Raw genomic sequence first — 56,878 nt, forward strand, 5'->3', positions numbered from 1 at the left:
GCAGGACCAGCGTCGCCGAGCTGTCGCCGCGCATGGTCGACGGCTGGTCGGGCTGCACCGGATGGGGCGTCGCGTTGATCGTCTCGGCCAGCACGAGCAGCAGCGGCACGAACGTGGCCAGCCGCAGCCACGGGCCGGGGAACGGGGGAATGCGGTGGGACGCCCACTGCTCGGCCCGGCGAACGATCTCGGCCGCCGCCCCGGCGGCCAGGATCGCCAGCAGCAGCGTCACCCAGAGCATCAGCCGGCCCGGGATGCGCGTGCCGAACGACGCCGGGTAGTGCCCGAACAGCGGCAGGTAGGTCCACTTGCCGCCGAGGAACGAGGTGCCCATCGTCAGGATCACGCTGACCGCGAGCCCGGCGACCAGGATCAGCCGCTGCCACCAGCGCCACACCGAGAAGACCAGTCCGGCCAGCGCCAGGGCGTAGAGCGCGAAGCCGGGCAGCAGGGTCATCTCGGCCGGCCAGCCCAGCGCCGCCCGTGGCACCTCGTGCGCGCCGCCCCAGACGCGTGACTCGGCCGGGGCGATCAGCAGGCTGCGCCACGGCGCCGAGAAGAAGCCGATCTCGTCGCCGGCCGGCCCGCCCGCCGGCACCCGGATGTACGGAATCGCGATCAGCGCGCCGATGCACGCCACGATCATCACGCCGAGCAGGTCGGCGATCCACACCCGCCAGCCGAGCACCGGCCGCTTCAGCTTCCGCCGGCGCTGCCGCCACCACCGCAGCGGGACGCCGAGCACGATCAGCAGGACCACCCCGACCAGGACGTACGCGAACGGGATGCCCAGCGAGAACCCGAGGCTGACCTGCCACGCCGCCACCAGCCAGCCGGCCGCGACCCAGCCCGAGTGGCGTCGGGCCGGCCGGAATCCCCACCGGATCGTCCAGCCGTGCCCGCGGGCCAGCATCGCCAGGGCCAGCGGGATCCCGCCGGCTGACACGATGTCCAGGTGGCCCTCCTGGGCGAGGCGCCAGGGCGCGAACGCGAAGGCGACCGCCGCCACCGTGGCCCCGGTTTTGCCGGCGCCGAGCTGCCGGACCAGCGCGTACCCGCCGATGAACAGCAGCGCGTGGGCCAGGACGAAGAGAATGTTGTAACGCAGCAGCGCCGCGGCCGGGCCGTCGCCGAGCAGGCCCGCGGGCGCGTAGCCGAGCAGGCTGTCTCCGAAGGCGAAGCTGTTGTGTTCCGGGTAGAAGGCGTTGGACTGCCACAGCTGCGCCGGGTCGGTGAGCAGCGCGTGTCCGGTCCAGGCGATCTGCCAGGCCTGCCGGGCCGGGTCGAAGAGCTCGTGCGGGGTGGTGTGCAGCGGATATTGCAGGGCGGGCCAGGTCAGGGCCACGGCGAGCAGCAGGCCGGCGTAGATGACCAGGGCGTACTCGCTGCGGAAGGCCCGGCCGACGCGGCGCAGGGCGCGGCGGAGCCGGCCGGGGGCGCGCTCGGTGGTGGCGGCGAAGGCCGACCACGGGTCGGGCGGCGCATCCGCGGGGCGCTCGTCGGGCAGCGCCTTCTTCTGCCTCTTACGCCTCTTCTCCCCCGCGACCTTCTTGCCGGCGTCGTCCGCCTTCTTCGCCTGGTCGGCGGAGTCCTTATCGGTCTGCTTGTCGGGCTCGACGTCGAGGCCGGCCGCCGCGCGCTCGACCTCGCTCACCGCCGGCCCGGTGGGTGGCGCCCCGATCCGGGAGGATCCGGCCGGACCGGCGGGGGTGACCCCAGCGCCCTTGATCTTCCCGGTGAAGGCCGTCGGTCCTTCGCTCCCTTGAGGACCGGCGGGCGCCTGCCCGGCTCCCCGGATCAACCGCCGGGCGAGCCCGCCGAGCCGCCGCCGGCCGGAACCCGCCGGAACCGGCTCGAGGTCTGTTTTCGTCTCACCGACCGATTTCTGACCGGCCTCGGCCGGCTTGGTGGTCGCCGCCGCCGGCGGCTCGACGCCCGGCGGTGGGGACTGCTCAGGGATGGCCGCCTCGCTGGGCGAGGGCTGGTCCGTCGTCATCCGTCTCCCCCGGAAGGCCGCCTGCTCAGCTGCCCGCGCGCTCGCGCAGCAGGGCGATGTCGGCCGACTGGCCCTCGACGCCGCCCGGAGTCTCCACGATGACCGGTGCGCCGGCGGCACGGACCACGGCCACCACCAATTCCGGGTCGATCTTGCCACTGCCGAGGTTGTCGTGGCGGTCGCGCCCGCTGTCGAACGCGTCCTTCGAGTCGTTGGCGTGGATCAGGTCGATGCGGCCGGTGATGGCCTTGACCCGGTCGACGATGCCGAGCAGTTCTTCCCCGCCGGCGTGGGCATGGCAGGTGTCCAGGCAGAAGCCCGCCCCGAAGCCGCCGACCGCGTCCCACAGCCGGGCCAGGTTGTCGAACGTGCGGGCGATCGCGTTGTCGCCGCCCGCGGTGTTCTCGATCAGCACCGGCAGCGGCAGGCCACCATCCTTCTCGGCGTACTCGAAAGCCTTGCGCCAATTGTCGAAACCGGCGGTCAGGTCGTTGTCGGCGCCGACGTGGCCACCATGCACGATCAGGCCTTTCGCGCCGAGTTCGGCGGCCGCCTTGGCATGCGCCATCATCAGCTTGCGGCTGGGGATGCGGATGCGGTTGTTGAGGGTCGCGACATTCACGATGTACGGCGCGTGGATGTAGACGTCCACCTCGGACGCTCGGAGCGCCTCGGCGTCGGACCGCGGCTGGGGCGTCTTGTAACCCTGCGGATCGGTCAGGAAGAACTGAACCGCGTCCGCCTTGCGGTCGGCGGCCGCGGCGAGGGGATCGGCCGGGTCGACGTGAGCTCCGATGCGCATGGGACGAGCCTACGACGCCGGTACGACAACGCGACCCGGCGTCACCGCGCTACGCAACGTCTCGTTAACGGATTGATCACGAAAAACGGCCGTAGCTGGGAGAGACGCATGTCCAAGGTCCGACACCGGGTGACCGCGCTGACCCTCGGAGGGCTCCTTCTCGGTGTGCCGTTGCTGACCAACGGCACCGCGAGCGCGGAGCAGGTCGAGGCGGGCGGCCGCCAGGTCGTCTTCGACGGCGGCAGCATGCTCGGGCTCTCCTGCCGCTCGACGCCGGATGTGAGCTCGCTGACGATTCCGGCCGAGTCGACGGTGCGGGTGGTGAACCGGACCGGTCATCCGGCCCGGCTCCGGCTGGGCGACACCGTCAAGGGCACGGTGCCGGACGACGGCTCGGCCGCGGTGGTCTTCCGGCGCGGCACGACCGCGGTGCAGCTCACGCCGTCCTGCGCGCTGGGTGCGGAGTCGACGCCGCTGCTGGTTACCGCGACCCCTGAGCCGACCGGTCTGCCCGGCGAGGAGCTCGAGCCGACCCCTGACGACACCACGGACGACGTGGAGAGCCCGACCGCGGCGCCGTCCGACTCGGGGACGCCGGCCGCGCCGGGTTCCGCGCTGCCCGACACGCCCGCGACGACCGGCCGCCCGACGCGCACCGCGACGTCGACCACGCGTCCGGCCAAGACGCAGCCGGTCGGCGAGCGCACGGTGACGCCGGCCGCGGCGGTGGCGATCCCGACCATGCCTCAGGGCGGCGCGGCGACGACCAAGGTCAGGACCAAGGTTCTGCGGGGTACGGCGGGGAGCACGCCGACGTTCGCCGGGATGCCACCGGGTGAGCAGAAGACGATCGTGTCCGACGTACCCACGCTTGATCTTCCGACCATGTCCGAAGCCGCGGCCATGACGCCCGCCGCGCCCCCCTCGGAGATCGCGGCGGCGGAGCCGGTCGCGGAGATGCGGCCGATGCCGGAGAAGCAACCGGTCGGTCTGCTCGCGGTGGTCGCGGGGGTGTGCGCGCTCGGCGTTGCGTTTGCCGCTATTCGGTCATTTGTGTCGCAACGTGCATCTCGGTCAAACATCGCGTAAGCTACCGCTAGCAAGCTCCGCGGGGCGGCTGTGTCCAACCTCATCGGTGTGGTCGTTCCTCCCCAGGTCCCACCCAACGAATGCGGACCGGACGCCCCGCGGCTCCCTCGGACGGGCCCTGTCGCATCGGCGACGGGGCCCGATTCCGTTTCCGGGGGCCGACCTGGCTACACTTGACCGTCCGCCAGGTGCTCCATGCGCCTCGCGTGGCTGACCAAGACCTCCTGCCACGGAAAGACCGTGGCCGCCAAGCCCACAGGAGGTGAGATTGTCTTGCGTCATTACGAACTGATGGTGATCCTCGACGCGAGTCTCGAGGAGCGCACCGTCGCCCCGTCGCTCGACCAGTACCTGAACGTCATCCGGACCGCGGGCGGCTCGATCGAGAAGCTCGATGTCTGGGGCCGGCGCCGGCTCTCGTACGAGATCAACAAAAAGGCCGAAGGCATCTATGCCGTCGTTGACCTGCAGGCGACCCCCGAGGCCGTCGCTGAGCTGGACCGTCAGCTCCGGCTGAACGAGAGCATCCTGCGCACCAAGGTCATCCGGCCCGAGACCCGCTGACGCTCGTTTTTGTCGGGGGGCTCTGAGAGCCTTCTGCGAGAACGACGGAAAGCGGCGAGGAGAAAGATCATGGCAGGAGAAACCACCATCACGGTCGTCGGCAATCTGACCGACGACCCCGAGCTCCGCTTCACCCCTTCGGGTGCGGCGGTCGCCAAGTTCCGCATCGCTTCGACGCCGCGGACCTTGGACCGGCAGTCCGGGGAGTGGAAGGACGGCGAGCCACTCTTCCTCGCGTGCAACATCTGGCGTGACGCCGCCGAGCACGTCGCCGAGTCGCTGACCCGCGGCTCACGGGTGATCGTGCAAGGGCGTCTGCGCCAGCGGTCTTACGAGACCCGCGAGGGCGAGAAGCGCACCGTCTACGAGCTCGAGGTCGACGAGATCGGCCCGTCGCTCCGCTACGCCACGGCGAAGGTGCAGAAGATGAGCCGCTCCAGCGGGAGTGGCGGAGGCTTCGGTGGCGGTGGTGGCAACCGGCCGGCGGCCGGCGGTGGCAGCAACACCAGCGGTGGCGGCGGAGGTAACAACTTCGACGACCCGTGGGCCACGGCGGCGCCTGCCCCCGCCAGTGGAGGAGGCGGCGGTGGTCGCAGCTCCTCGTCCTTCGATGAAGAGCCACCTTTCTAAGGTCTGACACGTTCAGGAGTAAGAGCAATGCCTAAGGCTGCTGCGCTTCGCAAGCCGAAGAAGAAGGTGAACCCGCTCGACAAGGACGGGATCACCTACATCGACTACAAAGACACCGCGCTGCTGCGGAAGTTCATCTCCGACCGCGGCAAGATCCGCGCTCGGCGGGTCACCGGCGTGACCTCCCAGCAGCAGCGGCAGATCGCCCGCGCGGTCAAGAACGCCCGTGAGATGGCGCTCCTGCCGTACACGGCGACGGCGCGCTGAGGGGAGGCCAGGACATGAAGATCATCCTCACCCAGGAGGTCAGTGGCCTCGGCGGCCCCGGCGACGTCGTCGAGGTCAAGGACGGCTACGGCCGCAACTACCTGCTCCCGCAGGGTTTCGCCATGCGCTGGACCAAGGGCGCGGAAAAGCAGGTCACGGTCATCAAGCGGGCCCGCGAGGCCCGTGAGATCCGCGACCTGGGCCACGCCAACGAGGTCAAGGACCAGCTGTCTGGTCTCAAGATCTCGCTGTCGGCGCGCTCCGGCAACGGTGGCCGGCTGTTCGGCTCGATCACCCCGGCCGAGATCGTCGACGCGGTCAAGGCCGCCGGTGGTCCGGCTCTCGACCGTCGCCGCCTCGAGCTGCCCGGTCAGATCAAGACGACCGGCCAGCACAACGTCAAGATCCGGCTGCACCCCGAGGTGACCGCCACGTTCCCCGTGACCGTGAGCGGCGCCAAGTAGTTGGTTCCAGATTCGAGACGGCGTCCCAGGCTTCGGCCGGGGCGCCGTTTTCGTTGCGGCCCCAGGCGTCCGGGCGTTTCTAGCTCAGGCTGTTGCCGGTGATGGCCGAGGTCAGGACGGTGGCGAGGCCGCCACCCATGACCGCCGCGGCCAGGCCGACGCTGACCGCCTTCCAGGAGCCGCTGGCCCACCGCAGGCCGACCGCGACACCCATGCTGAGCACCAGCGACAGGCCGAACTGCGGCGCGGCGCCGGCGAGCGTGTCCAGGGCGTGCGCCTTCTCGTCGCCGTTCAGCACGACCAGGTAGTAGAGCAGGAACAGCACCACGGGCACGCCGTACCAGACGGCCGTGTAACCGACCGCGGCGAGCGGGCCGCCGGTGTCCTCCTCGATCTCGTCCTCGTCCGGTTCGAGGAGGTTGTTCGGGCGGACCGCGGTGGCCAGACCACCGGTGACCGGCCGGCGCTCGTACGAGCCGGTGGTCGACGGGCTCGGCACGCTCTCGGCGCGACGCGGCGGCCATTCCTCACCGGCCGGCCGGCGCTGGGCCGGCGGCGGCATCGCCTCGACGTTCGGTGACACCGGGGCGGCCGACACCGATCCGGCGCCGCCCGGCTTGAACGGCACGAAGTCCTGCGTGTTGTACCGCCTCGACTCCCCGTCGGCCAGGCCGCTCTCCGGGTCGAGTTCCCGGCGCCAGTCCGTGCCGGTGGTGCCCTCGCGGTAGATGGCCGTGGTCCGCCCCGAGCCCTCCCGCTCGGCCTGCAGCCAGTCCGGCTCGACCCGGCGGATCTCGGTGACCGCGTCACCGACGAACGCCTCCGACTCCGCGCGCAGCTCATCCCGCCAGTCGGCGTCGCGCGGCTCGTCCGGCCAGTTGCCGTTCCCGTTCGTCCGGCCGCCCGGCTCGCGCCCCCACAGCTCCGGCCCGACCGGTGCGTCGCCCCGGCTCATCCGGGTTCCGGTGACGTCCGGCCCGTCGCCGTCCATCCGCCGGCGGTTCGGGTTCAACGGCCGAGCACGACCAACGGCTTGGGGGGTACGCCCACCGCCCGCGCCGCCGCGCGTCGAGGTGTCGCCCGGTCCTGGCGTCCACGAATCGTCCGGCGGGTCGCGGTCCTCGCCCCGCCAGCCGATCGCCCGAGCCCCGCCGGATGGCTCGTCATCGTCGCGGCCACGTCGTCGCGGCGCGTCGACATCGTCCCGGCGCCACGTCTGGGTGACATCGTCATCGTCCCGGCGCCCGCGCATCTCGGAACGCCAGTCCGGCCGGCCGTCAGCGGCCCGTCCCGGCGCGTCCGGTCCTTCGATCGCGGAGCGGGCCTCGATCGCGGCGCGACTCTCGATGGCACGCGTCTCTATGGCACGGGGCGGCTCGCCGCTACGCCAATCCTCTGGCTCGATCCGGCGGCGGCCGCCCTCAGAAGGGGGGCCGTCGCGCCAATCCCCCGGCCGGCCCCGCCGACCGTCGTCCCGCCTGCCGTCGGGGTCGGCCGCCGGTCCCGCTCGTTGAGCGTCACGCCAGCTGCCGGTGTCACCCGGGTTCCCGCTTCGGGGGTCGCGGAAGCTGCCGGTCTCACCGGGATTGCCGCTTCGGGGGTCGCGGAAGCTGCCGGTCTCACCCGGGTTTCCGCCGCGCGGGTCGCGGAAGGTGCCGGTGTCGCCCGGGTTCCCACCTCGCGGGTCGCGGGTGCTTCCCGTCTCGCTCGGGCTCGTGCGGCGCATGATGCTCTCGGCGACGGCCTCGTTGCGGTACCACTGGCCGCTGTCCGGGTCGCGCCGCCAGCCGCCGGTGACCGGGTCGCCGCCGCTCGCGCCGTTGGCCGTCGGGTCGGTCGGGACCAGGTCCTGCCGCCACGAGTCGTCGCCGCGCCGGGTGGGCGGGCCGCTGCGGGGAGCGGGCGCGCCCTCGATGGCCCGCCGTTGTGGTGGGCCGGGCTCGTCGCCGCGGCGCCAGCTGCCGGTGTCGCTCGGGCTGGTGCGCTGGCCGTTGTCGCGCCAGTTCTCGGTCGGCGGCTCGTCGCGGCGCCAGCTCCCCGTGTCGGAGGGGCTGGTCCGCTGGCCGTTGTCACGCCGGCCGCCGGGCTCGCCGCGCTGCGGGTCCTGCCAGCTCGCCGGGCTGCCGGGAGGTGCGCCGCCGGGTTTTCCGCGCTGCGGGTCCTGCCAGCTGGCAGGGCTGCCGGGGGCCGGGCCGGCGGGGGCGGCTCGCTGAGGATCGCGCCAGCTGCCCGTGTCGCCTGGGTTACCGCGCTGCGGGTCGCGGAAGGTGCCGGCGTCGGCCGGGTTGCCGCGTTGGCCGTTGTCGCGCCAGCTGCCGGTGTCGCCGGGGCTGCCGCCTCGCGGATCGCGGAAGCTACCCGTGTCGCTCGGGCTGGTGCGTTGGCCGTCGCGCCAGCTTCCGGTGTCGCTAGGGGCGCCGCGTTGGGGGTCGCGCCAGCTCGGGACCTCGCCCGGGCTCGCGTCGGGCGGGGCGGGGGCGGCTCGCTGGGCGTCGCGCCAGCTTCCGGTGTCGGCCGGGTTGGCGCGCTGGGGGTCGCGCCAGCTTCCCGTGTCGCTGGGGTTGGCGCGTTGGGGGTCGCGCCAGCTGCCGGTGTCGGTGGGGCTCGCGCGTTGGGGGTCGCGCCAGCTCTCGGTGGGAGGTTCCTCGGGCCGCGAGCCGATCGCGCGGGGGCCGCCGCCCGGAGGCTGGTCGCGAAGGCGGTCGTCGTCGCGCTGCCGGCCTGATGCGCCGTTGGACCTGGGCGAGTCGGCCGGGTCGCGGCGCCAGCTCGGACCCTCATCGTCGGCGGCGCGGCGACGAGCCGCGTCAGCGTTCCACGAGGCGGGGCTGCCGCTCGGGGCGCCGCTCCAGGAGGCCGGTGCGCCCGGGGATCCGGCAGGGCCGCCCGGGGTGCCGTTCCAGGACGCCGGGGCGCCTGACGAGCCTGCGGGGCCACCCTGGGCGCCGTTCCAGGAACCGGGGCCACCCGGCGAACCGATCGGACCACCCGGCGAACCGATGGGGCCGCCGGGCGAACCGATGGGGCCGTCCTGCGCGCCGTCCCACGATGTCCGACCGCTTCGTGCGCCGTTCGGGCTGCTGTCCCAGCCGGGCCGGCCGCTCTGCGGATCGGTGGTGCCTCGGTCTCCGTTCCACGATGTCGAACTGCCGTCGGGTCCGCTCGGCGAGGTGTTCCAGCTCGGCCGGCCCCTCTGGGGGTCGGTGGGGTCCTGGGCGCCGTTCCACGATGTCCGGCCGCCGGGCGCGCCGTCCGAGCCGCTTCGCGCTCCGTTCCAGGACGTCGGGCCGCTGGGCGAGTCGGTGGTGCCGCTTCGCGCTCCGTTCCAGGTCGGGCTGCCGGGTGTGCCGTCCGTGCCGTTCCAGGACGTGGGGCTGCCCGGCGTGCCGTCCGGGCCGCTTCGCGTGCCGTTCCAGGTTGCCGCGCTGCCGGGTGTGCCGTCCGTGCCGTTCCAGGTCGTCGGGCTGCCGGGCGGGTCGGTGGGGCCGCTCTGCGACCTGTTCCAGGATGTGGGGCTGCCAGGGGCGCCGCTCCATGCGGTCGGGGCGCTGCCCGCGCCACTCCATGGGGCCGAGCCGTTGTCGGCGCCGCCACGCGGGGCTGCGCCGTACTCCGAGCCGTTGCGCGCGGGGGAGCCAAAGTCGGAGCCGCCGCGGGGGTCAGCGCCGTTCTCCGAGCTGCCTCGCCGGCCCGCGCCGTACGGGGAGTCGCGGTCGCCGGTCGGACCGGTCGGGTCGGGGCGGTCGTCGGGCTCGGTGGTCCAGGCCGGCGCGGCGGAGACGTGTCGCGGGGCGCCGGGATCGGTGCGCCAGGACGGTGGTGACGTGGAGTTGCGGGCGCCGTCCGGATCGTCACGCCAGGAGCCGCGGGACGGGTCGCCGTCGGGGCGGGTGCGCCAGTCCTGGTCGGGTGAGCGCCAGCTCGGGGCGTCGCTGGGGGCGCTCAGAGCGGCCGCGTCGAACATCTGCATGCTGCCGGTGTCGGCGTGACCGGCCCAGTTGTCGGCGTCGGAACGAGTGCTCCACCCCGTACCCGAGCCTGTTCTTGAACCTGGGTCGGCGGCGCGGCGACGACCGCCGGAGCGGGACTCGTCGGCCCCGTACTCGCGGCGCCAGCGATCGCGGTCGTCCTCGCGGACCAGGTGGCGGCCCTCGTCGAAGGGTGCTGAGCGGGCGCCGTGGTCGGGGACGGTGGTGCCGTTGATGGTGGGCACCGGGCCGGTGGTGTTCCAGGACGGACGACCCTCATCGGGCTGGTCGACGAGGCTCTGCCAGGACGGTGACGGGGTCGCGCTGGGGCGGTCGGTGGACTGCCAGGACGGCGCGCTCTGCTGCCACGGGGTGGCCGGGCCGCTCGACTGCCAGGGCGCCGCGGGGCCGCTCGGCTGCCAGGGGGCGGCGGACGACGGCGGCTCGGTGAACTGCTGCCAGGCCGGTCGGGCCTCGGTGCCCGGCTCGGGCGGCGGCGTGCCGGTCACCCGGTGCCACGACGTGTTGCCGGCGCCGTCGGAGTCTTGCCACGAGCGGGTGCCGTCGGCGTCCGGCCGGCTCGGGTACGCGGTGTCGGAGATGGCCAGCGGCTGCCGGGAGCCGGCCGGCGGCTCGACCGGGGGCGTGAAGCCCTCCGCGCCGGCGCCGGTCTGCCACGCTTCGGTAGTCGTGCGGTAGCCGTGCGTACCCGTGGTCGAACGCCACTCGGTGGTCTGCCGCCAGCGCGCGCTCTGGTCGGTCGCGCGCCACTCCGCGGTCTCGGTACGCCAGCCCACACCGTCGGCCGGGAACGCCGGGCGTCCCTCGGCCGCGGAGTCGGACCAACGACTTAATTCTTGCCCGCGACCGCCATTTTCATCCGGACGAGTCGCCCAGGCGTCGGCGCGTTCGGCCCAGGCAACCGCCTCCGGAATGGGCTGCATACTCCCCGTATCGGCGGGGGAGCCGTAAGTATTGGCGATATCGGGACTTTCCGGACCATTTTGGGGTGAGCGAGGCTCCGGCGCGCGGCCTTCGCGCGGCAGGCGGGCGCCGTAGTCCCAATCCCGTTGGTCCACCCGAAAAGCGTGACCGGTGAAAACGCGAACCGCAACGCCCAGAAGCGATGGTTTGGTCACGCGGGGCAGTTTTTGCTCGTCCACACGCTGAGGACAGCGAAATGCCAGTTCAAGAAGGCATACCGAAATTCGTCCCCAGCGGTTATCCCCAGGCTGTGCACAGGGGTGTGCACAGCCACGGGGGAGATGTCCACAGGTTGTCCCAAGGCTCATCCACCGGCCAACTTGGGCAGCTCAGCGCAGCTTCGTATGGTTACCCCGCCGCGAACGCACGCATCCCACCGGCGTGGTGGGTGGTCCTGGCCACAGGATCAGCCGAAAGTGTCGTACCCGGGTTGTTTGATCTCAGGGTGGCCGGGTGCGAGACCGGCTACCGCGTGAGCGGTCGTGGCGGAGGGGGAACACCGAGTGTCGATCACCGACGACGCCCGACCACAGTCCGCACCGCGCCCATCCGGGGGCAGCGGTGGCGGCGGTTTCGACAAGTCGCCGCCACAGGACATCGCGGCCGAACAGAGCGTGCTCGGCGGCATGCTGCTGTCCAAGGACGCGATCGCCGATGTCGTGGAGATCCTCAAGACAACCGACTTCTACCGTCCCGTCCACGCCACGGTCTTCGACACCATCCTTGACCTGTACGGGCGGGGCGAGCCGGCCGACGGCGTGACGGTCGCGGCCGCCCTCTCCGACTCGGGTGATCTCCAGCGCATCGGCGGCGTGCCCTACCTCCACACGCTGATCGAGAGCGTGCCGACCGCCGCCAACGCGTCCTACTACGCCCGCATCGTGTCCGAGCGCGCCGTGCTGCGCCGCCTGGTCGAGGCCGGCACGAAGATCGTTCAGCTGGGGTACGGCACCGGCGGCATGGGCGGCCGTGACGTCGACGACGTCGTCGACCTGGCCCAGCAGGCCGTGTACGACGTGACCGAGAAACGGGTCAGCGAAGACTTCGCGATACTCGCCGACATGCTCCAGCCGACCCTCGACGAGATCGAGGCGGTCGGGGCCACCAACGGCATGATGACCGGCGTACCGACCGGTTTCTCCGACCTCGACCGCCTGCTCAGCGGGCTGCACCCCGGCCAGCTGATCATCGTGGCCGGCCGCCCCGGTCTCGGTAAGTCGACCGCGAGCATGGACTTCGCCCGCAACGCCGCGATCCGCGCCAACTGCGCCAGCGCCATCTTCAGCCTGGAAATGAGCAAGATCGAGATTGTCATGCGCCTGCTGTCGGCCGAGGCCCGCGTGCCCCTGCACGTGCTGCGTTCCGGTCAGCTCTCCGACGACGACTGGACCAAACTGGCCCGCCGCATGGGCGAGATCAGCGAGGCCCCGATCTTCGTCGACGACACCCCGAGCATGAACCTGATGGAGATCCGGGCCAAGGCAAGACGCCTCAAGCAGCGCCACGACCTCAAGCTCATCGTCGTCGACTACCTCCAGCTGATGACCAGCCCGAAACGCACCGAGAGCCGCCAGCAAGAGGTCGCCGACCTGTCCCGAGGTCTGAAGCTCCTGGCCAAAGAGGTCGAGTGCCCCGTGATCGCGGTGAGCCAGCTGAACCGTGGCCCCGAACAACGCACCGACAAGCGTCCCCAGCTCTCCGACCTGCGAGAGTCAGGCTCCATCGAGCAGGACGCCGACGTCGTGATCCTGCTTCACCGAGACGACTACTACGACAAGGAGTCCCCGCGGGCCGGCGAGGCCGACTTCATCGTCGCCAAACACCGAAACGGCCCCACCGACACCGTCACGGTGGCCGCCCAGCTCCACCTTTCCCGCTTCGTCGACATGGCCGTCGTCTAGCGACTCTCCTCGCTGGCTGCGGTGGCGACGATCTGCCGCAGCTCATCCTCGCTGGGAACAGCGGTGCCCAGATCTTCACGTGCGATGCGTTCAGCCTCGGTGCGATCGACCATCTGAGTACGGTCTTCCTGTTCAGGATCGAAGTGGAAGAAGGCAATCGACGAAGGCCGGTATACCCACTTACGTTCTCGGGCACTCCAAAGAACTCCGCGGAGCGGCTCATCCAGTGACTGTGTATAGGCGGCCAGGCTTGTAACACGGCTCAGACCTGAGTCGAGAATTGCTATGTACTCGAAGGTGGCATTGTCAGTCAAGGTCCTGTGCCTCTCCACACGGCATCACATCGTCGCGTGTCAGATTATGCTGCGCCAGAACGAAGTCGAGTGTCAGTCCCTCAGACTCCAACGCGCGAACGTAGCTCGCCCATTGGATGGAATTCTTACTCAACCACCTCTTGAAGGAGGTGTCGACCGTTTTGTTCACAGGCAGGAGCTCAAGACCTGATGGCTGCCGGTCGTTGATTCCTAGTTCCTTGTTGACCCGGAGGATGTTGAAGAATGCTTCGACTCGTTCCCGGAATGAGAACTCCGCCTCTTGGCGCACAACCTCATAGTCGCCGTGGGTTTGTTCGCCAACGTCGTAGGAGAGCTTCGTCGGGAACTGTATTTCCATTCGGTTATTGGTGGGATCGGTCAAGCCGACATTAAGTCCATTGTGCCGACCGCTGTACCCCCAGAAACTTTCGACTTCGTCTACCGCGAAACCCTGATCCTGGAGTTTTGTGAGGATCTGGTTCACTGTTGGCCCGTATCCGCTCTCCGGTGTCTGGATCGAGAATCGAACCCGATCCTTCATTTCGGCCAAGAATTCCGGCAAGGTCTTTTCCTCACCATCCGTCTTGGTGATATACGAACGTGCAATCGACCCCTGCGTCTTGACGCGACTTTCGGTCTTGATCAACGACGGGCCGGTGGGATCCGCGCTGGGATTGATTTCGCCGACGATGCCTCGCAGGACCGATAACGTGCGGTCAGCTACGTATTGGCTGTGCTCCTGCGCTTCAGCGAGAGCCCTCCGATTATCCTCGCCAAGAGCGGCGAGCGTCTCAAGTTCCGCTTCGCGAGCCCTGCGCTCAGCCTCCTCGCCCAAGGGGTCGGGCAGGTGGGCGGGGGTAGGCGAGAGGTGGGCTGGGATGGTTGAGTACTCGCCGCTCGGGTTGGTCAGCAAGGCGCTCACTGCGACCACATTGGACGGGTTTGGGTGGCCGGTGTGGGTGTAGAGCGGCTTGTCTTCGGCGATTTTGCCTGTTTGAGGGTCTAGGAAGAGGACGGTTCCGCCGTGGTTTATTGCTGCCCAGGCGTGGGCGTCGCCGGCCTCGGACTGGGTGACGATGAAGGCGAAGGCGCCGTGCTCCAAGGACAGGAGTTGGCGGGACAGGTTGGTCAGAGCCTGGTCCACCGCGCGCTTCGGGTTGGGGTCCGGTGGGGTCAGGTTGACGAAACCGCCGCGGGCTGTGGCCTCTATGCGGGACAAGCCACCGGATTCGGGGTTCAGGGGTCTTGTCGGTTCGCCCTGGGCGTACGAGTCGAATGTCCTTGGGGCTGACACCCTCGGGCGGCCGTGGACGTAGGTGTCGAACAGCGACAGGACGCCGTCGACGCAGTTGATTCCCCGGGTGGCGTCGGCCCGGGGGCCGCCGTCGTTGGCCAGGCCGAACCAATGGCCCTCGCGCGGGTCGGGGTTGCGGAGAGGGCGACCGCGGTGGTCCTTCGGGACGGCTCGCTCCAGGTCTTTCTGATGTACGGCCAGAGGACGCCGCAGGCCGCCCGGCTCGTCGTAGTTCCGGCTTTTCTCCACCGGCGCCGGGATGTCGTCGTCGGTGACCCTTGACCGGTCGTCCGTGTCTACGCCTCCGGGGGCGAGGATGCCCACGTCGTTGTTGAGGCGGTCCCATGCGTCGAATTCGACGTCGGTGCGCGGTGGGCGGACCAGGTTCGCTGCGACCAGGTCCGCTTCGGCGGACAGCACCACGGACCGGCGCTCGGCCTCCCGTGCGGCGGCGCTCAGCTCGCCGGCCCGCAACGTGAACCCCCGCGCCCGCGCGTCGGCGGCCTCGTTGGCCAGCCGGCCGGCCGAACCGGCCCAGCTTTCCGACTCGTTGTTCAGCGCCCGGGCGTCACGTTCCCGCCGGTCCGTCTCGAAGGCTTGGCGGGAGTCCCGCAGATACCCGAGGTAGGCGTCGATCTGCTGCTGATCGTCCGGCGCCCGAACTGGTGCCCGATCCCGCATTGGCGCAGCCGGCGCGCCCGGCCCCAACGCGGCGGCGATCAGATCCAGATCCGACCGTGGCCGATCCGCCGGCGTCCCGTCCTGCGGGTCCTGGTCATCGGGTCGGCCCGGCCGATCCCGTGGAGGCACAACGTCCGGAGAAGGCCGAACCGGCGACATCGTGTCCGAGGGCGGCGGCCCGGCGTGAGGCGGTGCGACGCCGGCGCGGGCGTCCGGTGAGCTGGGCCGGTTCGGGGCGTCATCGACCGATGGGCCGACGATGCCTGGCGTCGGGTTGTCGCGCGGGGGTGCGGTGTCTGCGGCGGGTGGCCCGGCCGCTGTGGGTGGGTGAGTCGGCGACGGCCTGGTCTGCGGAGATGCGATGTCGACAGCGGGTGTGGCGGCGGCCGCTCGGGGGCCGGTGAGGTCGACGTGGCCGGGCGGGGTGTCCCACGGGCCGGTGCGTGGCAGCTTGCCGGGATCGGGGACAGGGCGGTGCGAGGGATGGGTGATCCCTGAGTCCATCGTGGACCGGCTCAGGTCGGGCGCACCAGTTGGCTCCGGCGAAGGCCGATTCAGTGGCGCAGTCGTGGAGGGGACGGTCGGTGTCGGTGTGCGGCCGCCTGTCTGAGATGTCGCAGGTGGCAGGGGGGAGTCGGTGTTCGACGTCGGAGGAGTGCCGAGAATGCCGGTCGGAGAAGGCTCCAGGCCGACGGCCGGAGTTGGCGTGGGGCTGGGAGACGGAATGGTCGGCGTTGGTGAGTTCGGGCTGGTTGCCGAGGCCGGGTCAGTGCTTGTCGGAGCAGCCGTCGGCGCCTGCGCGGTGACGACGTCCGCGGTGACCGGCCCGGGGGCGACACCCACGCTGGGTGTAGCAGTAGGTCTGGTGGGATTGTCGGTCGAATCGCTACTCGGGCCAGGAATGTCGCTGGTGGGGGCTCGGCCACCATCTCGCGTAGCTGAGGATTCACCGGGGCCTCCGGCGACGTGGTCGACCCGGTCGTCGGCGAGATCTGATGCCGCAGCCGTGATGTCAGGGCGGATGACGTCGGTCACAGAGCTGTCGGACTTCGAGTGGCTGGTCTCTAAAGGTGCATGCGGCGGAGCAGTGACGTCGGGCGCCGGCGCGGAAAGCGGAGAGGTAGGAGATGCCGACGAGGCGGATGACGGGGTGGGGGTGTCGCCCGCCAGCGCCGACAGGGTGCCCGGGCCCGCGGTGTCCAGGGAGGAGATGTCCAGGCCGCCGGTCTTGAGACCGTGACCGCCGGACATTGCCGAGCCGACGGCGCCCGAGGATGCCGACTTGGCCATGCCCTCGAGGTCGGGCAGGTCGCCGGTGACCGCGGCGCCGCCGAACTCGCCGAGGACCTCGCCGGCCGCGCCCCGGACCACCCCGTGCTGGCCGTGGCCGGCGCCGACGTGGGCCCCGCCCGCGGCGAAACCCCCGCCGAACCCGGCCGCCGCCGACAGGCCCAGGTCGGCGGCGTCCACACCGTCACGACGGCCGGTGGTGTTCTGGTAGCCCTGGATCAGCGCGTTGGTCGCGAACTCCTCCCGCGCCTCGTCCAAGCCCTCGTGCAGCGCCCCGCGGGCCAGCGCCATCCGCCCGGCCCGGGTCGACAACTGCTTGACCGCCCGCGATCCGGCCTGCCGTAGCGCCTTGCGGCTCAGCTGTTCGACCAGGCGGCGGAAGATCTGCTGGATGATGAGCCGGGTCGCGGCGATCAGCCCGCCCGCCGCGGGGGATGCCGCGCCCAGGGTGGCCGCGACCGCCACCGCCATGCCGATCAGCTCGATGACGAAGAGGCCGAGCTCGATCCACGCCTCGATCTTGGCGCCTTCGATGTCGCAGCCGCATTCCTCGACCATCTGGCCGAGTTCCTGGGCCACCTCGATCAAGGCTTCGAGGGGTACGCCCTGCCAGGCCTCCTCGAACGCGTCCGCGCCCGCCCCAGAATAGCCGGCCAGGATGTCACCGGCCGCCGCCGCGGCGTCGTCCCGTGGGTCGGTCAGCGCGCCGGCCAGCGCATACCACCGGTCGGCGACATCCCAGGTGGCGACCTCGTTGCCGGACGGCCAGTCGAAGCCCACCACCCATTCGAGTGCTTCGTACACCCACCCGGGCATCTCCCACGGGCTGAACTCGAGCGGATGGGGGATCGGGCTCGGCAGCACGCTCACGTGGGCTCCTGATAGGAGCGCTCCACCCGTACCCCAGCGGTCTGATCGGTGGCTTGAAGCTCGGCCACGACGGCCTGGACCTGCTCGCCCAGCGCCCGCACCTGCCTTGCCATCGCCTCGAAGGCGGCGAGAACCTCCTGCTCGGCGGGCCGGTAGCCGTCGTCGAAGGCGTGCCCGATCTCGTCGGTGCCCCACGGATGGGCCGCGGTCGCGGGGATCAGCGTCGTACGCGTGTCGGCCAGCAGCTCGCCCAACGCCTGGCCGGCGGCGAACAACGCGGCGCCACCAGCGGCGACGGCGACCGGGTCGAGCGAGACGTGGTCACTCATCGGGGTTCCGCCACAGGGACCGCAGGTCGCCGTCCGCCATGTATCGCATCGCGCCGGAGGACGGGGGCAGGAGTGAACCCATCATGTCGCGGACCTGACGCTGAGCCGACGCCTCGGCCGCCTGGACCGTGGAGACAATGATCGACGCCGATGGGTTCTTGCGCAGGGCGAGGTCGACCAGGTGTCCGCGCGCATCGACGGTTGCCGTTACGTTGCCGTCGCGCGAGGTTGCGCTCACTCGCAGCGCCGCGATCTGTTCCTGCAGGTCACCAAGGCCGGAGCGGAGTCGGCGCACCTGGACCGCAACCTCGTCGAAGCGCGCCCGCAACGCGTGGTTGACGTCGCGGTCAGCCTGATCCGCCACCCGGCCCTCCCCTGCCGTTCCAGCGAGCACAGTACCGCTCCCCGCAACCTTGCGTGGTCCGGTAATTTCACACCGCGAAGGTCACCCGGGGAGGAGCTCCATGATCACGTTGGCCCAGGCCGAGGAGATCGCTGCCGGGTGGGCGCGGCTCGAGACCGCGAGGCGGGGGTACGAGTGCAGCGCCGTCGTGGTCGAGTTCGATCTCGGGTACGCGGTGTGGACGCGCCGTGCCGACGCCGCGACCGCCGAGCCGGGTGACGGCGGGCGTACGGTCATCGATCGTGACCTGGGCCTGGTGACCACCTGGCCGGCCGTGCCGGTGGAGACGCTGGCCGAGCTCTACCGTGCGCAGCACCCCGCCCTGTCGGCCCAGCGCCGCACGGTGCAGCCGTCGGTCGAGCTGCTGCGCGGCGTGCGGCGCAAGCACAGTCCGACCACGGCCGCACACCTGACTGTGGACGGACACGTGTTCCGGGCCCGCGGCGCCAAGGGCGACCAGGAGATCGACCACCACCCGCTGATCGCCGGCATGTTCCGGGCCGCGGCGCCGCATGGTGAGCTGGTCCGCGGCTGCGAGCGCCACGCCGAGCTGATCGTGCTCTCCGACGCGCTGCACGAGGTGGAACGCGCGCGCTCCGAGCCGCTCACCCTGGAGACCGCGCGCGAGGCGATGCGTGACTCGATCTTCGAGGCGTTCTATGTACGCGAACCGGGCGACCCGCTGGCCGGCGCCCCCGCGGCACCCTGCGACACCTGCGCGACGGGGCTGGCCGGCTTCGGCGTGAAGTCCTGGGAGGAGGTGCCGGTGTGGGGCCCGCCCTGGTACGACGACCAGCCCGCCGAGCCGGACCGCTTCCCCGACGAGGTCGCCCGGCGGCTGGCCGGTTGCGGGTGGAAGCCGCTGATCGGGCTGATCGGCCGTGAGGCGCTGGCCGACCAGAAGATCACGATGGCGCAGCAGCACGGCCATCAGACGTTCCCGGCGGCGCGGCGCCTGCTGGTCGACTTCCCGGTGATGGTCGCGAAGAGACGGATGCCCGGGGTACGCCACCGGGTGCGCCTGTTCCAGTTCGACATGCGCGTCGCCCTGCACACGGCGGGCGTTCTGGCCGACTTCGCCGAGGTGATCGGGGTGCCGCTGTTCCCGTTCGGCACCGAGGAGGACGGCGACTCGATCCTGGCCGTGGACGAACGCGGCCGAGTCTTCGCCCTGGACCAGGGCGGCGAGTGGCTCATCGGCGAAACCACCGACGAGGCGATGACTGACCTCGTGATGGGCGACGGCCCCGCGGCCCGGGTCCAGGACGACGGCACGTGGTGATGCGGTTGTCGGGCCGGTCTCAGTCGAACAGTTCGCCGAGGAAGCCCTTGCGGCGCTTGTAGTGACCGTGGTGACCGCGCTGGCGGTAGTGGCCGTGGTAGCCGCCGCCGTGTGCCGCCTGTCCGTAGGCGGGCTGGCCGTAACCCGGGGCCGGCGCCGGCGGGTAGCCGTGAACCGGTGGGGGCGGCGGCGCCGCGTAACCGCCACCGTGGGCGGGCGGCGGGGGCGGTGGACTGTACGCGCCACCCGGGGCCGGCGCCTGCTGCGGCCGGGGCGGGCCACCGGCGCTCTGACGCTGTTGCCAGTTCGCCTCGGCCTCGAAGAGCTTTTCCAGCTCACCGCGGTCAAGGAAGATGCCGCGACACTCCGTGCACTGATCGATGGTCACGCCGCTGCGCTCGTAGTTCCGCATCTCGCCGTGACACTTGGGGCAGGTCATCTGCATTCACTGACGGTACAAGGCCGTGTCTCTTCGCGGGGCCGATGTTGCTGTGGGTCTGCTGAGTGCCGTCGCCCAGACGAGGAACGCGATCGGGTACAGCAGGTAGCCGAACCGCGTCGTCGGCATCAGCAGGATCGCGGTCAGCAGGCCGTACCCGCAGAAGAGGGCGGCCGAGGCGGCGGTACGCGGCGGGCGGCGCAGGAGCAGCGCGGCGATCGTGAGTCCGGCCAGGACCAGCAGGCCGAGCGCCACGTACCGCCCGCCCGGCACGGACGACGCGATCAGGTAGCCGGGGAACGGTGACTGCGCGGGGCTGCTCACCAGGCCGTGCCCGAGCGGGAACCGGACCACGTTCTCGACGTACGCGTCCGCGTTCACCAGCAACGCCGGCACCAGGGCCAGCACCGGCAGGCCGACCGCACCGGGCAGGAAGCGCCGCCACGGGCGGCCGGCGTCCGGGCTGTTCCTGGGCGGGCGGGTCGCGAAGGCCAGCACCGCCAGCACGATCACCACCGGGAAGGCGAAGGGCTTGAGCGCCGCCGCCGCGCCGACCGCGAGCCCGGCCGCGCCGAAGCGATGTCGGGCGCAGAACGCGATCGACAGCAGACAGAGCGCCAGCACCGGCATGTCGTCGCCGCCGGTGGCGAGGGTGAGCGCGCAGACCGGAAAGATCGTCGCCGCCTGGAGGGCCCGCACCTCCAAGCCGGTCGTCAGGAGAAATCGTGTCGCCCAGGCCACCGCGCCGACCATGACGACGGCGAACCACACGCGCGAGTCGGTCCACCAGAAGTCCCCGAACCACGCCCGCGGCAGCCCGAAGACCGCCATTCCGGGCTGATAGGGGTGATACGCGTCGAGTTGATCCTGAGCGGGAAGAGCGGCGATGTCAGCGCGCGAGAGATAGGGCGACCCGGTCGACGCCAGCCCGTGACCCATCTCCTCGACGACCGAGACCTCTTCCTGGGCGCGGTCGAGACGCCCACCAGCCCGTTGCACCGCCTGGATGACCAGCGGCAGCAGCGACACCGCGGCGAACGTCGCCCAGGTGAGGAGCAGGCGATGGACGAACGGCGTGAGCAGCAGCGCCGCCAGGTAACCCCAGGCCGCCACCGAACCCCACGCCCGATGGGGTAACAGGGTCGACGACAGCGTCGTGACCAGCGCGAACAACCCGGAGAGGGCGTAGAGCGCCGCGTCCAGGATCCGCCCGCCCGCGGCCTGGTCGGCGCGGGTGAGCAGTCGGGCGATCACGCGGGCAAGTGTGGCAGAGACGATCGGTGGGGGCCGGGAGGCCGGCGGCGTGGCAGCCGCACCACGGAGCCGACGTCGTGCAGGGCGCCGGCCAGCACACCCGGCCGGCCGCCGGTGCCACGCTGCAACGCCGCCAGCAGCCGGCCGCCGCGCATCGGGCGGGCGAAGAGGTGGCCCTGGCCGGCCACGCAGCCGAGTTCCCACAGCGCCGCGCGCTGGGGTTCGCTCTCCACCCCGTCGGCGATGACCGTGAGGTGCATGCTGCGGGCCAGGTCCACGGTGGACCGGATGACCGCCGCCGCCTCGGTGGAGGTCTCCACCGCGGCCACGAACTCGCGCCCGATCTTCAGCTGGTGCACCGGAATCCGGCTGAGCACGGACAGCGGCGACACGCCGGCGCCGAAATCGTCGAGCACCAGGCGTACCCCAGCGTCGCGCAACTCGACGAGCGCGCGCTCGACCACCTCGAGCTGACTGATGGTCAGCGTCTCGGCCAGTTCGAGCACCAGCCGGTCGGACGGGACGCCGTGGTTGCTGAGCCGGGACCGGACCGCCTCGGGGAAGTCGGGGTCGAGCAGGCTGCGGGGCGACACGTTGACCGCGACCGGGATGTCGAAGCCGGCCTCGCGCCACGCGTCGGCGGCGGCCAGCGACTGTTCGAGGACGGCGTCGGCGAAGGCGGGCAGCTGCCCGGACCGCTCGATGGTCTCGAGGAACTGCATCGGGGTCAGGTCGCCGTGTTCGGGGTGGTGCCAGCGGGCCAGCGCCTCGGCCGCGACCACCTCGCCGCTGCCCAGGTCGACGATGGGCTGGAAGTCGACGGAGAACTCCAGCTCGGCGACCGCCCGGCGGACCTCGCCGCCGAGCATGAGCCGGCCGACGTCGGCGGTGTCGCGCGAGTGTGCATAGTCGGCGGTTCGGGTGCCGGAGCGTTTAGCCTGGTACATGGCCACGTCCGCGCGGCGCAGCAGCTCGGTGACGCCGCCCGAGCCGGGGGCCAGGGCGATGCCGCCGCACGCCTCCACGGTCAGGCGCATGCCGTCCACGTCGATCGTGTGGTCGAGGGCGGCGAGCAGGGTCTCGGCCCGGTGCCGGGCCATCGCCGGGGACGGCAGGCCGGTGAGCAGCACCGCGAACTCGTCCCCGCCGAGCCGGGCCACCAGGTCGGCCGGCCGGGCGGCGCTCTGCAGCCGGACCGCCACCTCGCGCAGCACCTCGTCACCGGCCGCGTGTCCGAGCGTGTCGTTGACCTCCTTGAAGTGGTTGAGGTCGATCAGCAGCAGCGCCAGCATGCCCTCGTCGGGGCGTTCGGTGAACATCCGGCCGGCCTGGTCGAGCAGCTCGCGGCGGTTGGCCAGGCCGGTCAGCGGGTCGTGCGCGGCGTCGTACGCGTGCTCGGCCGAGATGCGTTCCAGTTCGGCGTACGCCGCGGCGTTGCGGATGGCCGTGTAGAGCGCCGAGGCGAACGTCTGAAGCTTGTAGTTCTCCGACCCGGAGAGTTTGACCGAGCGGCTCAGCCGCAGCCGCAGCTCGCCCATCGGGTTGCTGCCGTCGTGCCCGGCGAGCCGCCGGACGATCTCGGCGCCGTCGCGGGCCGGCGCGGCGGCGGTCGGCCCGTCGTACCGGAGGCCGTCGGAGCTGCCGCGGACCAGCCGTTTCGTGTCGCCCAGGAGCAGCTCGATGTCGACCTCGTCGACCGAGAAGAGCTGGGCCGTGCGGGTCACCCCGGCGGCCAGCACGGCGGTCAGGTCGGTGACGTTGAGCTCGTCGGTCGCCTCGGCCAGCCGCTGCCAGGAGCGCCGCTCCTCACGGTTGCGGATCTGTGCGGTCTGCCAGAGGTGCATGCACATGACCAGGGGCACGACCAGCAGCAGGAGGCGGGCGTCGCCGCCGAGCGACAGAATGCCGATGACCAGGGCGGCGACCACGTAGCGGGCGACCGTGCCGATCAGCCGCATGTCCCAGTTGGCCCGTAGCGACTGCCGCAGGCTGACCCGGGTGGCCAGCGCGATGACCGGCACCACCAGTGATTCGTCGACCAGCCACATGGCCAGCGTGGCCAGGGCCAGCGCGCCGGCCCGCAGCTGGGGGTCATCGACGTTGTGCGGCACCTCGAGCGCCGCGAAGACCAACGCGGCCGCCGTCGCGCCGAGAACGTCGTGCCCGACCCCGAAGAACGCCTTCTGAAGGGTGAGGCCGGCGGTGAACTTCGCGATCGCGATGGCCGCGCAGGTGCAGATGATCACCCAGACGGGCGGCATGACCGCGAGCCCGACCAGGACGCCGACCTCGGGCCAGGAGATGCCCCGGCCGTGCGACAGGATGCGGATCCGCCACTGAGTGCGGCTGCCGACCGCGATGGCGGCGATGATGCCGGCCGAGACCAGGAACGTCGGGCGGCCCTCGGGGGCCAGCCAGGCGGTGCCCAGTGACGTCACCACGGCGATTCCACCCGCAACGACGACGAGACTGACCAGCAGCGCGAGCCGCTTGTCAGTCACGTCGTCGTTGGAGCTTGTCTCGTGAGTCACAGGCCCTCCGCGGCGAGCGGCCGGACGAGCTGCCGGCCAAGGCTCAGCGTATTGCGACGGACGGGCCCGGCGCATCTAGCTCAGGTCCACTCAGATCCACGCATGGCGCTCTCCTTAACCCCCTGGGTCCTCGGTGGGCCTTCGCGAGCCCTTCCGAAGTCCTTGTCGATGTAGACCGTGTCGCGACATGAGGAACGTTATGTGATCCGTTGCCACATTGGTAGGCATTCATGTCGGTATGCGCAGAAAGCGAGAATCCGACGCACCGGCGTCACAGAATGTTTCGAATCAAGAACTCACGGCAATGTAGACGGTGGGTTTGGCCGGAGTATCCGAATAGCGGACAGTGTTTTTCTGCTAACCCAAAGGATTGACAATCAATATCCACTGATGTGTAGTTATCAACGGACCGGCATGCCGCTGACCAGCGGAGAGGTGCCGTAATTTGTCGTAGTGGAATTGTGCGTCCTCTGGCCCGGATATGCGAATCCGATTTTTTGTCGAGGTCGTTAAACTCCCGTTATGCCCGACGAATCCCAGCTGACTCACGTCGACGAGACGGGCGCGGCCCGCATGGTTGACGTGTCGGCCAAGTCTGTGAGTGCCCGCCGCGCGGTCGCGGCCGGCCGTCTCGTCACCACGCCCGAGGTCGTCGCCCTGCTCCGAGGCGACGGTCTGCCCAAGGGAGATGCGCTGGCCGTGGCCCGGATCGCCGGGATCATGGGCGCCAAGCGCACCCCCGACCTGGTCCCGCTCTGCCACCCGATCGCGCTGACCGGCGTGACCGTCGATCTCGAGCTCACCGACGGCGGCGTCGAGATCATCGCGGCCACGAAGACCGCCGACCGCACCGGCGTCGAGATGGAGGCGCTGACCGCGGTCGCCGTCGCCGGTCTGACGCTGATCGACATGGTCAAGGCGGTCGACCCCGCGGCCAGCGTCGAGGCGGTGCGGGTGCTGCGCAAAGAGGGCGGCAAGACCGGCGATTGGGTACGCCCGGAGCACCGCGGATGAGGGCCCGGGTGATCGTCGCGTCCAACCGCGCCTCGGCCGGCGTCTACGCCGACACCAGCGGCCCCCTGCTCGTGGCCGGCCTGCGCGACCTGGGCTGTGAGGTGCCCGGCGAGCCGGTCGTGGTGCCCGACGGCGACCCGGTCGCCGAGGCGCTGCGCGCGGCCGTGGCCGAGGACTTCGACGTGGTGCTGACCAGCGGCGGCACCGGCGTCACGCCGACCGACCGCACCCCCGAGGCGACCCGCGGCGTGCTCGACTTCGAGATCCCGGGCATCGCCGAGGCGATCCGGGCGCACAGCCGCGACAAGGTGCCGGCCGCCGCCCTGTCCCGCGGCCTGGCCGGGGTGGCCGGGCGCACGCTGATCGTCAACCTGCCCGGCTCCACCGGCGGCGCGAAGGACGGCCTGGCGGTCCTCGGCCCCCTCCTGAAACACACGACCGACCAGATCCGAGGCGGCGACCACTGAGGGAACGCGAGGGCAGCCAGACCCGGGCGCGGTCACCGACGCAGTAGGGTCGAGGACGTGAGCGCTGTGGATTGGGTGACCGCCCGGCGGCTGGCCTACGAGGCGGGTCGCGCGGCGGCGGGCCCGGCCGAGGTCGTCCGGCTCGACGCGGCCGACGGGCGTACCCTCGCCGAGCCCCTGCTCGCCCTCACCGACCTGCCCGCCTTCCCCACCTCCAGCATCGACGGCTGGGCCGTGCGGGGCCCTGGGCCGTGGCGACCGACCGGCCGCGTGCTGGCCGGCCACACCCCCGAGGCGCTGACCGAGCCGGGCACCTGCGTCGAGATCGCCACCGGCGCGATGGTCCCGGCCGGCGCCGAGGCGCTGATCCGCGTCGAGGAGTCCACCCAGGACGCCGAGGGCCGGGTCGGCGGAACGCCCCGCCCGGCGCCCGAGTGGCGCCTGCCCGGCGAGGAGGCGACCAAGGGCGAAGAGCTGATCCCGGCCGGCACCGCGATCGACCCGGCGGTGATCGGCGTCGCCGCCACCTGCGGTTACGAATCGCTCACGGTCAGCGCTCGGGCCCGGGCCGCGCTCCGGATCTTCGGCGACGAGCTGCTGACCAGCGGCCCGCCCGGCGACGGCCGGGTTCGCGACTCGCTCGGCCCGCAGATGCCCGCCTGGCTGCGGCGCTGTGGCGCCGAGATCACCTCGGCCCAGGTGGCCGGCCCGGTCGAGGACACCCTCGAGGCCCATCTGGCCGCCATCCGTGAGGCGTTCGAGACCGCCGACCTGGTCTGCACGACCGGCGGCACCATGCACGGCCCGGTCGACCACCTGCACCCGGCGCTGGCCGAGCTGAACGCCGAATACGTGGTCAACACGGTCGGGGTGCGTCCCGGCTTCCCGATGCTGCTGGCCCGGGCCCAGGGCGCCGACGGCCGTGACCGCTTCCTGGCCGGGCTGCCCGGCAACCCCCAGTCCGCGGTGATCGCCCTGGTCACGCTGGTGCAGCCGCTGCTCGACGGGCTGGCCGGGCGCCCCGAGCCGACGCTGCCGGTGGTGGTCACGACCGCCCCGGTGAAGGGTCGCGGCAACGACACCCACCTGGCGCTGGCCCGGCTCGACGCCTGCGGCCGGTCGGCCACCCCGGTCGGGCACGTCGGCTCGGCCATGCTGCGCGGGCTGGCCAACGCGCACGGTTTCCTGCTGGTCGACCCCGGCACCGAGGCGGCCGCCGGCGACCTGCTCCCGTTCCTGCCCCTGCCCCTCCAAGCCGGAGAACGCCGATGACCGTGGTGATCGTGCAGGTCGGCGACGTGCCGCTCGATCTCGCCGCGCACGAGGCGGCGGTCAACGATCCGCGGGCCGGCGCGGTCGTCTCGTTCCAGGGCGTCGTGCGTGACCACGACGGCGGTCGCGGGGTCACCCTGCTCGACTACGAGGGTCACCCGACCGCCGAGGCCGTGCTCCGCGAGGTGGCCGACGAGATCGCCGCCGACCCGGACGTCTTCGCGGTGGCCGTCTCCCATCGCGTCGGTTCCCTCAAGATCGGCGATGTCGCCCTGGTCGCGGCGGTGAGCACGGCCCATCGCGCGGCCGCCTTCGCCGCCTGCGCCCGGCTGGTCGACGAGGCCAAGGCCCGGCTGCCGATCTGGAAGCGTCAGCTCTTCACCGACGGCACCGAGGAATGGGTCAACTGTCCCTGAGCCTCGACCGCTGCGTCACCCAGCGGTCGATCGGGAAGGCCGGCGCCGTGCCCGAGTTCCAGGGCAGCGCGTTGACGATCACGATCAGGGCGATGGCGTACGCGTTGCGGACCAGCACGTCGTCGACGGTCCAGATCGGCGCGGCCACGAACAGCAGGTAGCCGCCCCCGGCGGCGGCGAACCAGCCCAGCCCCGGGAACCGCCCGAGCACGCCGGGCCGCGGCCGGACCGCCTCCCACCGCGCCCGCGCCCCGGCCGCGGCCAGCAGCAGCACGGCCGGCAGCACCCAGATCAGCTCGCCGGTGAGCGTCACCGGCCCGATGATCGCCCCGGTCAGCCCGACCAGGGTGAACGCGGTGACCTCGTCGCCCTCCAGGTGGGCCGACCGGGCCCGGATGAAACCCACGGCGACCAGCAGCAGCGCGAACGACGCCCAGAGCAGGATCGGCGTGGTGGCCGAGTCGTACAGCCGGGCCAGCACGCCGGCCAGCGACTGGTTGCCGGTCTGGTCGACGCCGCCGGTGCGGTCGAGTCGCCACAGCACCTCGCCGAACCACGCCGACTTCGTGCCCGGCGCCGCCAGCAGGGTGGCCGCGGCCAGGGTCGCCGCGGTGCCCAGCGCGATCAGGGCGGCCCGCCACTGCCGGGTGATCGCCAGGTAGAGGATGAACAGCGCCGGGCCGACGGCGATCGCGGTGGCCAGCCCGATCCCGGCGCCCGCCCACGCCCCGGTGGCCCAGAACCGCCCCAGCGGCCCGCGTGGCGCCGTCGAGCGGCGGCCCGGCCACCAGATCGCCCGGCTGCGGGCCCACGCGCTCCGGCGCAGCCCGATCAGGTCGGCCACGATCAGGCCGAACAGCACGAGGTCCCAGCGACCCAGCCCGAGCACGGCCCGCACCGGCTCGGTGGCCAGCGCGAGCAGAAGAGCGACGAGCACGATGGGGTACGCCGGACGGCGGTGCCGCCGCGCGATCGGGCCGGCCAGCGCGACCAGCGCCAGCGTCAGCGCGGCCAGGCCGGCCAGGGCCAGCAGCCACCCGCCCAGGTTCAGCGGGAGCAGCGCGAGCGGCACCATCGCGAAGGCGCCCGGGGGCGAGATCGCGGTGCCGAGCATCGTCGCCGGATCATGGTAGGAATACAACCCGTCACCGGCCAGCCAGCCCCGGATCGCCGCCCGATCGACGGCCAGCGTGCTCAGGGCGTACCGCTGCATCATGATCGTGACCGCAACGAGCGCGGCGGCCGCACCCACAGTGACCACGATGGACCGTCGCGGGGGCCTCAGCCCGCGCACTCGCCCAGCCATCGTCCGCACGGCACCCCCGCTTCGCACGCCGGGGCCAGCTTAGAACGCTCGGACCAATTTCACGGCCCCCTGAGCGTTCAACGCCGATGGTGCTCCGGAGGTCACCCGAGCTTGCGACCCGCGGCGGCGGACATCGTGGCGATCTTCGCCTCGCGGCGTGCCGTGCGCACGGCCCGCTTCAATCCGCGCTGGGAGCGATCCACCGCGTGCGTCGTGCGGTACGCCAGCCCGGGCCGCCCCTCGGTGTCGGCCGCGGCGAGCAGCAGGCCGCCGAGCAGACCGAGGTTCTTCAGGAATTGGGTACGCTGCGCCGCCCGCTGTTCGGCCGGAACCGCCCAGAACGCGTGGCCGGCGACCGTGGTCGGCACCAGACCGGCGGCCAGCACCCCGGCGGCCGGGCGGGTCAGGTGTCCCGAGGCGAGCAGGGCCCCGGCAACGACGTCGGCGACCCCCTTGATGCGGATCAGCGTGCGGGTGTCAGTGGGCAGGCGCGGGTCGACCTTCTCCAGCCACGGCCCCACCCGGCCGGTGACCCGGCCGGCGGACTCGGCCCGGCTGTCCGGGTCGAGCAGCACCTTGATGCCGCTGGACACGAAGATCGCCGAGAGCATGACGCGAGCAACAGTGCGTACGGGCTTCATGAACCCCTGTATACCCGCGGATCAGGGTTGCGTACGCAGGTAGCGGCCGAAATGTGGAACCGTGAAGGCGACCGTGCCGCGCTCGCCCGAGTAGATCAGCCCCTTCTTGATCAGGGCGTCCCGGGCCGGAGACAGACTGGCCGGTTTGCGGCCGAGCGCGTTGGCGATGTCCGAGGTCGGCACCGAGTGGTCCATGTCGTCCGCGGCCTCCCCGCCGAGCTGGGCCATCGCCCGCATGTACTCCCGCTCGGCCGGCGTGGCCCGCTCGAACCGCGACCCGAAGAAGCCGACCGCCAGCTCGGCCTCGGCCTCGGGCGCGGCCACCCGGACGTCCGCGTCGGAGACCGGCGACTGCGGGGCGTGGTCCCAGGTGGCCTTCCCGTACGCCTGCACGAAGTAGGGGTAGCCGCCGGACTTCTCGTACAGCAGATCGAGGGCCTTGGGTTCGTAGGCCACGTCCTCCCGGGCGGCCGGCGCGCCCAGGGCCAGGTCGGCGGCGATCCGGTCGAGCCGGTCGATGCGCTGGTAGCGGAACAGGCGTTCGGAGTACGACTTGGCCGCCGAGAGCACGGCCGGCAGGTGGGGCAGCCCGGCGCCGACCACGATCAGCGGCGCCCCGAGCTGGGAGAGCTCATGGCAGGCGGCGCACAGCGCGGAGACGTCGGCCGGGCCCAGGTCCTGCATCTCGTCGATGAACAGGGCGATGCCGGTGCCCACGTCGGTGGCCAGCGAGGCGGCGTCGGTGAACAGCTCGACCAGGTCGATCTCGATGTCGCCGGAGTCGGCCCGGCCCCGCGCCGGTGGCACGTCGATGCCCGGTGACCAGCGGTCCCGCAGCTTGGCGTCGGGGTGGTTGGCCCGCAGCGCGAACGCCTTGAGCACGCCCAGCACCTCGTCGACCCGGTCGGGATCGCGGTGATGCGGGGCGAGTTCGCGGATCGCCATGTGCAGCGCGGCGCTGACCGGACGGCGCAGCGACTGGTCGGGTCGGGCCTCGATCTTGCCGGTGCCCCAGAGCCGGCCGATCGCCGCCGAGCGCAGGGTGTTGAGCAGAACGGTCTTGCCGACGCCGCGGAGGCCGGTGAGGACCAGGCTGCGCTCGGGGCGGCCGCGGGCCACCCGCTCGAGCACGACGTCGAAGGCGTCCAGTTCGCGATCGCGGCCGGCCAGCTCGGGAGGCCGCTGACCTGCGCCGGGAGCGTACGGGTTCCGTACCGGGTCCATGCCGTAGGACAGTATCGGGGCATCTAGCGTTTTCGCTAGAGCTGGCTATACCCGCTTATGCGGCTCTCTTAGCTCGTCTAGCGATATTGCTAGACGGACGTAGAGCGACCTAGCGCTCCTTGAGGCAGAGCACGAAGTCGAGGCTGTCCAGCTCGCTGTCATAGAAGTACCACTTGGTGTACCCCGGCACCTTGCTGCACTTCTGCTCGGCGTCGGACTCGCCGGTGGTCCGCCCGTCGACCCGCTTGAGCACCTCGAACGTGCCGCTCGCGCAGGCGACGATCTTCATCTCGGGGTTGTCGGCGTTGCCCTCGTTGCGGACGCACTGACCCTTGGTGACGAACCGCGCGTCCTCGCTGCTGCGCGGCTGGGGGTCGGTGACCTGGTTGGTCGTGGCCGAGGCGGTCGGGTCGGCGGTCGAGCCGCGCGCGTCGTCGTCCCGGCCCGAGAGCAGCCAGGCCGTCGTGCCCAGGCCGCCGCAGATCAGCAGGCCGAGCACGATCACCAGGGCGACGATCGGGGTGTTCCGCTTCCGCGGCTGTTGTGGCTGTGGCTGATGCCCCCAGACCGGCGGGGGCGGGCTCGCGTAGTTCGGCTGCGGCGCGATGGTCGAATGGCCGGTGTCGGTGGCCGGCGGCACCGAGGCCTGGTGGTGGCCCCAGTTCGGGCTCGACGCGCTCTCCGTCGGGTGGTCACCCCACGGGTCGGCCGGTTCGGTGTACGGCTCGTCCGACGAGCCCTGGTTGTTGTTCCACGGCTGCGACGGCGGGCCGGGGTACGGACCGTTCTGCGTCATCAGCGTTTCCTCCAGGGCGCGTCTTCGCTGTACGCCACCGTAGCGTGCACTTTCCGCGGCGTGACTCCCGAAATCGCGCCGACCAGGCAACACTTGAGCGACAAGCGCCCCAAATCAGCCTGTGTGTCGCCTAATTGACCGAGGGCGCCGGGGCGGTTGTCCACAGGGTCCAACGGGGCACGCTCGCGCCTCGCTACGGTCTCGGCCGTGCCCCTTCTTCCCGCGCTGGTCGTCGGCGTGCTCCTGGCGCGGGCCGACCTGCGCTCCGGCCGGCTGCCCGACCCACTGGTGTTCCTGCTGGCCATGGCCGTGGTGCTGCCGGTTCTCGACCGGCCGGCGGTTGCTCTGGCGCGCGGGCTCGCGGCGTCCATTCTGGTGTTTTCCTTGTATTTTGGGGTGGCTCTGCTGCCTGGCGAGGGGCTGGGATTCGGGGACGTGAAGCTTGGCGCGGTGCTGGCCTTCGGGCTCGGTGTTCAGGGCTGGCACACCGTACTCCTGGGCCTGGCTCTGCCGCCGTTGATCGTCGGGCCGACCGCATTCGCGCTGGTGGCCACGCGGCGGCTCGGTCGGCGTGACCCACTGCCGTTCGGTCCGGCGCTGCTCGGCGGGGCGCTCGCGACACTGCTCATCTGACGCTGGTTATATGAGGCGCAGCTGGCGGTCCTTCGGGCGGGCCGGGAGCGTGTCGCCGAGGCGCTCGAACAGGCCGGCGTCGATCGCGTCCAGGAACGGTGTCGGCGACTGCTCGCGCTCGGTGCCATGCCGGAACCGCCGCGCCGCGTGGCTCAGATAGAGCCGGTCCTGGGCCCGGGTCAGCCCGACGAAGAACAACCGGCGCTCCTCGGCGACATCCTCCTCGTCCGGCGACGCGCCCGGCCAGCGCAGCGGGAGCAGCCCGTCCTCACAGCCGACCAGGAAGACGACCGGGAACTCCAGGCCCTTGGACGCGTGCAGGGTCAGCAGGTTCACCGCCTCGGCCCGCGGGTCGAGGGCGTCGACCTCGGCGCCGGTCGCGATCTCCTGCAGGAACCGGGGCAGGTCGTCGCCGATCCGGTGGGCCAGCGGCATCAGCAGCTCGGCCGCGGCCCAGATGTCGTCCGGCGCCAGGTGCTCGGCGTCCAGGGTCGGCGCGGCGTACCGCTGGGCCAGCACCTGGGCGGCCAGCTTGACCCGCGTGGCCGGCGAACCGGCCGGGCCGTCGGCGTGCCGCAACTCGCGCGCGATCACCTGCACGCCGGCCCGGTCCCGCAGCCGGTTGTGTGACCGCTTCTGCACCGGAATGCCGGCCCGGGACAACGCCTCGACGATCGGCCCGGACTGGGCGTCGGCGCGGTACAGCACCGCGATGTCCGAAAAGGACAGCGTGCCCGGTGAGATCGCCCGGCCGTCCACCCGCCCGCTGTCCAGCGATCGGTGCGAAAGGCCCCCGACCAGTTCGTCCACGGTACGCACGACGAAGTCGGCCTCGTCGGCGACGCTCCGGGCGTGGTACCGCCCGACCAGCGGCGACTCCGGGTCGAGCCGGGCCGGATCGAGCCGCCGGCCGCTGACCAGCGACGACGGGGCGATCGCCTGCACCGCCGCGGCCAGGATCGGCGCCGCCGACCGGTAGTTACGGGTCAACCGGACCAGCCGGGCGTCGGTGAAGTCCTCGTTGAAGCGCAGGAAGTACTTCACGTCGGCGCCCCGGAAGCTGTAGATCGCCTGGTCCGGGTCGCCGATCGCGCACAGGTTGCCGTCGGCCGGGCTGAGCAGCCGGAGCAGCTCGTACTGCAGCTCGTCGACGTCCTGGTACTCGTCCACGAACAGCCACTGCCAGCGCCGGCGGTACTTCTCCACCAGGGCCGGCTCGTCGCCGAGCAGCTTCACCGGCATCGCGATCAGGTCGTCCAGGTCGACCAGGTCCTGCTGGCGGAGCAGTTTCCGGTAGGCCAGGTCGTCGTCGCCGGACTGCTCCCGGGCCTGGGCGCGCTCGGCGTCGTCGGCGACCCGCCACTTCGCGGGCAGGCCGGCCAGCTTCGCGTTCTCCTTGAGGATGGTCAGGCCGACCGAGTGGAACGTGCCCACGGTGATGTCCTCGGCCACGTCGCCGAGCAGGGCGTCCAGGCGCTCGCGCAGCTCCTCGGCGGCCCGGCGGGTGAACGTGATGGCCAGGCAGCGCTCGGGGAAGACGCCCAGCTCGGCGCAAAGGTAGGCGATGCGGTGGGTGAGCGTACGGGTCTTGCCGGTGCCCGGGCCGGCCACGATCAGCAGCGGGCCGCCCGGCGCGGAGGCGGCCACCCGCTGCATCGCGTCGAGGCGGTCCAGCAGGCCGGTGCCGACCTCCTCCATGCCGGCCAGCATCGGCTCGAACGGCTCGTGCGGGGACGGCGGCGGGGCGATCGGCCGGGCCTTCTTCTTGGGCTCCTTGACCTTGGGTACGGGCGCCTTGACCTTGGGCGGCTCCGCTTTGCGCTGCTGCGGCACGGCGGGCATGTCGAAGAGCGTCTCCAGCTGAGGCTCGCCGGTCCGCAGCTCACCCGGCTCGAACAGGGTGATCACGCCGTACTCCCCGTCGTACCCCGGAACCCGGCGGACCCGGCCGGCGCGCAACCGGGTGATCGCCTCCCGCAGGTTCTCGCCGCCGGCCTGGCCGATCGCGTCCAGCGGCGCCCTGCGCAGGATGTCCAGCTCCGAGCCGAGCGTGGCGACCAGGTGGGTGAGCTGGCCGTCCACGGTCTTCGACTTGGGGCCGACGCCGTTGATCTCACCGAGGATCTCGTGCAGCTGGATCAAATGCTCGGGTTGGTACGGGCGGATCTTGGGCTCGTCACGGTCGGCCAGATCCTCGACCCGGCTCAGCACGCCGACGGTCAGCGGTTTGCCGCATTCCGGGCATCGGCCGGCGTTCTCCCGGGTCTTCTGCGGCTCCCAGTTCACGCCGCACGTGCGGTGGCCGTCGGCGTGGTACTTGCCCTCCTCGGGGAAGAACTCGAGGGTGCCCTTCAAGGTCCGGTTCGTTCGGATGGCGTCGTAGTCCGGTTCGCCGGTGTACAGCGTCGCCTCGCGGGCCAGCGCCGGCGGCGAGTGAGCGTCCGAGTTGGACACCAGGGCGTAGCGGTCCAGGCTGGAGACGCGCCAGTTCATCTCCGGGTCGGAGGAGAGGCCGGTCTCCACGGCGGTGATGTGGCCGGCCAGGTCGGCGTAGCAGTCGGCGATCGCGTCGAAGCCCGACTTGGAGCCGAGCGCCGAGAACCACGGCGTCCAGATGTGCGCCGGCACGAGATAGCCGTCCGGGCTCGACTCGAGCACGATCTCGAGCAGGTCGCGCGAGTCGAGGCCGAGGATGGGGCGGCCGTCGGCGGTGAGGTTCCCGATCCGGCCCAGGGCGGTGTTGAAACGCGCGGCGGCCTCGAAGTCGGGCAGGTAGATCAGGTGATGGACCTTACGCGTACGGTCGTCGCGCTTGTAGATCGTGGAGATCTCGACGCTGAGCATGAATCGCGCTGGGCGGGAAGCCTGCAGCGAGCCCGGCAGCCGCTTGGTGACCTCGTCCTCGGCCGCGTACCGGTAGAGCCCGTGGCCCGCCGGCTCGAGATTCTCCTTGAGATGGTCGAGCCAGGCGGGGTGGGTGAAGTCACCGGTGCCGAGCAGCGCGATGCCCTTGCGGCGGGCCCACCAGGCGAGATTGGGCAGCGTCAGGTCGCGGCTGCACGCTCGCGAAAATCGCGAGTGGATGTGCAGGTCCGCTACGTATTCCTCGCTGTCCGAGGGCACGCGCTGCATCCTGTCACGTCGGCTCTCGGCCCGGCGCGCCGCCACGCTCAAAGCCAGTTATGGATCTTGATGGCCCGGATCAGGGCGCCTTGAGCTCGATCAGCGTGACCTGCGGAGGGGCGCCGACCCGGACCGGCGGCCCCCAGAAGCCGGCGCCGTTGGTCACGTAGACCGGCACGCCATCGACCTCGCCGTAGCCGGAAACCACCGGTTGCTGGAGTTTGACCAGGTAGTTGAACGGAGCCATCTGGCCACCGTGAGTGTGCCCCGACACCTGGAGATCGACGCCGAAGCGCGCGGCGTCACGGGCGACCACCGGCTGGTGGGCCATCAGCACCACGGGCTTGGCGCCGTCCCGGTTGCCCAGCGCGGCGTCGAAGTTCGGCCCGTCGCCGACCGCGGTCCCACCGAGATCGTTGACTCCCGCCAGGTCGAAGGCACCCCCACGGGTGACGATCTCCAGCCGCTCATTGCGCAGCGGCCGCACCCCGAGCCGGTCGACCTCGTCGATCCACTGCTCGAAGCCCGAGTAGTACTCGTGATTCCCGGTGACGAAGTAGGCCCCTTGCTTGGACCGGACATCCGCCAGCGGCGCCGCGAACCGCCCGAGCTCCGCAACGGACCCGTCAACCAGGTCCCCCACGATGCACACCACATCGGCGTCCACCGAGTTGATCATCTCCACGATCCGACCCATGTGCCGGGCCCCCGTCAGCGGCCCGAGGTGAATATCCGAGACCACGGCGAGCCGGGTGCCGTCCATGGCCCGAGGCAGTTTGGCCATCGGAATCTGCACGCGATCAAGCCGAGGCCCGCCCAGCGCGGTCTTGACGCCATACCCGGTGACCGACGCGGCCGTCAGCCCAGCGAAGATCGCAGCGCCACGCGCCAGCAGCAGCCGTCGCCCGATCCCCGCCTTGTCGTCTGCCGCTTTCTCGTCTGCCGCATTGCCACCTGGCGCCGATCCCTTGGCCGTGCCGGCCGGCGACGCCGTGCCGCCACCTGCTGCGGCCTTGCTCCTACTCGCGCCTTCACCGTTGTCTGTTGCCACGTCGTTCTTCGCGGTGGCGTCGTCCTCGGCGAGCGGGTCGGCGTTGTCGCTGGTCGTGGGGTTGCTGGTGCCGCCACCCAGACCGGTGGAGCGAGCGGCGTGAAGGCTGGCCGGTTCTCGGTCACGGCGCCCGACCGCCCGCCACACCAGGTTGACGACAAGCCGCGGAATCTCCAGCAGAACCAGCGCAACCAGCAGATAGAACATCAGGGCCAGCCAGAGATACCCCGGCCAGGCAAGCCACTGCACGTACCCGTTACGAACGAAGATCAACGTCGCCGGAATGAGCAGCGCCACCAGAAGCATCGCGAACCCGGCGACCTTCCGCCCCGCCCCCGGCCGCATGGTGTCCCGAACCAGGCGCTTCCACAGGTAGAGATGAATCCCCACCACCAGAACCAACGCAAACCCGATGAACCCGAGCACCCATCACTCCTACGACGCCAGGCGCGCTACCAGCCACGCCGCAGCCCTGGCTGACCATCAACCGACCAAGCCAGGCCACCCTCGAAGAGGGCATTCGCTCCATCTTCCAGCAGCCCAGCCCCATCCGACCCCCGGCCTCAGGATCTTCACAGCGATCCGAGTCCCACCCGCCCCTAATCCCACCCACCGCAACACGGTCGATCCGCCCCGCCAGCCCCGGCGCCGTCTATCCGATTCCGACGGTCAGACCGGGGCCGTGGAGGGCGGTGAAGCCGGACGACCTCCACCGCCCACCTTCCCGGGCGCCGTGACCAGCGTGCTCGGCCCCCTTGCTCTGAGCGCATATAGGCAACACGTCCCACTCCTCGCTCCGAGCAGCAGTCGTGGAGGTGATCGTGCGGCCCCGAGCGGACAGGCCGGAAGCGTGAGGAGATCGCGGAGCGCACATAGGTGACCGCCGACGCTGGACCCTTTGCCCGTCACCCACCAGGAGGCGCTCCGGCCACGCGGACAGCGCCTCGGGCCGCCCCGTCAAGCGGCGGGAAGGTTGAGCGGGGTGGCTCAGCCGCCGGCGAAGGGCGGAAGGATGTCGACCGTCGCCTCCGAGGGGAGTGCCGCGTCGGGGTTGTGGCAGCTCAGGCCGTCGACCAGGAAGCTCGCGGCCTTGAGGACGACTGCCAGGCGTTCGCCGTGGCGGGCGGTCAGCACGGAGATCACATCGTTCAGCGTGGCGGCGGAGACCTGCTCGGCGGGCAGCCCGCCCGCAGCCGCGCGAGCGCCGGCGAAATAGCGGACCGTCAGCATCGCCACGCCCTCCCGGAAAGCTCGTGTCGCGTCACCATCGCACAGCCGCACCCGGGCGCCGGCCAAGCGTGTGGGGAAAGACGCATGCGAGTCAGCCGCCGATCGCGGACATGGGGCGGGTCGGCTGGAGGAAGGCGGGGTTGTCGATGCCGTGGCCGGGGCGCTTGGGGAGCGTGGCCTTCTGCCAGGCGATGGCGATGGCCTCGTCGGTTGCGCCGGATCGCAGCAGGTGGCGCAGGTCGGACTCGTCGGTGGCGAAGAGGCAGTTGCGGATCTGGCCGTCGGCGGTCAGGCGGGTACGGTCGCAGTCGCCGCAGAATGGCCTGGTCACGCTGGCGATGACGCCGACGCGGGCGGGGCCGCCGTCGAGGGCCTGGTAGCCGGGGACGATCCACGTTTCGGCGGGCGCCGTTCCACGTGAAACCTCATCGGGCCGCAGATCGAACTCGGCCAGGGACGTCAGGATGTCTTCGGCGGTGACCATGGTGTGGCGGTCCCACTGGTGTTGGGCGTCGAGTGGCATCTGTTCGATGAACCGCAGCTCGTACCCGTGATCGAGCGCGAAGCGCAGCAGCGCCGGCGCCTCGTCGTCGTTCACGCCGCGCATGAGCACCGAGTTGATCTTCACCGGAGTGAGCCCGGCCCGCGCCGCCGCGGCGAGGCCGGCGAGCACGTCGCCATGGCGGTTTCGCCTGGTCAGCTCGTCGAAACGGACCGGATCGAGCGTGTCCAGGGAGACGTTGACGCGGTCGAGCCCAGCCTCATGCAGCGCCCCGGCCAGCCGCTCCAGCCCGATGCCGTTCGTGGTGACCGACAGCCGTGGCCGTGGCCGCATCGCCACCGTTTCGCGCACGATCTCGACCAGACCACGCCGGATCAGCGGCTCGCCACCGGTGAAGCGCACGTCGGTGATGCCGAGCCGCTCGACCGCGACCCGCACCAGCCGGATCACCTCGGCGTCGGTGAGCTGCTCGTCCTTCGGCATCCAGGCCAGCCCCTCGGCCGGCATGCAATAGGTGCACCGCAGGTTGCACCGGTCGGTGAGCGACACCCGGAGATCGGTGGCCACCCGCCCGAACCGGTCGACCAGCCCGCCGGGGCGCACACCGCCGCCACCGCGCACGATGACCTCGGGCACATCCAGCCGTTCGCGAAGCTCGCTCACGCGATCAAAACTAGCCCGCCCGGCCCGGCTCCCGCGAAGCCTGATCCATCCTGTGGATAACCATTCCACCGTGATTGACGACACCTATGGGACGACGCCCGCGGGGACGTCCGAGCGCAGGTGATAGCTCAGGACGGAAGACGAGCTGGCACTTGCCAGTCTCAGAGGCGAGAAGCCTCGCGCACCGCAGAGGCATAGGACGCCCCGAACGCCGCAGTGTGCACAAGAAGCAGGTGCAACTGATGCAGCGGTACGCGGGCCTCCCAACCGTCGGCCAACGGGTATTCGTCCCGGTAGGCGCCGAGGATCGTGTCGAGGTGGGGAGCGCCGCCGAACAGGGCCAGGGTCGCCAGGTCGGTCTCGCGGTGGCCGCCGTGGGCCGCCGGGTCGATCAGCCAGGCCTGGCCGTCGGCCGACCACAGCACGTTGCCGGGCCACAGGTCGCCGTGGATGCGCGCGGCGGGCTCGCTGTCCTCGTACCCCTCGATGAACGTGATCGCCTGCTCCACCGCCTGGACGTCGGCGGGGGACAGGGCGCCGCGATCAACCGACAAGCGCAGGTACGGGCGGAGCCGGCGCTCGGCGAACCACGGCCCCCATGGACCGGCTGACACCGTGTTGTCCAGCGGCAACGGGCCGATGAAGCCGCCCCACGACGCCCCGAAGCCGGGAGCGCCGGAACGGTGCAACGCGGCAAGCGCGCGCCCGAAGGCGGCCGCCGCGGCCCGGGACGGGGTGCCGGGCTCGATCCACTCCAGGGCGATCATCGACGGCAGCGCGGCCAGCACCGACGGCACCGGGATCACGCCGGGTGACGCCAGCCAGGACAGACCGGCCGCCTCGGCCTCGAAGAAGCCGGCGGGCGGCGTACCCGTCGGCCAGGTCTTGGTGAACAGGGAAGCGCCGTCGTCGAGGGTGAGGCGGGACGCGCGGGACACGTCGCCACCGGGCACCGGCGTCTCTCGGATGCGCTGGTGCTCCAGAAATGTCGGGAGGTGCTGGGGGTGCGTGCGGAGGTACGCCAGATCCACCGCTCTATCTTCCACTTCGGGTTACGGACGTCACGAATCGGAGTCAAACTGTCCGCATGAACCCTGTCACGGTGCGTTCGTACCGGCCGACGGACCACAGCGCCGGCCGCCGACTCTGGTCGGAACTGACCAATCAGCACAACGCGATGTACGGCGAAGCGGGCGACGACGCCGGTGCCGGGTTCGAGGAGTACCTCACCCGTCTCGATCTGGGCGGAATCTGGGTGGCCGAGCACGCCGACGACGGGGTGATCGGGATGGTCGGTCTGGTGATGCGCGGCCGTGGTGGCGAGGTGGAGCCGGTCGTGGTGACCACGTCGCACCGGCACAAGGGCGTGGGGCGCAAGCTTCTGCGGCACGTGGCCGCCGAGGCCAAGAAGCGCAGCATGACCTCGCTGACCATCTCGCCGTCGTCACGGAACGTGGACGCCATCCGGAGCCTGCACGCGGCCGGGTACGACGTGGTGTCGTCGATCGAGCTGACGATGGACCTGGATCGGGTTGAGCACGCATGGCAGCAGGATGGTCTCGAGCTGCACGAGCTGCAATTCCGTTCGTGACGCCTGTGGACAACGGGGTTGTCCACAGGGGCTGAGCAACCGCCGGCCGGCCGGGCCAGGATTGCCGCCATGCCCCCGAACCTCATCGTCCGCGGTGTCGGCGACCTCCTGGCCGTCGTCCCGTACCTGCTCGGCTACCACCCGCACGACGGGCTGGTCCTGGTCGCGACCCGCCGGCACAAGATCCTCTGCGTGTTGTGCGGCGACGACCCGGCCCTGCTCGCCGCCGTGGCCGCCGAGCACGGCCCGGACGGCACCTTCCTCATCGAGTACGGGCCCGGCAGCGCCGGCGTGAACCACGAGGTCGACGTCCGCGTCCACGACGGCCACTACTGGCGACCCGGCGACCCGGACCAGAAACGCCGGGTGCCCACCGGGTCGGTGGCCGCCGCGACCGCCACCTTCCACGGCCTGCGGGCCCGGCCCAGCCGCGCCGCGATGCTCGCCGAGCTGGCCGCGGTGACCGGCCCCGAGCGCGAGGCGATGACCGCCGCCATCCGGCGGGCCGAGACCCGGATGGTCGAGCTCGACCGGACCGTGCCCGACGAGGAGAGGTTCACGCGGCTGGTGCGCCGGGCCGGCACGGCCGCGGTCCGCGCGGCCGAGCGCCGCCACCGCGCCCGGGGCCGCCTCACCGACGACGCCACGGCCTGGCTCACGGTCCTGCTGGTCAGTCCGGCCGTCTTCGCGTACGCCTGGGAGCGCCTCGGCGACGACCAGCAGGCCCTCTGGACCGACCTGGTCCGCCGCGCCGACCCGCGGTATGTCGCCGCCCCGGCCTGCCTGCTCGGCTACCTGACCTGGCGCGACGGCCAGGGCACCCTGGCCCGGATGGCGATCGACCGCGCGCTGACCGCCGAGCCGGACCACGAGATGGCGCGCCTGCTCGACGACCTGGTCGGCCAGGCGGCGCCTGGAAGGGTGACGCCGAGGATCAGGCCGTCTGGTGCAGCCCCGGCACCCGGTCCTCGATCACGAACGTGGCCCGGGTGTGAACCGGCGCCCCGGCCCGCGTCACATAGGGCAGAACCCGGAAGTCCGCCGTCATCGACTCGCGGGTGATCGTGGTCCGCACGTACCCACGCTGGTTGTTGTAGAAGCGGAGGTGCGGGTTCCAGTCGGTCCACGGGTGCCGCCCACCCACCACGTCCGCGCCGTCACCGGTCGAGGTGATCGACGAGCAGACCAGCTCGGTGCCGACCGTGCGCGACGTCGGATCGTTCCAGTCCAGCTTGAGCTCGTCGGCCCAGTGCGCGTGAACGTCGCCGGTGAGCACGACCGGGTTGCGGACCCCGGCGTCGACCCAGCCGCGGATGATCCGGTCGCGGGAGGCCGCGTACCCGTCCCAGGAGTCCATGCTGACCACCTTGGCCGGGCCCGAGTTGTTGTCCCGCTGACCGAAGAACACCTGCTGGCCGAGCACGTCCCAGCGGGCGTCGGAGCGGCGGAACCCGTCGAGCAGCCACTGCTCCTGCGAGGCGCCGGTGATCGAGCGCGCCGGGTCGATCGCGGCGGGGCAGTCCTTGTAGCCGTCCCCGCAGCCCTGGTCGTCGCGGTACTGCCGGGTGTCGAGCATGTGGAAGGTGGCCAGCCGGCCCCACTTGATCCGGCGGTAGAGCTGCATGTCGATGCCCTGTGGGAGGGAGCGGCGGCGCAGCGGCATGTTCTCGTAGTACGCCTGGAAGGCGGCGGCGCGGCGGGCCGGGAAGTCGGGGTCCGGCTGCTCGGGCACCTCGTCGGCCCAGTTGTTCTCGATCTCGTGGTCGTCGAAGACCACCGCCCACGGCGCGACAGCATGCGCGGCCTGCAGGTCGGGGTCGGTCTTGTACTGGGCGTGCCGCTGCCGGTAGTTGGCCAGCGTCACGGTTTCCGGGCCTTGGTGGTCGCGCGGGTTGCCGCCGGGGATCGTGTAGACGCCGGCCTGGTACTCGTACTGGTAGTCGCCGAGGTGCAGGATCAGCTCCGGCTCGTCGGCGGCCAGGTGCTGGTAGGCGGTGAAGTAGCCGTGCTCGTACTGCGAGCAGGAGGCGAACGACATCCGCAGCGCGGCGGGCAGGGCGTGGAGGGGCGGGGCGGTCCGGGTCCGCCCGACCGGCGACACGTAGCCGTCGGCCTTGAAACGGTAGAAGAACTCGTGACCGGCCGGTAGCCCGTTGAGCACCACGTGCACGCTGTGTGCCCTGGCCGGGACGGCGGTCGCCGAGCCCCGCCGCACGATGCGGCGGAAGCGCTCGTCGGCGGCCAGTTCCCACTCGACCTTGATCGGACGGCTGGCCATGCCACCCAGCCCGTCCTCGGCAAGCGGGCTGACGGCGAGCCGGGTCCACAGCACGACGCCGTCCGGTTCGGGGTCACCTGAGGCCACGCCGAGCGTGAACGGGTCGGAGCGAAGCGGTGTGGCGGGCAACGAGAACGGAAAGGCGGTGGCGGCGGCGCTGCCGACGAGCAGGGTTCTTCGCGAAACAGACATGCTCGCAGCCTCGCGAGCATGGATGAACACCGATGGACAGTCAGACGGTGACCCGATGTGCTCCCGCGTACACGTTCATGGACGGGCCGCGGAGGAAGCCGACCAGCGTCATGCCGGCCTCGTCGGCCAGTTCGGCGGCCAGCGTGCTGGGCGCGGAAACGGCCGCCAGCAGGGGGATCCCGGCCATCCAGGCCTTCTGGGTGAGTTCGAAGCTGGCCCGCCCGGAGACCAGCAGCACGTGCCCGGTCAGCGGCACCCGTCCTTCCCGGAGGGCCCAGCCGATCACCTTGTCCACGGCGTTGTGCCGGCCGACGTCCTCGCGCAGCACGAGCAGCTCGCCGTCGGGGGTGAACAGGCCGGCGGCGTGCAGGCCGCCGGTGCGGTCGAAGGTCTTCTGGACCGCGCGCAATTTGTCGGGAAGTGAGGCAAGTGTCCGAGCTGTCACGGAAACGCCGTCGGAGGCGATGTCGAACTGTGATCGGGTTCGGACGGCATCGATGCTCGCCTTTCCGCAGACGCCGCAGGACGAGGTGGTGTAGAAGTTCCGGCTCGGGTCGGTGACCGGCGGCGGGACGTCGGCGCCGAGCACCACGTCGACCACGTTGTAGGTGTTCGGGGTGTCCGTCCCGGCGCAGAGCTGGGCCGTCACCACGTCGTCGGCGCTGGTGATCACCCCTTCGGTGAGCAGGAAGCCGACCGCCAGATCGATGTCCTGGCCCGGGGTACGCATGGTGACCGCCAGCGGCGCCTTCCGGACGCGGATCTCCAGTGGCTCCTCCGCGGCCAGGTCATCGGGGCGGCGGCGGGGTTCCGCGGAGGCGTCGAGATTGATCTTCGTCACGGGGCGGCGGTTCATCGTCCGGGCCATGAGTCGAGCGTAGGCGCGACTCCGGGCTCCGCACAGCGGCCGCACGCGGTCACACGACTGTCGTCGCCGGGATACGGTACGTACGTGGGGGGATTTGCGGCGGTGGTCCTGGCCGGCGGAGCGGCGCGTCGGATGGGCGGTGCGGACAAGCCGACCCTGACCGTCGCCGGTCAGTCGATGCTGACCCGTGTGCTGGCCGCGGTGCATGACGCCGACCCCCGCGTGGTGGTCGGCCGGGTGCCGCCCGACCTGCCGGTTCACGTGCACGGCACGAGCGAGGAGCCGCCCGGCGGCGGGCCGGTGGCGGCCACGGCGGCGGGGCTCAAGCTGGTGCCCGAGGGGGTGGCGTTCACCGCGCTGCTCGCCGCCGACCTGCCGTTGCTCACCGGCGAGGCGATCGACGTGCTGCGGCTGACCGTGGAGTCGGCCCCGATGCAGGGCGCGGTCTACCGGGACGCCGACGGCCGCCGCCAGCTGCTCTGCGGGGTGTGGCGGACCCAGGCCCTGCGTGACGCCGTCGACCGGCTCACCGAGGAGCGCGGCAGCCTGCACGGCGCTTCGGTCCGCGAGTTGATGGAGTACCTGCGGGTGGCCGAGGTGTCGTGGCGCCGCCCCGGCCCGCCGCCCTGGTTCGACTGTGACACCGACGACGACCTCAGGACCGCGGAGGAGTGGGCGAGCTGATGAACCAGCTGGACGCGTGGGTCAGCGAGGTGATCGGGGAACTCGGCCTGGCGGCCGGCGACGACCAGACGGCACGGATCCTGGACGTCGCCCGCGATGTCGCCCATCAGGTGCTGCGGCCGGGCGCGCCCGTCACGGCGTACCTGATGGGGGTGGCCGTCGGTCGCGGAGCCGACCCCGCCGATGTCGCGGAGCGCGTCTCTGAGCTGGCCCGCTCGTGGGAAACAACCACTCGATAGGGTGGCGGGTATGACCGCGGACACGACGGGCGACCAGCCCGAGGGCATTCTGCTCGACGAGCCCAGCACCGCCGACCTGCGCGCCAAGGTGACGGAGGCGTGGCAGGAGTTCGCGGCCGCGCTGGCCAAGCTCATCCCGGAGCTGTCCGCGGGCGGCCACATCGACGTCACCCTCGACCCCACCGCCTCGGGCACCGGCACGGCGGTCTATTCGGTCAGCCTGCGCGTGCTCGACGACGAGGTGGTCGAGGCGCTCGCGGTGGGCAACGCCGAGCTGCCCGACGGCTTCCGGATGGATCGGGCCGCGGTCGCCGACCTGATCGCGCTCGGCTGGTCGCCGCCCGGCGTGCAGGCCGACTCGGGCGACTCGTTCGGGCTGCGCTCGACGGCCGACCACGCCGCGCGCATCGCCACCATCGTCACCCGCACGCTGCGTGATGTGTACGGCGCGCCGCACCCGGCGTTCCTGATGTACCTGGTGCACGACATCGACGACGAGCCGGTCACCACCGCTCCGCTGGGCACCGCGCGTCACGAGCCGACCCTGGAAGAGGGCCTCAACCTCGACGACCTGCAGGGCGCGGCCGCGCTCGCGCATGCCGCCGAGGAGGCCATCCCGCTCGAGGAGCGGGTGCGCACGGTGGTCGCCACGATGTCCAAGACCACCGTCGACCAGCTCCAGGAGGACGCCGACGGTGACATCGGCATCCGGGCCGGCTCGGCCATGGTGTTCGTCCGGGTCCGGGACAACCCGCCGCTGGTCGACGTCTTCTCGCCGATCCTGACCGAGGTCGAGCCGACCGAGACGCTCTACGTGAAGCTGTCCGAGCTGACCAACCGCATGCCGATCGGCCGCCTCTACGTCGCCCAGGACACGGTGTGGGCGTCCATCCCGGTGTTCGGCCGCAATTTCCAGGCGTCCCACCTGATGCTGGCCGTGCAGGTGATGACCGGCCTGGCCGACGAGCTCGACGACCGGTTGCACGGCGAGTTCGGCGGCAAGCGTTTCTTCGGCGAGGGCGACAAGCCGGCGGGCGGCGGTGGCGCCGACAAGGACGCCGACCACCGCCCGGGCATGTACCTATAGCCGCAGGTAGGTCACCGGCTCCAGGGTGGACAGCCGGGAGATCTGCAGGCCGTTCTCGTAGAGCGTCCACAGCTCGCCCCCGATGACCAGGTTGCGCCGCACCTGCATGGCCGAGGCGCGCGGCGCGATCTGGCCGGCCTCCGTCAGGCCGTTGTCGGTCACGGTGAGGGCGAGAAGACCTTCGTTCACGGGTACGGCGAAGAGCTTGGTGTCCGGCCACCACAGGATCGCGTGCGGGTCGTACTCGGCCTCGGAGTACCCGTTCTTGACGTGGTGCTGGGCCAGCCGCCGCGGCGCCGCCGGGTCGGACACGTCGAACAAAGACACCTGGGTGCCCTGCCGCCGGCCCTCCTCGGTCGCCTCCTGGCCGACCCCGACGAGCCGATCCGGCCCGACCGGCTGCAGGTGGGCCGAGAAGCCGGTGATCTTCAGTTCACCGGTGACGCGCGGCGCGGCCGGGTTGCTGAGATCGAGGCTGTAGAGCGGATCGGTCTGGCGGAACGTCACCACGTACGCGCGCGGCCCGATGAACCGCACCGAGTAGATCCGTTCGTTCTTGCCCAGCCCATCCACCTCGCCGACCTGGGTCAGGGTCTCGCCGTCGGGTTTCAGGACCCGCACCGCCGACGACTGCTGGGCCGAGTCGGTGGTGGCGACCCGCAGGTGACCGTCCCATTCGGACAGCGCGTACTGATTGATCAGGAAGCCGGGCACCTTCCCGGCCGCGCGGTAGACCGGCGGCTCGGAGCCGGTGACGTCGAACCGGAAGACGTCGGTCTCCTGCGGCACGGTCCGGTTGTCGCGCCCCGGGAAGAAGTCCAGCCGCCAGCGCTGGTCGGACGCCACGTAGAGGCTGGTCGGGGTGCCGTAGACGGTGTCGCCGTCGGCCACGATCGAGACCGGGCGGCCGCTGTCGAGCTTCGGCGCGGACAGCGGGAAGGTCAGCACGGTCAGCATCGAGCGGCCCGAGTAGGTGACCGGCCGGCGCACGTCGTTGCAGGCCACCTTGCCCTGCTCGGTGGTGTCGCCGGTGGTCACGGTCCAGCTCGGCAGCCAGGCGTCCACGCTGGTCCGGTCGATGACACGCTGGTTGGCCTTGATCCGGTCCTCGTCGTCGTCGCGGGCGGCGGGCCGGTCGGGGAAGGTGATGCGGGGCTGGCTGGTGAGCACCACCCGGGCGGTGTCGCCGGTCTGCCGGGCGTCGACCAGCCGGCCCTCGCCCCGGTAGCGGCTGATCACCCGGGGCGCGCCGGTCAGGTCGACCAGGATCAGCTCGGCGCCGGCCGGCCGCATCGGCATCTTCCGGTCGTACAGCACATCGCCGCCGCCCTGGTGGGTCAGGACCAGCGCGCGGTCGCCGGAGAGCAGCAGGTCGGCGTCGCCCCACGCGTCGAGGGGGAGCTGGCCGGTGGCCTTGTGCGAGGCGGCGTCGATGACCCGGAGCGAGCCGCCGGTGATGGTGACGATCCGCTTCCCGTCGGTCTTGACGATGTCCGGCTCGTCGACGCCCACCTCATGGACGTTGGTTCCGGAGAAGGCCGGCGCGGCTTTGTCAGCCGTTCCACCAGCAGAAGCCGCCGAGCGTGCGCCATCGGGAACGGCGCCGAAGGTGCGCATCATGCCCCCGCTGAAGCCCCACGGCCCGACCGATTTCTTGGCCGCGGCCTTCAGGTCCTTGGTGAGCTGTTCGCACGAGTCGAACGCGACGAGCTTGAAGCCGCTCTTGACCGGCGGCGGGGTCGGCGTGGGCGTGGGCGTCCCGGACGTGCATCCCGCGAGCAGCAGGGTGGTGACCAGAAGAATGCGGCGTGACATGCGGGTGGGACGGCGCGACTCAGGGATTGGTTCCCAACGTCACCGGCGACTCCACCAGCCGCGACAACACGACCATGCTTCGCGTGGAGGTCACGAACGGCTCGGCCCGCAGCCGCTCCAGCGCCTGTTCGAGGTGCCGCATGTCGGCCGCCCGCAGGTGCACCAGCGCGTCCGCCTCACCCGACACGGTGTAGGCCCCCACCACCTCGGGGTGGCGCCGCGTGGCCACCGTGAGCTGGGCCGGAGTGGTCCGCCCGGTGCAGAACAGCTCGACGAACGCCTCGGTCGTCCAGCCCACCGCGGCCGGGTCGACGACGGTGGTGAATCCCTTGATCACCCCGCTCGAGCGCAGCCGGTCGACCCGGCGCTTCACGGCGGGGGCGGACAGCGAGACCTTGCCGCCGATCTCCGCGTACGAGGCGCGCGCGTCGGCCATCAGCAACGCAACGATTCGCTGGTCAACCGCGTCCATCTGCAACGATTCGCCTCCCACGAGCAAGACAATGAGCTGTTTCGGTCGCCTGAGCGTACCTACCCTTTAGATCATGAGCCACACCGAGCGGGCCCCGCGAAACCGGACATATCTCATGTGTCCGCCGAGCCACTTCACGGTCGAGTACGCGATCAACCCGTGGATGGACACCACCATCGCGGTGGACGCCGGTCTGGCCCTCAAGCAGTGGGAGATCCTGCGCGAGACGCTGGCCGGCCTGGGCCACCAGGTGCACGTGCTCGACCCGCAGCCCGGCCTGCCCGACATGGTCTACGCGGCCAACGGCGCCTTCTCGGTGGACGGAACGGTCTACGGCGCCCTGTTCCGCCACCCGCAGCGTGCCGCCGAGGCCACCCACCACGCGCTCTTCTACCGCAACGGCGCCTGGACCTTCGTCGACCCGGCCCAGGTCAACGAGGGTGAGGGCGACTTCGCCTACCTGCCCGGCGCGTACGGCGGGCTGATCCTGGCCGGCTACGGCTTCCGGACCGAATCCTCCGCGCACGCCGAGGCGCAGGAGGTCCTCGGCCGGCCGGTGGTCTCGCTCCGCCTGGTCGACCCGGCCTTCTACCACCTTGACACCGCCCTGGCCGCGCTCGACGACCGGCACATCACCTACTACCCCGAGGCGTTCTCGCCGGCCTCGCAGCGAATCCTCGCCCAGCTCTTCCCGGACGCGGTGCTGGCCGACCGCTCCGACGCCGAGTCCTTCGGCCTCAACCTGGTCAGTGATGGTCGCCACGTTGTGCTCAACGCTGAAGCCACCGGCATGGCCGCCAAGCTGCAAGCGGCCGGGTACGTACCGGTTCCGGTCGAGTTGAGCGAGCTCAAGCGTGGCGGCGGAAGCGTGAAGTGCGCGGTGGCCGAGCTTCGGCTCTAGAAACGTTGCGCCATGATGGTCCGATGACCGACGACAACCAGACCACAGCCAAGCAGGACGACGACGGCTCCGTCATCGTGGTGGGCCCGGACGGGCGACCCATGGGCACGGTCGAGTCGGATGGCACTCTCAAGCCGGACGAGCCCGGCAACCTCATCGAGCAGCCGGCCAAGGTGATGCGGATCGGCAGCATGATCAAGCAGCTGCTGGAAGAGGTCAAGGCGGCGCCGCTCGACGAGGCCAGCCGCGGCCGGCTCCGCGAGATCCACCAGCGCTCGATCACCGAGCTCGAAGACGGCCTCGCCCCCGAACTGCGCGAGGAGCTCGAGCGCCTGTCCCTGCCGTTCGAGGGTGACGCCCCGCCGAGCGAGGCCGAGCTGCGGATCGCCCAGGCGCAGCTGGTCGGCTGGCTGGAGGGGCTCTTCCACGGCATCCAGACGGCGCTGGTAGCCCAGCAGGTGGCGGCCCGGCTCCAGCTCGAACAGATCCGCGGCGGGGGCGCCATCCCGGGCCGCCCGGCGCTCCCGGTGGGCCCGCAGGGCGCCGAGAACGGCCGCGCGGGGCAATACCTTTAGAGGTTGAAGGTCTTTTCGAGGAACACCGCCACACCGTCCTCGTCGTTGGTAGCCGTCACCTCGTCGGCGATCTCGGCGACGGACGGGTGGGCGTTGCCCATCGCCACGCTGTGCCCGGCCCAGGCCAGCATGGGCAGGTCGTTGGGCATGTCGCCGAAGGCCAGCACGTGCTCGGCGGTGATGCCCTCGCGCTCGCTGAGCCAGGCCAGCCCGGCCGCCTTGGTGACGCCGGCCGCGGAGATCTCGACCAGCGCCGACGACGACGAGTGGGTGGTCTCGGCCAGCCCGCCCAGCGTTCGCGACACCAGGGCGAAGAAGTCGTCGGGCGACCCGGCCGACGCGGATCGGGCCAGCAGCTTCACCGCCGGCACCGAGGTCAGTTCCTCGGGCGAGGTGAGCACGCGCACCTGCCGGTGTTCGCTCTCCCAGCGCATCGGCCAGTTCTCGTCGTACCAGAACGCTCGCCCGTCCTCGACCTCGACGGCCAGCGAGATGTCGGGCACCGCGTCGCGCAGCTTCTTGGCCACGTCGAGCAGCAACTCGACATCCATCGAGGTGGCGACCAGCACCTCGTCGGTGTCCGGGTCGTAGACCACGGCGCCGTTCGCGCACACGGCCGGCGGCGGATCGGACATCTGGTCGTAGAGCTGGCGCAACCAGCGGACCGGCCGCCCGGTGACCAGGACGAGGGGCACGGGCAGCCGCTCGATGACGTCGATGGTGCGGGGACTGAGCGTGCCGTCGCTGCGGATCAGGGTGCCGTCGATGTCGGACGCGACGAGGCGGAAGGGTGCAGGCATCACCTCGACAGTAGCCGGTCGAGATAGACGGCCACCCCGTCCAGGTCATTGGTGAGCGTCACCTCGTCGGCGGCGGCCAGCACGGTCGGGTGTGCGTTGGCCACGGCCACCCGCTGCCACCCGGCCCAGGCGAACATCGGCAGGTCGTTGGGCATGTCCCCGAAGACCAGGACGTCGGCCGGGTCGACCCCGACGGTCTCGGCGACCACGGCCAGGCCGGTGCCCTTGTCGACCGCGGGCGGGCAGATCTCGATCACGTTGAGCCCGGCCTGGGTGATCGTCGCCACGGCCGGTGGCACCACCGACCGGGCCGCCGCCAGCAGGTCGTCGACGTCGTGCGAGGCCGAGCAGGCGTACGCCTTGATCACGTCCCCGGCCACACACTCGTGCCGGGGCCGCTCCTCGACCACCACCTCGTAGCGCCAGTCGGGTGTCCGGGTGCCCCACAGCGGTGAATCCGGGTGTTCCAACGCCTCGACCATGACCGTCAGGGGCCCGATCGCGCGCTCGAGATCGTCCAGCAGCGTCGAGAGGACCGGCCCGGGCAGGCGGGCGGAGCGCAGCGGCTGTGGATCGGTCACGTCGTAGACCCACCCGCCGTGCGCCAGCACCAGGAAGTCGGCGGCCCGGATGTCGGCGCGGGTCAGCGAGGAGAGCCGCGGCCCGCGACCGGTCGCCCCGACGATGCGGATGCCGGCCGCGCGTACTCGATCAAGAACCTCATGGGTGTACGCGGAGACCGTGTCGTCGCTGCGGACGAGGGTGCCGTCGAGATCGGTGGCGATCAGCTTCGGGAGCCCTGAGCGAGGCATCTGAACCTCCGTGGGTCGTTGGACCCCCGCTCCAGGGCGGAAGGGAAACGTTACACCGGCCCGACTACCAGCGGCCATGACTTCTGGTAGCGGGCCGGTGGCGATCACGTTACCGAGCAGGTTCGAGGACGTCCCGTCCGCCGAGGAACGGCTGCAGCGCCTTCGGCACCCGGACCGAACCGTCCGGCTGCTGGTGGTTCTCCAGGATCGGGATGAGCCACCGGGTGGTCGCGAGCGTGCCGTTGAGCGTGGCCGCGGTCTGCGGCCGGCCGTCCTCGTCGCGGTACCGGATGTTCAGCCGCCGCGCCTGGAAGGTGGTGCAGTTCGACGTCGAGGTGACCTCGCGGTAGCGCTGCTGCGACGGCACCCAGGCCTCGCAGTCGAGCTTGCGCGACGCGCTCGACCCCAGGTCGCCGGCCGCCACGTCGATCACCCGGTACGGCACCTCGACCTTGGCCAGCATCTCCTCCTCCATCGCGAGCAGCCGCTCATGCTCGGCGGCGGCTTCCTCGGGACGACAGAACGAGAACATCTCCACCTTGTCGAACTGGTGGACGCGCAGGATGCCGCGCACGTCCTTGCCGTGCGAGCCGGCCTCCCGGCGGTAGCACGTCGACCATCCCGCGAACCGTTCCGGCTTCGACAGATCAAGAATCTCGTTCGAGTGGTACGCCGCCAGCGGCACTTCCGAGGTGCCGACCAGGAACAGGTCGTCCGCCTCGAGCCGGTACACCTCCGAGGCGTGCGCCCCGAGGAACCCGGTGCCCTCCATCGACTCGGGCCGCACCAGCGACGGCGTGATCGACGGCGTGAACCCGTGTTCCACCGCCTGCTGGATGGCCATCTGGAGCAGTCCGAGCTGGAGCAGCGCGCCGACCCCGGTCAGGAAGTAGAACCGCGAGCCGGACACCTTGGCCCCGCGCTCGGTGTCGATCGCCCGCAGGCCCTCGCCCAGCTCCAGGTGGTCCTTGGGGTTCTCGATCCGCGGCCGGTCGCCGACCTCGCGCAGCACCACGAAGTCGTCCTCGCCGCCCGCCGGGACGCCGGCCTGCACCAGGTTGGGCACGGCCAGATGGGCCCGGCGCAGGGTCTGGTCGGCCTCGGTGGCGGCGGCCTCGGCCGTCTTCACCTCGGTCGCGAGGTCCTTCGTGCGGGCGAGCAGCGCCGCCCGCTCGTCCCCGGACGACTTGGCGACCTGCTTGCCCAGCGATTTCTGTTCCGCCCGCACGGCCTCGAACCGCTGGGTGGCCGACCGCCGTTCCTCGTCGGCGCGCAGCAACGAGTCGACCACCTCGGTGGGCTCGTCGCGCAGCCGCTGGCTGGCACGGAACAGCTCGGGATCTTCGCGAAGCAGACGCAGGTCAATCACGGCTACCGAGCCTACCGGCGCGTCCGGCGGACGTTCATCCCGATATCAGGCGGGCGAGTCCCGGTCTTCGCTGCGCGAGGTGAACGGGCTGACCGAGGTGACGGTCAGGCCGATCGGGGCGTCCGGCGTCTCCTCGTCGGGCGTGGTCCGCGGCCGGCGCCACGACCAGATCTCCTCGGGTGGATCGGCCGCCTCCGCCGCCGGCGCGTCCCCCGCCGGCGGTGTGGGCGACAGGTGCCGTCCGGCCAGCCACAACGCCAGCGCCACCGCCCCCACGCCGACCAGGGCACACCAGAGGCCGCGGCCGTACGTGAGATTCACCTGCTCCTCGGGCATGCCGGCGGCGAACAGCCCGAGCGGCGACCGGGTGGCCGAGCTCAGATCGTGGGCGAGCGCCCCGAGCACCGCCGCCTCGACCCCGGCCACGGTCAGCCCGGCCAGCCGCGCCCAAGGTCGCCCGGCCGGCGGCCCGAACAGCACGAACACCACGGCGCCGGCGAGCAGGAACAGCCCGGCCAGGAAGCCGGTGCCGAGCGCGCCCAGGTCGGCCAGTCCGGCCGGCACCGGCCGGTTGCCGCCGAGCACGTTCTCGGTCTCGGTGCTTTTCAGCAGGGTCACCTGCCACTCGGAGATCAGCGAGGCGAACAGCGCGACCGCGCCCACGGCCGCGGCCAGCGGGACCGTACGCCGATCGGACCCGAGCCCGACGATGATCTCCGTCGCACTCCATCGCCGCCGCTCGCGGGCGGCCGGCTCGGGCGCGCCGAACTCGACCACTTCCTCGGTGGGTGGGTGCTGGTCGGCCGCCATGCACCACATTGTTGCCGGTGGAAGTGTCCGTCGGCCACCGATGGCGCGATGGACTAGCGTCGAGCCCATGCCTATTCGTTCTGCATCAGCCCGCTGGCAGGGGACCCTGACCGAGGGGTCCGGCACGATCAAGACCGGTAAGGGCGGCTTTCAGGGGAACTACTCGTTCAAGTCGCGCTTCGAGGAGGGCGAGGGGACGAACCCCGAGGAGCTGATCGGCGCCGCGCACGCCGGCTGCTTCTCGATGGCGTTCTCCAAGGGTCTGGCCGACGCCGGGTTCACCCCGACCTCGGTGGATACCACCGCGAAGGTGCACCTGGACAAGACCGACGGCGGCTTCGGCGTGACCCGCATCGAGCTGGAGACCGTCGGCGACGTGCCCGGCATCGACAACGACACCTTCCAGAAGCTCGCCGAGGGCGCCAAGGAGAACTGCCCGATCTCCCGCCTGCTCTCGCCCGGGGCCGCGATCAGTCTGACCGCGACCCTCAGCTGAAAAGAACACTTTCCGCCACTCCGCCGGTCCCCTGAGTGAGGGGCCGGCGGAGCACAATGGTCCTCGTGCCGGTGGACATGAACAGGGAACGTTTCGAGGAACTGGTCGGCGAGGCCCTCGACGAGGTGCCCGTCGAGCTGCTCAATCTGATGAACAACGTGGTGGTGCTGGTGGAAGACCGGCCACCCGAGGGAAACGACGACCTGCTCGGGCTCTACGAGGGATACGCGCTGACCGAGCGCGGCTGGGACTATGCCGGCGTCCTGCCCGATCGGATCACCATCTATCGCATGCCGACGCTGAAAGTGTGCGACACGGAAACGGATGTCATCGACGAAGTGGCCATCACGGTGGTACACGAAATAGCCCATCATTTCGGCATCGACGACCACCGTCTGCATGAGCTCGGCTGGGGCTGATCGGACACTGTCTGCCCTTGTCAGAGGCTCGTACCCTGTGATTCCACACTTCGGAAAGGCATTTAGATGCGCAGCGAACTTTTCTCGGCGGAAAACCTCGAGAAGGAGGGGGCCCAGCCCGGTCTCCGTCTGCAGAATTCCAAGCTGCTGAAAGCTGAGCTCAACGGCGAGTTCATGGCTCGCGTCGGCTCGATGGTGGCCTACCAGGGTCAGGTCCAGTTCGAGGCGCTCGGCTCCGGCGGTATCGGCAAGTTCCTCAAGCAGAAGCTCACCGGCGAGGGCGTCCCGCTGATGAAGGTCAGCGGCCGGGGCGACGTCTTCCTCGCCGAGAACGCGGCGGATGTCCACCTGATCGACATCGAGCCGGGCGACTCGCTGAGCATCAACGGCGCCAACGTGCTCGCGTTCGACGCGACCCTCCAGTACGACATCAAGATGGTCCAGGGCGCCGGCATGCTCAGCAACGCCGGCCTGTTCAACTGCGTCTTCTCCGGTCACGGCCGGATCGCCGTCACCACCAAGGGAACGCCGGTCGTGCTCTCCGTCGACCAGCCGACCTTTGTGGACCCGCAGGCCGCGATCTGCTGGTCGGCCAACCTGCAGACGGGCTACCACCGCGCCGAGCAGCTCGGCCTGGGCACGCTGCTGGGCCGCTCCACCGGCGAGCGCTTCACGATGAGCTTCGCCGGCCAGGGGTTCGTTGTGGTCCAGCCTTCTGAGGAACCGCCTGGTGGATTGGCCGGCGCGGCCCAGGGCCAGCAGCAGTCCGGCGGCGTCATCGGCAACCTCTTCAGCTGACGTCCGGTTGCGCGACCCCAAGATCAAGATCAAGATCTTGGGGTCGTAGCGGGGTGGTGGGTTCAGACCGCAGCTCCCGCCGAGGGTCGCTTCGCTCCACGCGCGTGCTGGGGCACGCTCCTTCAAACCCACGTGCCCGTAGCCTGGATCGGTGTCGCTGACTCTCACCGAAGCCCGGGCTCGCGCCGCCATGATCTCCGAGGTCTCCTACGATCTCGACCTCGACGTCACCTCGACGGAAGGGTTTCGCAGCCGGGTGACCGTGCGGTTCCGGACCACGGGCGGCGACACCTTCCTCGAACTGCACCGGGCCGTTTCGCTCGACGTGACGCTCGACGGCGCTCCGATCACCACGTATGACGGGCGCCGGATCGCCCTCGACGGACTGGCGCCCGGTGCGCATGAGGTCGTCGTGGACGCCCGGCTGGCCTACGTCACGGATGGCGAGGGACTTCATACCTTCGTCGATCCGGTGGACGAGGAGCGGTATGTCGGCGGGTATCTGGGACTGGACATCACGCAGCGGCTGTTCGCCTGCTTCGACCAGCTGGACCTGAAGGCGCCGATCACGCTGGCCGTGACCGCCGATCCGACGTGGACGGTGCTGTCCAACGGGCTGCCGATCTACGGCGCGGACGGGCGGTTCGAGTTCGCCACCACGCCGCCGATCCCGTGCGACCTGTTCGTGGTGGCGGCCGGTCCGTTCCATTCGGTGGCCTGGGCGCACCGCGGCGTACCCATGGGATGGCATGCCCGCCGCTCGCTGACCGCCGAGCTGGAGCGCGACGCGGCCGAGCTGAAGCGGGTCACCGAGGTCTGCTTCGACCACTACGCCGAGATCTTCACCGAGCCGTTCCCGTTCGACTCCTACGACCAGGTGTTCGTGCCCGAGCTGAACTGGGGCGCGATGGAGAACCCGGGCTGCGTCACGGTCAACGAGTTCATGCTGCCGCGGGGCCGGGTCACCGACGACGACCGCCGGCGCCGCGCCATGGTGATCGCCCACGAGATGTCCCACATGTGGTTCGCCGACCTGGTCTCGCCGGTGTGGTGGGAGGACGCGTGGCTCAACGAGTCGTTCGCCGACTTCATGGGCTTCGACGTGGCCGAGTCGGTGGCCGGGTACGCCGGCACCCGGGTGTCATTCGAGGCGGCGTTCAAGCCGGGCGCCTACCGGGCCGACCGCCGCCGGTCCACCCATCCGGTCGCGCCGGCCACCGACGACGTGCCGGACGCCGCCACCGGCGCGACGATCTTCGACGACATCTCGTACGCCAAGGGCAACGCCGTGCTCCGCCAGCTGGTCACCTGGCTCGGCCGGGACGACTTCCTGGCCGGCGTGAACGCGCATCTCACCCGGCACCGCTTCGGCAATGCCACCCTCGAGGACCTGCTGTCCGCCCTGCACGCCGCCTCACCGCGCGACGTCCGCGGCTGGGCCGAGCTGTGGCTGCGCCGGTCCGGCCACGACACCATCCGCGTCACCCGGGACGACCGCGACGTGCCCGTGGTGACCCGCGACGGCGTACGGCCGCACCGCTTCACCGTCTCGGCGTACACCCCCGATCTGAAGCCGGTGGGCGACCGCCTGATCGACCTGGCCGGCGACCCGGTCCCGTTCCCCGAGTGGGCGGGCCTGATCGTGGTGCCCAACGCGTACGGCGAGACTTTCGCCCGCATCGAGCTCGACCCGGCTTCCGCCGCCGCCGTGGCGAACGGCCTGGCCACGCTCCCCGATCCGCTGGTGCGGGCGGTGCTCTGGGCAACCGTCCTCGACCGCGCACCGGCCGCCGCGCATCTCAACCTGCTGACCCGCCAGCTCCCGCACGAGCCGTCACCAACCCTGGTGTCCGCCGCCCTCGACCGCACCCTCGACGACCTGGTCCGCCGCCGCCTCACCCCCGCCGAGGTGCCCGCCGCCCTGGAGGCGATCGCCGCCGCCTGCCTCCCCGAGGCCGCTGGCCTTTCCCCCGCGCCCGATCCTTCCCGCGGGCCCGGCCCTTCCCAGGTGTCTGATCCTTCCGGCGTGCCTGATCCTTCCCGCGCGCCCGACCCTTCCCGGTCCCCTGCGCCCGACGATCAGCGCGCCATCGCTCTGGCCCGCGGCCTGGCCCGCACCACCACCGACGCCGACCGGTTGCGTCGCTGGCTGGACGCCGACTCCACCGACCACGGCCTCCGCCTCGACCCCGACCTGCGCTGGCTGACGATCCGGCGCCTGGCCGAGCTGGGCGCCCTGGACGCCGCCGGCATCGAGGCCGAGCGCCGCCGCGACGGCACCAACATCGGCGAGCTAGGCGCCGCCGCGGCCCTGGCCGCCCGTCCCGATCCCGAGGCGAAGGCGGCGGCCTGGGCCGAGATGACGTCCGACCCCACGGTGTCGGTCCGCCGCTTCCGAGCCCTGGCCACCGGCTTCTGGTCGGTGTCACAGCGCGACCTCGTGGCGCCCTACCTCCCGGCCTACTTGGAGATCGCCCCCACCTTGGCCGCGCGCGGATCAGCCTTCGCGGCGGCGGCCGGCCGTGCCTTCCCCGCACTCCCGCTGACCGCCGACGAACTGGCCCAGGTCCGCGCGTCCCTCACCGCCGACCTGCCGCCGGTGCTGCGCCGCCTCTGGGAAGACGAACTCGACGATCGCACCTGATCGAACATCCTCGATCGCCCACCCGTCCGGCCCCACCACCCAAGGCCGGGGTGGTAGCCCAGCGCGCCGTCCGGGCCGCTTTCACCGTTCGGTCCTACCACCCGACCCCGGGGTGGTAGCCCAGCGCGCCGTCCGGGCCGCTTTCACCGTTCGGTCCTACCACCCGACCCCGGAGTGGTAGCCCAGCGCGCTATCTACGGCCCGAATACCGTCCAGAGCTACCACCGGTCATAGCGCGAGCGGCGGCAGTGGGCGCAACCAAACGCCCCGCCGGCATGGCCGCCCGCCTTGACCTGCGACGGCGCGTATCGGGCGGCAGTGGGCGCAACCAAACGCCC

Annotated in this window: 49 protein-coding genes and 1 pseudogene (1 of these 50 cut by a window edge); 23 read left to right on the plus strand and 27 right to left on the minus strand. The window is 71.2% G+C overall.

All coding sequences use genetic code 11. The features are described from left to right. Positions 1-1,996: the 5' portion of a hypothetical protein gene (locus tag AB0O15_RS01075; protein ID WP_364312332.1), read on the minus strand. Its footprint begins 302 nt before the window's first position; 1,996 of the gene's 2,298 nt are visible here — the first part of the coding sequence; it begins with the start codon at positions 1,994-1,996; its stop codon lies beyond the left edge, outside the window. A 25-nt stretch (positions 1,997-2,021) separates the two neighbouring features. Continuing rightward, positions 2,022-2,798: a deoxyribonuclease IV gene (locus AB0O15_RS01080; protein ID WP_364312335.1), complete on the minus strand. Its 777-nt coding sequence runs from the start codon at positions 2,796-2,798 to the stop codon at positions 2,022-2,024. 108 nt (positions 2,799-2,906) lie between these two features. On the opposite strand from AB0O15_RS01080, the gene AB0O15_RS01085 reads away from it, so the two are divergent. The 5 genes from AB0O15_RS01085 to rplI all read left to right on the plus strand — a co-directional run bounded on the left by AB0O15_RS01085 (position 2,907) and on the right by rplI (position 5,812). Beyond that, positions 2,907-3,887 (plus strand): hypothetical protein, encoded by a 981-nt coding sequence (locus AB0O15_RS01085; protein ID WP_364312338.1) that lies wholly within the window; start codon positions 2,907-2,909, stop codon positions 3,885-3,887. 273 nt (positions 3,888-4,160) lie between these two features. Continuing rightward, a complete protein-coding gene (gene rpsF, locus AB0O15_RS01090; RefSeq protein WP_364316926.1) occupies positions 4,161-4,451 on the plus strand; it encodes a 30S ribosomal protein S6 in 291 nt (96 codons plus the stop codon). 69 nt (positions 4,452-4,520) lie between these two features. Beyond that, entirely contained in the window at positions 4,521-5,081 is a 561-nt protein-coding gene (locus AB0O15_RS01095; protein WP_364312340.1) for a single-stranded DNA-binding protein, read from the plus strand. Positions 5,082-5,108: 27 nt separating this feature from the next. Next, a complete protein-coding gene (gene rpsR, locus AB0O15_RS01100) occupies positions 5,109-5,348 on the plus strand; it encodes a 30S ribosomal protein S18 (RefSeq protein WP_285690819.1) in 240 nt (79 codons plus the stop codon). Positions 5,349-5,362: 14 nt separating this feature from the next. Then, positions 5,363-5,812 carry a 50S ribosomal protein L9 gene (gene rplI, locus AB0O15_RS01105; protein ID WP_364312343.1) on the plus strand — a complete coding sequence of 150 codons (450 nt, stop codon included), beginning with the start codon at positions 5,363-5,365 and terminating at the stop codon, positions 5,810-5,812. A 79-nt stretch (positions 5,813-5,891) separates the two neighbouring features. On the opposite strand, the gene AB0O15_RS01110 is transcribed toward rplI, so the two are convergent. Next, positions 5,892-10,724: a hypothetical protein gene (locus tag AB0O15_RS01110; RefSeq protein WP_364312346.1), complete on the minus strand. Its 4,833-nt coding sequence runs from the start codon at positions 10,722-10,724 to the stop codon at positions 5,892-5,894. Positions 10,725-11,360: 636 nt separating this feature from the next. On the opposite strand from AB0O15_RS01110, the gene dnaB reads away from it, so the two are divergent. Then, positions 11,361-12,665, plus strand: a complete 1,305-nt coding sequence (dnaB, locus tag AB0O15_RS01115; protein ID WP_364316928.1) for a replicative DNA helicase — start codon at positions 11,361-11,363, stop codon at positions 12,663-12,665. Here the strand turns inward: dnaB and AB0O15_RS01120 are convergent. Genes AB0O15_RS01120 through AB0O15_RS01135 form a run of 4 tightly spaced genes read right to left on the minus strand, consistent with a single transcriptional unit; the run spans position 12,662 to position 17,837 of the window. After that, positions 12,662-12,979 carry a hypothetical protein gene (locus AB0O15_RS01120; protein WP_364312349.1) on the minus strand — a complete coding sequence of 106 codons (318 nt, stop codon included), beginning with the start codon at positions 12,977-12,979 and terminating at the stop codon, positions 12,662-12,664. The genes dnaB and AB0O15_RS01120 overlap by 4 nt on opposite strands. Further along, positions 12,972-17,114 carry a toxin glutamine deamidase domain-containing protein gene (locus AB0O15_RS01125; protein WP_364312351.1) on the minus strand — a complete coding sequence of 1,381 codons (4,143 nt, stop codon included), beginning with the start codon at positions 17,112-17,114 and terminating at the stop codon, positions 12,972-12,974. The genes AB0O15_RS01120 and AB0O15_RS01125 overlap by 8 nt, the downstream gene beginning before the upstream one ends. Then, complete coding sequence (locus tag AB0O15_RS01130) at positions 17,111-17,443, minus strand: hypothetical protein (RefSeq protein WP_364312354.1); 333 nt, start codon at positions 17,441-17,443, stop codon at positions 17,111-17,113. Before AB0O15_RS01130 ends, AB0O15_RS01125 begins: the two co-directional genes overlap by 4 nt. After that, positions 17,436-17,837, minus strand: a complete 402-nt coding sequence (locus AB0O15_RS01135) for a YbaB/EbfC family nucleoid-associated protein (RefSeq protein WP_364312356.1) — start codon at positions 17,835-17,837, stop codon at positions 17,436-17,438. The genes AB0O15_RS01130 and AB0O15_RS01135 overlap by 8 nt, the downstream gene beginning before the upstream one ends. Before the next feature lie 70 nt (positions 17,838-17,907). On the opposite strand from AB0O15_RS01135, the gene AB0O15_RS01140 reads away from it, so the two are divergent. Further along, on the plus strand, positions 17,908-19,128 hold the full coding sequence (locus AB0O15_RS01140) for an SUKH-3 domain-containing protein (protein WP_364312359.1): 1,221 nt from the start codon (positions 17,908-17,910) through the stop codon (positions 19,126-19,128). Between the two features lie 19 nt (positions 19,129-19,147). On the opposite strand, the gene AB0O15_RS01145 is transcribed toward AB0O15_RS01140, so the two are convergent. Genes AB0O15_RS01145 through AB0O15_RS01155 form a run of 3 tightly spaced genes read right to left on the minus strand, consistent with a single transcriptional unit; the run spans position 19,148 to position 23,352 of the window. After that, positions 19,148-19,573, minus strand: a complete 426-nt coding sequence (locus AB0O15_RS01145; protein WP_364312362.1) for a zf-TFIIB domain-containing protein — start codon at positions 19,571-19,573, stop codon at positions 19,148-19,150. Continuing rightward, a complete protein-coding gene (locus AB0O15_RS01150; RefSeq protein ID WP_364316931.1) occupies positions 19,574-20,818 on the minus strand; it encodes a glycosyltransferase 87 family protein in 1,245 nt (414 codons plus the stop codon). Continuing rightward, positions 20,818-23,352: a bifunctional diguanylate cyclase/phosphodiesterase gene (locus tag AB0O15_RS01155; RefSeq protein ID WP_364312364.1), complete on the minus strand. Its 2,535-nt coding sequence runs from the start codon at positions 23,350-23,352 to the stop codon at positions 20,818-20,820. The genes AB0O15_RS01150 and AB0O15_RS01155 overlap by 1 nt, the downstream gene beginning before the upstream one ends. Positions 23,353-23,874: 522 nt before the next feature. Between AB0O15_RS01155 and moaC the strand changes: the two genes are divergently transcribed. Genes moaC through AB0O15_RS01175 form a run of 4 tightly spaced genes read left to right on the plus strand, consistent with a single transcriptional unit; the run spans position 23,875 to position 26,521 of the window. Further along, positions 23,875-24,366 carry a cyclic pyranopterin monophosphate synthase MoaC gene (gene moaC / locus AB0O15_RS01160; RefSeq protein WP_364312366.1) on the plus strand — a complete coding sequence of 164 codons (492 nt, stop codon included), beginning with the start codon at positions 23,875-23,877 and terminating at the stop codon, positions 24,364-24,366. Then, the gene (locus tag AB0O15_RS01165) at positions 24,363-24,833 is read left to right on the plus strand and encodes a MogA/MoaB family molybdenum cofactor biosynthesis protein (protein WP_364312369.1); all 471 of its coding nucleotides are present in this window, start codon (positions 24,363-24,365) and stop codon (positions 24,831-24,833) included. The genes moaC and AB0O15_RS01165 overlap by 4 nt, the downstream gene beginning before the upstream one ends. Positions 24,834-24,890: 57 nt before the next feature. Beyond that, complete coding sequence (locus AB0O15_RS01170) at positions 24,891-26,105, plus strand: molybdopterin molybdotransferase MoeA (protein WP_364312372.1); 1,215 nt, start codon at positions 24,891-24,893, stop codon at positions 26,103-26,105. Then, the gene (locus tag AB0O15_RS01175) at positions 26,102-26,521 is read left to right on the plus strand and encodes a molybdenum cofactor biosynthesis protein MoaE (RefSeq protein ID WP_364312375.1); all 420 of its coding nucleotides are present in this window, start codon (positions 26,102-26,104) and stop codon (positions 26,519-26,521) included. Before AB0O15_RS01170 ends, AB0O15_RS01175 begins: the two co-directional genes overlap by 4 nt. Here the strand turns inward: AB0O15_RS01175 and AB0O15_RS01180 are convergent. The 4 genes from AB0O15_RS01180 to AB0O15_RS01195 form a co-directional block, all read right to left on the minus strand. After that, complete coding sequence (locus tag AB0O15_RS01180; protein ID WP_364312378.1) at positions 26,508-27,782, minus strand: glycosyltransferase 87 family protein; 1,275 nt, start codon at positions 27,780-27,782, stop codon at positions 26,508-26,510. The two genes, AB0O15_RS01175 and AB0O15_RS01180, sit on opposite strands and share 14 nt — an antisense overlap. A gap of 146 nt (positions 27,783-27,928) precedes the next feature. Continuing rightward, entirely contained in the window at positions 27,929-28,468 is a 540-nt protein-coding gene (locus AB0O15_RS01185; RefSeq protein WP_364312381.1) for a DoxX family protein, read from the minus strand. Positions 28,469-28,489: 21 nt separating this feature from the next. After that, positions 28,490-29,692 carry an ATP-binding protein gene (locus AB0O15_RS01190; protein ID WP_364312384.1) on the minus strand — a complete coding sequence of 401 codons (1,203 nt, stop codon included), beginning with the start codon at positions 29,690-29,692 and terminating at the stop codon, positions 28,490-28,492. Between the two features lie 109 nt (positions 29,693-29,801). Further along, positions 29,802-30,488, minus strand: a complete 687-nt coding sequence (locus tag AB0O15_RS01195) for a hypothetical protein (protein ID WP_364312386.1) — start codon at positions 30,486-30,488, stop codon at positions 29,802-29,804. Positions 30,489-30,695: 207 nt separating this feature from the next. On the opposite strand from AB0O15_RS01195, the gene AB0O15_RS01200 reads away from it, so the two are divergent. Then, on the plus strand, positions 30,696-31,121 hold the full coding sequence (locus tag AB0O15_RS01200) for a prepilin peptidase (RefSeq protein WP_364312389.1): 426 nt from the start codon (positions 30,696-30,698) through the stop codon (positions 31,119-31,121). A 6-nt stretch (positions 31,122-31,127) separates the two neighbouring features. Here AB0O15_RS01200 and AB0O15_RS01205 read toward each other — a convergent pair whose 3' ends face one another. From AB0O15_RS01205 to AB0O15_RS01225, 5 genes are all read right to left on the minus strand, one after another. Beyond that, positions 31,128-34,253: a UvrD-helicase domain-containing protein gene (locus tag AB0O15_RS01205; protein ID WP_364312391.1), complete on the minus strand. Its 3,126-nt coding sequence runs from the start codon at positions 34,251-34,253 to the stop codon at positions 31,128-31,130. Between the two features lie 70 nt (positions 34,254-34,323). Continuing rightward, positions 34,324-35,721, minus strand: a complete 1,398-nt coding sequence (locus AB0O15_RS01210) for a metallophosphoesterase (RefSeq protein ID WP_364312394.1) — start codon at positions 35,719-35,721, stop codon at positions 34,324-34,326. A gap of 561 nt (positions 35,722-36,282) precedes the next feature. Continuing rightward, positions 36,283-36,525 carry a MoaD/ThiS family protein gene (locus AB0O15_RS01215; protein WP_364312397.1) on the minus strand — a complete coding sequence of 81 codons (243 nt, stop codon included), beginning with the start codon at positions 36,523-36,525 and terminating at the stop codon, positions 36,283-36,285. Between the two features lie 91 nt (positions 36,526-36,616). Next, a complete protein-coding gene (gene moaA, locus AB0O15_RS01220; RefSeq protein ID WP_364316934.1) occupies positions 36,617-37,630 on the minus strand; it encodes a GTP 3',8-cyclase MoaA in 1,014 nt (337 codons plus the stop codon). Positions 37,631-37,851: 221 nt separating this feature from the next. After that, entirely contained in the window at positions 37,852-38,721 is an 870-nt protein-coding gene (locus AB0O15_RS01225; protein ID WP_364312400.1) for a fructosamine kinase family protein, read from the minus strand. A gap of 56 nt (positions 38,722-38,777) precedes the next feature. Between AB0O15_RS01225 and AB0O15_RS01230 the strand changes: the two genes are divergently transcribed. Both AB0O15_RS01230 and AB0O15_RS01235 read left to right on the plus strand, forming a co-directional pair. Beyond that, entirely contained in the window at positions 38,778-39,281 is a 504-nt protein-coding gene (locus tag AB0O15_RS01230; RefSeq protein ID WP_364312402.1) for a GNAT family N-acetyltransferase, read from the plus strand. A gap of 69 nt (positions 39,282-39,350) precedes the next feature. Next, a pseudogene (locus AB0O15_RS01235) lies at positions 39,351-40,178 on the plus strand (DUF4192 domain-containing protein); the annotation flags it as partial. Between the two features lie 37 nt (positions 40,179-40,215). On the opposite strand, the gene AB0O15_RS01240 reads toward AB0O15_RS01235, so the two are convergent. Then, complete coding sequence (locus AB0O15_RS01240; RefSeq protein WP_364312405.1) at positions 40,216-41,751, minus strand: alkaline phosphatase D family protein; 1,536 nt, start codon at positions 41,749-41,751, stop codon at positions 40,216-40,218. 40 nt (positions 41,752-41,791) lie between these two features. Further along, a complete protein-coding gene (gene fdhD, locus AB0O15_RS01245) occupies positions 41,792-42,619 on the minus strand; it encodes a formate dehydrogenase accessory sulfurtransferase FdhD (RefSeq protein ID WP_364312407.1) in 828 nt (275 codons plus the stop codon). An 84-nt stretch (positions 42,620-42,703) separates the two neighbouring features. Between fdhD and AB0O15_RS01250 the strand changes: the two genes are divergently transcribed. From AB0O15_RS01250 to AB0O15_RS01260, 3 genes are read left to right on the plus strand one after another with little or no spacing between them, the layout of a single operon-like run. Then, positions 42,704-43,303, plus strand: a complete 600-nt coding sequence (locus tag AB0O15_RS01250; RefSeq protein WP_364312410.1) for an NTP transferase domain-containing protein — start codon at positions 42,704-42,706, stop codon at positions 43,301-43,303. Continuing rightward, positions 43,303-43,542: a DUF6457 domain-containing protein gene (locus tag AB0O15_RS01255; RefSeq protein WP_364312413.1), complete on the plus strand. Its 240-nt coding sequence runs from the start codon at positions 43,303-43,305 to the stop codon at positions 43,540-43,542. The genes AB0O15_RS01250 and AB0O15_RS01255 overlap by 1 nt, the downstream gene beginning before the upstream one ends. A gap of 10 nt (positions 43,543-43,552) precedes the next feature. Further along, positions 43,553-44,629, plus strand: coding sequence for a hypothetical protein (locus AB0O15_RS01260; protein WP_364312415.1), 1,077 nt, complete (start codon positions 43,553-43,555; stop codon positions 44,627-44,629). Here the strand turns inward: AB0O15_RS01260 and AB0O15_RS01265 are convergent. Further along, positions 44,624-46,444, minus strand: coding sequence for a beta-propeller domain-containing protein (locus tag AB0O15_RS01265; RefSeq protein ID WP_364312417.1), 1,821 nt, complete (start codon positions 46,442-46,444; stop codon positions 44,624-44,626). The two genes, AB0O15_RS01260 and AB0O15_RS01265, sit on opposite strands and share 6 nt — an antisense overlap. A 19-nt stretch (positions 46,445-46,463) precedes the next feature. Further along, on the minus strand, positions 46,464-46,922 hold the full coding sequence (locus AB0O15_RS01270; RefSeq protein ID WP_364316936.1) for an Lrp/AsnC family transcriptional regulator: 459 nt from the start codon (positions 46,920-46,922) through the stop codon (positions 46,464-46,466). Between the two features lie 67 nt (positions 46,923-46,989). Between AB0O15_RS01270 and ddaH the strand changes: the two genes are divergently transcribed. Together ddaH and AB0O15_RS01280 are read left to right on the plus strand one after the other, a co-directional pair. Continuing rightward, positions 46,990-47,817: a dimethylargininase gene (gene ddaH, locus AB0O15_RS01275; RefSeq protein ID WP_364312420.1), complete on the plus strand. Its 828-nt coding sequence runs from the start codon at positions 46,990-46,992 to the stop codon at positions 47,815-47,817. A gap of 23 nt (positions 47,818-47,840) precedes the next feature. Next, positions 47,841-48,392, plus strand: a complete 552-nt coding sequence (locus AB0O15_RS01280; RefSeq protein WP_364312423.1) for a bacterial proteasome activator family protein — start codon at positions 47,841-47,843, stop codon at positions 48,390-48,392. On the opposite strand, the gene AB0O15_RS01285 is transcribed toward AB0O15_RS01280, so the two are convergent. The 4 genes from AB0O15_RS01285 to AB0O15_RS01300 all read right to left on the minus strand — a co-directional run bounded on the left by AB0O15_RS01285 (position 48,389) and on the right by AB0O15_RS01300 (position 52,183). Then, positions 48,389-49,192, minus strand: coding sequence for an HAD family hydrolase (locus AB0O15_RS01285; protein ID WP_364312425.1), 804 nt, complete (start codon positions 49,190-49,192; stop codon positions 48,389-48,391). The genes AB0O15_RS01280 and AB0O15_RS01285 overlap by 4 nt on opposite strands. Next, positions 49,192-50,004, minus strand: coding sequence for an HAD hydrolase family protein (locus AB0O15_RS01290; protein WP_364312428.1), 813 nt, complete (start codon positions 50,002-50,004; stop codon positions 49,192-49,194). The genes AB0O15_RS01285 and AB0O15_RS01290 overlap by 1 nt, the downstream gene beginning before the upstream one ends. A 109-nt stretch (positions 50,005-50,113) precedes the next feature. After that, positions 50,114-51,373, minus strand: coding sequence for a serine--tRNA ligase (gene serS / locus AB0O15_RS01295; protein ID WP_364312430.1), 1,260 nt, complete (start codon positions 51,371-51,373; stop codon positions 50,114-50,116). A 45-nt stretch (positions 51,374-51,418) separates the two neighbouring features. After that, positions 51,419-52,183 carry a hypothetical protein gene (locus AB0O15_RS01300; protein ID WP_364312433.1) on the minus strand — a complete coding sequence of 255 codons (765 nt, stop codon included), beginning with the start codon at positions 52,181-52,183 and terminating at the stop codon, positions 51,419-51,421. A gap of 67 nt (positions 52,184-52,250) precedes the next feature. Between AB0O15_RS01300 and AB0O15_RS01305 the strand changes: the two genes are divergently transcribed. From AB0O15_RS01305 to AB0O15_RS01320, 4 genes are all read left to right on the plus strand, one after another. After that, positions 52,251-52,679 carry an OsmC family protein gene (locus tag AB0O15_RS01305; protein WP_364312436.1) on the plus strand — a complete coding sequence of 143 codons (429 nt, stop codon included), beginning with the start codon at positions 52,251-52,253 and terminating at the stop codon, positions 52,677-52,679. A gap of 71 nt (positions 52,680-52,750) precedes the next feature. Next, positions 52,751-53,098 carry a metallopeptidase family protein gene (locus tag AB0O15_RS01310; RefSeq protein ID WP_364316939.1) on the plus strand — a complete coding sequence of 116 codons (348 nt, stop codon included), beginning with the start codon at positions 52,751-52,753 and terminating at the stop codon, positions 53,096-53,098. 66 nt (positions 53,099-53,164) lie between these two features. Then, positions 53,165-53,896, plus strand: a complete 732-nt coding sequence (locus AB0O15_RS01315) for an AIM24 family protein (protein ID WP_364312439.1) — start codon at positions 53,165-53,167, stop codon at positions 53,894-53,896. Between the two features lie 151 nt (positions 53,897-54,047). Then, positions 54,048-56,540 carry a M1 family aminopeptidase gene (locus AB0O15_RS01320; RefSeq protein ID WP_364312442.1) on the plus strand — a complete coding sequence of 831 codons (2,493 nt, stop codon included), beginning with the start codon at positions 54,048-54,050 and terminating at the stop codon, positions 56,538-56,540. Positions 56,541-56,878 lie beyond the last annotated feature (338 nt).

Source organism: Actinoplanes sp. NPDC089786 (assembly GCF_040684855.1).
Lineage (GTDB): Bacteria > Actinomycetota > Actinomycetes > Mycobacteriales > Micromonosporaceae > Actinoplanes.

What these genes read in the sequence shown, in the direction of transcription:
- AB0O15_RS01215 (WP_364312397.1), bottom strand. Translation starts at nt 36,525, where the DNA reads ATGCTGACGGTCCGCTATTTCGCCGGCGCTCGCGCGGCTGCGGGCGGG.
- AB0O15_RS01110 (WP_364312346.1), bottom strand. Translation starts at nt 10,724, where the DNA reads ATGCAGCCCATTCCGGAGGCGGTTGCCTGGGCCGAACGCGCCGACGCC.
- AB0O15_RS01305 (WP_364312436.1), top strand. Translation starts at nt 52,251, where the DNA reads ATGCCTATTCGTTCTGCATCAGCCCGCTGGCAGGGGACCCTGACCGAG.
- AB0O15_RS01175 (WP_364312375.1), top strand. Translation starts at nt 26,102, where the DNA reads ATGACCGTGGTGATCGTGCAGGTCGGCGACGTGCCGCTCGATCTCGCC.
- AB0O15_RS01230 (WP_364312402.1), top strand. Translation starts at nt 38,778, where the DNA reads ATGAACCCTGTCACGGTGCGTTCGTACCGGCCGACGGACCACAGCGCC.
- AB0O15_RS01260 (WP_364312415.1), top strand. Translation starts at nt 43,553, where the DNA reads ATGACCGCGGACACGACGGGCGACCAGCCCGAGGGCATTCTGCTCGAC.
- AB0O15_RS01085 (WP_364312338.1), top strand. Translation starts at nt 2,907, where the DNA reads ATGTCCAAGGTCCGACACCGGGTGACCGCGCTGACCCTCGGAGGGCTC.
- AB0O15_RS01140 (WP_364312359.1), top strand. Translation starts at nt 17,908, where the DNA reads ATGATCACGTTGGCCCAGGCCGAGGAGATCGCTGCCGGGTGGGCGCGG.
- AB0O15_RS01280 (WP_364312423.1), top strand. Translation starts at nt 47,841, where the DNA reads ATGACCGACGACAACCAGACCACAGCCAAGCAGGACGACGACGGCTCC.
- AB0O15_RS01205 (WP_364312391.1), bottom strand. Translation starts at nt 34,253, where the DNA reads ATGCAGCGCGTGCCCTCGGACAGCGAGGAATACGTAGCGGACCTGCAC.
- fdhD (WP_364312407.1), bottom strand. Translation starts at nt 42,619, where the DNA reads ATGGCCCGGACGATGAACCGCCGCCCCGTGACGAAGATCAATCTCGAC.
- AB0O15_RS01080 (WP_364312335.1), bottom strand. Translation starts at nt 2,798, where the DNA reads ATGCGCATCGGAGCTCACGTCGACCCGGCCGATCCCCTCGCCGCGGCC.
- AB0O15_RS01240 (WP_364312405.1), bottom strand. Translation starts at nt 41,751, where the DNA reads ATGTCTGTTTCGCGAAGAACCCTGCTCGTCGGCAGCGCCGCCGCCACC.
- AB0O15_RS01190 (WP_364312384.1), bottom strand. Translation starts at nt 29,692, where the DNA reads ATGGACCCGGTACGGAACCCGTACGCTCCCGGCGCAGGTCAGCGGCCT.
- AB0O15_RS01255 (WP_364312413.1), top strand. Translation starts at nt 43,303, where the DNA reads ATGAACCAGCTGGACGCGTGGGTCAGCGAGGTGATCGGGGAACTCGGC.
- AB0O15_RS01300 (WP_364312433.1), bottom strand. Translation starts at nt 52,183, where the DNA reads ATGGCGGCCGACCAGCACCCACCCACCGAGGAAGTGGTCGAGTTCGGC.
- AB0O15_RS01290 (WP_364312428.1), bottom strand. Translation starts at nt 50,004, where the DNA reads ATGCCTCGCTCAGGGCTCCCGAAGCTGATCGCCACCGATCTCGACGGC.
- AB0O15_RS01265 (WP_364312417.1), bottom strand. Translation starts at nt 46,444, where the DNA reads ATGTCACGCCGCATTCTTCTGGTCACCACCCTGCTGCTCGCGGGATGC.
- AB0O15_RS01185 (WP_364312381.1), bottom strand. Translation starts at nt 28,468, where the DNA reads ATGAAGCCCGTACGCACTGTTGCTCGCGTCATGCTCTCGGCGATCTTC.
- rplI (WP_364312343.1), top strand. Translation starts at nt 5,363, where the DNA reads ATGAAGATCATCCTCACCCAGGAGGTCAGTGGCCTCGGCGGCCCCGGC.
- AB0O15_RS01095 (WP_364312340.1), top strand. Translation starts at nt 4,521, where the DNA reads ATGGCAGGAGAAACCACCATCACGGTCGTCGGCAATCTGACCGACGAC.
- AB0O15_RS01315 (WP_364312439.1), top strand. Translation starts at nt 53,165, where the DNA reads ATGCGCAGCGAACTTTTCTCGGCGGAAAACCTCGAGAAGGAGGGGGCC.
- AB0O15_RS01285 (WP_364312425.1), bottom strand. Translation starts at nt 49,192, where the DNA reads ATGCCTGCACCCTTCCGCCTCGTCGCGTCCGACATCGACGGCACCCTG.
- rpsR (WP_285690819.1), top strand. Translation starts at nt 5,109, where the DNA reads ATGCCTAAGGCTGCTGCGCTTCGCAAGCCGAAGAAGAAGGTGAACCCG.
- AB0O15_RS01165 (WP_364312369.1), top strand. Translation starts at nt 24,363, where the DNA reads ATGAGGGCCCGGGTGATCGTCGCGTCCAACCGCGCCTCGGCCGGCGTC.
- AB0O15_RS01195 (WP_364312386.1), bottom strand. Translation starts at nt 30,488, where the DNA reads ATGACGCAGAACGGTCCGTACCCCGGCCCGCCGTCGCAGCCGTGGAAC.
- moaC (WP_364312366.1), top strand. Translation starts at nt 23,875, where the DNA reads ATGCCCGACGAATCCCAGCTGACTCACGTCGACGAGACGGGCGCGGCC.
- ddaH (WP_364312420.1), top strand. Translation starts at nt 46,990, where the DNA reads ATGAGCCACACCGAGCGGGCCCCGCGAAACCGGACATATCTCATGTGT.
- AB0O15_RS01145 (WP_364312362.1), bottom strand. Translation starts at nt 19,573, where the DNA reads ATGCAGATGACCTGCCCCAAGTGTCACGGCGAGATGCGGAACTACGAG.
- AB0O15_RS01130 (WP_364312354.1), bottom strand. Translation starts at nt 17,443, where the DNA reads ATGAGTGACCACGTCTCGCTCGACCCGGTCGCCGTCGCCGCTGGTGGC.